Source organism: Pseudomonas bharatica (assembly GCF_048586865.1).
Lineage (GTDB): Bacteria > Pseudomonadota > Gammaproteobacteria > Pseudomonadales > Pseudomonadaceae > Aquipseudomonas > Aquipseudomonas bharatica.
Genome location: NZ_JBMAWR010000034.1, coordinates 1 through 46,710 on the forward strand (window position 1 = coordinate 1; position 46,710 = coordinate 46,710).

Below are 46,710 nucleotides of genomic sequence, written 5' to 3' on the forward strand. Positions count from 1 at the left end.
TCGGCGGTTTACGCGATACCTGTGGGAGCTGGGCTGCCACCGATGAGGCCATCGCTGGCAACACAGGGCTTCAGTCAGCCAGACGCCAGGTGGTCCCGCCCTTGCCATCCTCCAGCACCACACCCATGGCGGTGATCTGGTCGCGGATGCGGTCGGATTCGGCCCAGTTCTTGTCGGCCCGAGCCTGCAGGCGGGCCTGGATCAGCGCCTCGACTTCAGCCGCATCGACCTTGCCCTCGGCCCCCGCACGCAGGAACTCGTCGGCATCCAGCTGCAGCACGCCCAGCAAACCACCCAGCTCGCGCAGACGCCCTGCCAGGCCAGCCGCAGCCTGTGCGTCGCTGTCGCGCAGACGGTTGATCTCGCGCACCAGGTCGAACAGCACGGCGCAGGCTTCAGGGGTGCCGAAGTCGTCGTTCATCGCCGCGGCGAAACGCTCGACGAATTCCTCGCCACCCTGCGGCGCCACCAGCGGCAGGCCGCGCAGCGCGTGGTAGAAGCGTTCCAGGGCACCCTTGGCGTCGCGCAGGCTGTCCTCGGAGTAGTTGATCGCGCTGCGGTAGTGGCTGGACACCAGCAGGTAGCGGACCACCTCCGGATGATATTTGTCGAGCACATCGCGGATGGTGAAGAAGTTGTTCAGCGACTTCGACATCTTCTCGCCATTGATCCGGATCATCCCGCAGTGCATCCACGACGCAGCGTAAGGCTTGCCGGTGGCCGCTTCGCTCTGGGCGATCTCGTTCTCGTGGTGCGGGAACTCCAGGTCGCTGCCGCCACCATGGATGTCGAAGCTCTCGCCCAGGCAGCAGGTGGACATCACCGAGCACTCAATGTGCCAGCCCGGACGTCCCGGCCCCCATGGTGATTCCCAGCTCGGCTCGCCCGGCTTGACGCCTTTCCACAGGACGAAGTCCAGCGGGTCCTGCTTGGCCTCGTCCACCTCGATCCGCGCGCCGATGCGCAGGTCTTCGATCTTCTTGCGCGACAGCTTGCCGTAGCCGACGAACTTGCCGACCCGGTAGTACACGTCGCCGTTGCCCGGGGCGTAGGCATAACCCTTGTCGATCAGGGTCTGGATCATCGCGTGCATGCCCGGGATATGGTCGGTGGCACGGGGTTCCAGGTCCGGCTTGAGGATGTTCAGGCGGCGCTCGTCCTCGTGCATCGCATCGATCATGCGCGCGGTCAGGGCGTCGAACGACTCGCCGTTCTCGTTGGCGCGGTTGATGATCTTGTCATCGATGTCGGTGATGTTGCGCACGTAGGTCAGGTCGTAGCCGCTATAGCGCAGCCAGCGGGTGACCAGGTCGAAGGCGACCATGCTGCGGCCGTGGCCCAGGTGGCAGAAGTCGTACACGGTCATGCCGCAGACGTACATCCGCACCTTGTTGCCTTCCAGCGGTTTGAATACTTCCTTGGTCTTGCTCAGGGTGTTGTAGATGGTAAGCACGAAATTTCCTCAGCTGCCCCAGGAGTCACGCAGGGACACGGTGCGGTTGAATACCGGTTGGCCTGGACGGGAATCTTTCAGGTCGGCGCAGAAGTAGCCTTCGCGCTCGAACTGGAAGCGGTCCTCTGGCTGGGCGCTACCCAGCGATGGCTCGGCACGACAACCACGCAGCACCTGCAGCGAATCAGGGTTGATGTTGTCGAGGAAGCTGCCGCCCTCTTCGGCCTTCTCCGGGTTCGCAGCACGGAACAGGCGATCGTACAGACGCACTTCGCACTCGACGCTGCCTTCGGCCGGGACCCAATGGATGACGCCCTTGACCTTGCGGCCTTCCGGGTTCTTGCCCAGGGTGTCCGGGTCGTAGGAGCAGCGCAGTTCGACGATAGTGCCCTCGGCATCCTTGATCGCCTCGTCGGCGCGGATCACGTAGCTGCCGCGCAGGCGCACTTCACCGGCAGGTTCCAGGCGCTTGTAGCCCTTGGGCGGCTCTTCCATGAAGTCGTCGCGGTCGATGTACAGCTCGCGGGCGAACGGCAGGACGCGCACGCCCATGTCTTCCTTCGGATGGCGCGACAGTTCGAGCTGCTCGACCTGGCCTTCCGGGTAGTTGGTGATCACCACCTTCAGCGGACGCAACACGCACATGGCACGCGGTGCATTGCGGTCGAGGTCGTCACGGATGCTGAACTCGAGCATGGACATGTCGACCACGCCGTCGGAACGGTTGGTGCCGATCATTTCGCAGAAGTTGCGGATCGACGCCGGGGTGTAGCCCCGGCGGCGGAAACCGGACAGGGTCGACATGCGCGGGTCGTCCCAACCATTCACATGCTGCTCATCCACCAGTTGCTTGAGCTTGCGCTTGCTGGTGATGGTGTAGTTCAGGTTGAGGCGGCTGAATTCGTACTGGCGCGGCTTGCACGGCACCGGCAGGTGGTCCAGGAACCACTCGTACAGCGGGCGATGGCCTTCGAACTCCAGGGTGCAGATGGAGTGAGTGATGCCTTCGATGGCATCCGACTGGCCGTGGGTGAAGTCGTAGTTCGGGTAGATGCACCACTTGTCACCGGTCTGGTGGTGATGGGCGTGGCGGATGCGGTAGAGGATCGGGTCGCGCAGGTTCATGTTCGGCGAAGCCATGTCGATCTTCGCCCGCAGGACGCGCTCGCCGTCCTTGAACTCGCCGGCCTTCATGCGCGCGAACAGGTCGAGGTTCTCTTCGACGCTGCGCTCGCGGAACGGGCTGTTCCTGCCTGGCTCGGTCAGGTTGCCGCGGTATTCCTTGGCCTGCTCCGGGGTCAGGTCGCAGACGTAGGCGTTGCCCGACTTGATCAGGTCGACGGCCCAGGCGTGCAGCTGGTCGAAGTATTCCGAGGCGTAGCGCACCGGACCGGTCCACTCGAAGCCCAACCACTTGACGTCTTCCTGGATGGCGTCGATGTACTCCTGGTCTTCCTTGGCCGGGTTGGTGTCATCGAAACGCAGGTGGCAGGCACCGCCGAATTCCTTGGCCAGGCCGAAGTTCACGCAGATCGACTTGGCATGGCCGATATGCAGGTAACCGTTGGGCTCTGGCGGGAAACGGGTGACGATGCTGCTGTGCTTGCCCGAATCCAGGTCGGCCTGCACGATCGGGCGCAGGAAATTCACGGGAACGGCGGGCGCGCCTTTGGCGGCATTGGGAGCGGTGTCGGTGGGCTTGCTCATAGGATCCTTGGAAGTCCGGTCTGCGGCGCGGGTAGGCCGCGTGAAACAAAGCCCGTATCATAGCCGAAGCCGTCGCGCCGCCGACAGCACCACGCCGACAAACCGGCGCTAATATGCACGGCGTACGAAAAAAATCCCTGGCAGGAACGTATCGCCGCTGGCGAAGCGGGCGTCAGGGTCATATATGTGCGATGCACATCTCTTCTTACCACATGCCTTGAGAGAGCGAATTCCAGCATGGCCAAAGTCAAACTGAGCACCAACCATGGCGACATCGTCCTGAAACTGGACAGCGAAAAAGCCCCGAAAACCGTGGAAAACTTCGTCCAGTACGTGCAAGACGGCCACTACGACGGCACCATCTTCCACCGCGTGATCAAGGGCTTCATGATCCAGGGCGGCGGTTTCGACACCAGCATGACCCAGAAGAAAACCCGCGCCAGCATCCAGAACGAAGCCGACAACGGCCTGCCGAACAAGCAGTACTCGATCGCCATGGCCCGCACCATGGAGCCGCATTCGGCTTCGGCACAGTTCTTCATCAACGGCACCGACAACGATTTCCTCAACCACAGCGGCAAGAACGTGCAGGGCTGGGGCTACGCGGTATTCGGTGAAGTGATCGAAGGCCGTGAAGTCGTGGATGCCATCGAGAAGGTCGCCACCGGCTCCAAGGCTGGCCACCAGGACGTACCTAAGGAAGACGTGATCATCGAGAAAGCCGAGATCATTGAGTGATCCTGCTGGTCTCCGACCTGCATCTGCAAGAAGAACGCCCGGACATTACCCGGGCGTTTCTTGATCTGCTGGCGACCCGCGCCCGGGATGCACAGGCCCTGTACATCCTCGGCGATTTCTTCGAGGCCTGGATCGGCGACGACGGCATGACGCCGTTCCAGCAGTCGATCTGCCAGGCCCTGCGCGCGCTGAGCGACAGCGGCACGCGGGTGTTCCTGATGCACGGCAACCGCGATTTCCTGATCGGCCAGGCCTTCTGCAAGGCTGCCGGTTGCACCCTGCTCAAGGACCCCAGCGTGGTCGAGATGGGCGGCGAGCCGGTACTGTTGATGCATGGCGACAGCCTGTGCACCCGCGACGAAGCCTACATGAAGCTGCGCCGCTACCTGCGCAACCCGCTGAGCCTGTGGATCCTGCGCCACCTGCCGCTGTCCACCCGGCGCAAGCTGGCGCGCAAGCTGCGCAGCGAAAGCAAGGCGCAGACGCGCATGAAAGCCAACGACATCATCGATGTCACCGCCGAGGAAGTACCGCGCTTGATGCAACGCCACGGCGTGCGCACCCTGATCCATGGCCACACCCACCGGCCGGCCATCCACAAGCTCACCCTCGAAGACGGCAGCGCCGGGCGGCGCATCGTGCTGGGCGACTGGGACAGGCAAGGGTGGGCGCTGCAAGTGGATGAACAAGGCTTCCAGCTGAGCCCGTTCGACTTCGCCTGATCCTTTGGCAGACCTCCCACGCCAAGGATCGATCAGGCGATCTTTTTGGTCCTGGGGTCTCATCGCTGCATGGGTATCTACACATCTCGAATTCAAGACTACAGATCCTGCGTTGACCCACCATCCGAGCCTGAACGAGAGATGTGTAGATACCCATGCTCATCGCTGGCAAGCCAACTTCTACCCTGTATCACGCGCCCGGGAGACCCAAAGCATTAACCCGAAGCGACACCCCTCGCGCTGTAGCAAAAGCCCGCCAGAAATCCTATACACAGGAGTGAAGCTCCTGATGTCTGCCTTAGGGCCTTCCTGCACCTCATGACGTACCCACTCATGAAACAGGAGTCCAGCCATGATCCTCATCCCTTCCCTCAAGCGATTCGCCACCTGCGCCCTGCTGCTCGCCAGCCTTATGCAGCAGCTTGCAGTTGCCGCCACGACCAGCAACTACCTGGATATTCCTTCACTACTGGAAGGCCGTGCCAGCGCGGCCACCTCCCCCTTGCTCGTGGGTGTCGACATGCCCGGCTTCGGACCTCCGGTACGCGAGGGCATCTATCAGCTCAGCAGTGCCTCACTGTTTCGCAAGGACGGCGGCAGCGATGGTTTCCTGGTCATCAGCCGCCGCGACGACGGCGCCTTCACTGCACTGGTCAGTACCTCCAGTCGCCGCGGGCTGGTGATCGGCGACGCAGACGGCACGCAAGTCTTCAAGCCAGAGCCGGCCTACGACGAATCGTCGGACGCCGACATGCCGACCGGACCGGCACATAGCCTACCGGCACCGGCACCGACAGAAACGGCCAGCAATACTCGGCTGACTGTAGTCGTGGGCTTCTCTCCCGAGTCCGCAGCCTTCGTCAAGGACCCCACCGGCTTCGCTCTTGCCCAGCTGGAGGTCGCCAACCTGCAATTCCTCAATAGCGGGCTGGCAATCCGGGTCGGTCTGGTCGCAGTGGAAAGCATTCCCGTGGACCTGCCGGTAAGCGAGCAGACCCTGCTCGACCTGCGCTGGCAAATGAAGAACGGCGTGGCTGCCGACCTGATCAGCGCATTCTTCATGAAAAGACCCGGCGACACGGTGGCCGGCATCGCCTTTCGCAATGATCGCTATACCACCCAGTCAGTGGAAACCACCGACACCTTCGCCCATGAGATCGCCCATAACGCAGGCGGCAAGCACTGCAATCCCGGGGATCCCGAGTATTACTACGGTTTCAGGATCGGCGACAAAGGCACTTCGCTCTGCCGCGGGCCGATCCGTCGCCCTTACTACTCCACATCGGAAAAAAACGACGCGGATGGTGCGCCCCTGGGAGATGCGAAAAGCGCGGACATGGCCCGGGTCTGGCGCGAGTCCCTGCCGGTAATGGCCGCCTATGGCGACAAGCAACGGGCCACCCGGTCATTCCACTTGATCAACCTTGGCAACGAGCAGTGCCTGGCAGGCGCCAGCAGCGGGCTCGTGCAGTTCGAGAAGTGCGACATGGGCAATAGCGCGCAGAAGTGGACGGAATGGCCCAACGACCCGTACGGTTTCTTCCGCTGGGCCGGCGATGAACGCCGCTGCCTGTTCGTCGATGCCAATGACCAGCTCAAGGTGAGCCTGGTCGCGTGTGACAACCAGAAACATAGCCGCTGGACCATCCAGAGCGACGGACGCTTCTGGAGTACTTACCAGGACAGCCAGGGCCGCAGCCATTATCTGGCCAGCGTGGACCAGAAGCCCGCGCCGGCCATCGTGCCGCTGCCGAGCGCCAGCGACCCGCGCGCCCTTTGGGAAAAGTACGACCCGAAGCCGGGCCAGGCCGTGCAATTGAGAAACACCCTGGCCGGGTTGTGCGCGCAGGTGCGTAATGCTCAATATGCAGTGGGTACGGTGGTCGAGTTCGCCAGTTGCGCCAGCGGCAGCCGGCAGCAACGCTGGCTGTGGGATGACCAGCGCCTGCGGGTTCACGAACAGCAGGACCTGTGTCTGGGTTACGACGGTTATCGCGCCGAACTGCAGCTCTGCAATTGGGTCAACGACAGCGTGCTGTGGAGCAGGCAAGGCGCCACGATCAAGAACCAGCTCAGTCGCGGCTGCCTCGCCGCGCACCCCGACGATCTCGGACCCGGTGCAGAAGTGCGCATGGGCGCAGGCTGCCGTCCGGACCTGCACTCGGATCTATGGCTGGAAATCCCGGTGCAGTGAACGGCACGAAATGGCCCCTGCACATCAGTGCAGGGGCCGTTCCTCAATGCCCGCCCGACGCCGGCCCCGCCTTCGCCGCAAACGGCGGTTTCGCCAGCCACACCAGCAGGATCAACCCCGCGAATATCCAGCCCATCAGGGTGAAGTAATCCACCGTCGACATCATGTAGGCCTGGCTGCTGAGCATCTGCTCCAGTTGCCGATACGCCGTGCCCCCTGCCCCACCCAGTTGATGCAGGGCATCACGGGTCGCTGGATCGTAGGTGCTGATGCTTTCGCTGAGGTAGGCATGATGCTGGTCCGCGCGACGGATCCAGATCCAAGTGGTCAGCGACGCCGCGAAGCTGCCACCGAGGGTGCGCAGGAAGGTCGCCAGGCCCGAGCCGTCGGCGATCTGCTGCGGCGGCAGGTCCGAGAGCAGGATGCTCAGGGTCGGCATGAAGAACAGCGCCACGCCGATGCCCATGAACAACTGCACCAGCGCCACGTGCTGGAAGTCCACTTCATGGGTGAATTCGGCACGCATGAAGCAGCTCAGGCCGATCGCCAGGAACGCCAGCCCGGCCAGCAGGCGCAGGTCGAAGCGGTGCGCGTACTTGCCCACGAACGGCGACATCAATACCGGCAGCAGGCCGATCGGCGCCACCGCCAGCCCGGCCCAGGTCGCGGTATAGCCCATCTGCGTCTGCAGCCATTGCGGCAGGATCAGGTTGATGCCGAAGAAACCGGCATAGCCGCCCACCAGCACGATGGTGCCGATGCGGAAATTGCGATACGCGAACAGCCTGAGGTTGACCACCGGATGTTTGTCGGTCAGCTCCCAGATGATGAACACGGCGATGAATACTGCGGATATCAGGCTGCCGACGATGATGAAGTTCGACTCGAACCAGTCCAGGTCATTGCCTTTGTCGAGGACAATCTGTAGCGCGCCGACACCGATGATCAGGCTCAGCAGACCGATATAGTCCATCGGCTGGCGGCTGGTGTGCACTGGCCGCGTGCGCATCTGCTGGCGCACCACGGCGGCAGCGAACAGGCCGATGGGCACATTGATGAAGAAGATCCATGGCCAGCTGTAGCTGTCGGTGATCCAGCCGCCGAGAATCGGCCCGGCAATCGGCGCCACCACCGTGACCATGGCCAACAGCGCCAGGGCCATGCCGCGCTTCGCCGGTGGATAGACCGCGATCAACAAGGTCTGGGTCATCGGGTACAACGGCCCGGCGACCACCCCTTGCAGCACGCGAAAACCCACCAGTTCCGGCATCGACTGGGAGATCCCGCAGAGGAACGAGGCCAGCACGAACAACAGGGTCGCCCAGATGAACAGCTTGACCTCGCCGAAGCGCCGGCTCAGCCAGCCGGTCAGCGGCAGGGCGATGGCATTGCTCACCGCGAACGAGGTGATGACCCAGGTACCCTGCTCCGAACTCACCCCGAGGTTGCCGGAAATGGTCGGCAGCGCCACGTTGGCGATGGTGGTGTCGAGCACCTGCATGAAGGTCGCCAGGGACAGGCCGATGGTGGTCAGCAGCAGGCTCGGCGGGGTGAACGAAGCCTGGTTGCTCATCGCTGGGCCGTCTTGTCGCTGGCGCTGTTGTCATGGATCAGCCTGGCGATCAGGGTATCGGCTTCGGCCAACTGGCGATCATACACCTGGGTGGCGAAGCTGGCCTTCTGCGGCGGCTGCTGGGCCAGGACCGGGCCGCTCTGGTCGTGCAGGTCGACATCGACCAGGGTCGACAAACCGATGCGCAGCGGATGCCGGGCCAGTTGCTCGGGGTTGATGTGTACCCTCACCGGCACGCGCTGGACGATCTTGATCCAGTTGCCGGTGGCGTTCTGCGCCGGCAGCAGCGCGAAGGCGCTGCCGGTCCCGGCGCCGAGGCTGTCGATGGTGCCGTTGTATTTCACGTCGCTGCCGTACAGGTCGGCAGTGATTTCCACCGGCTGGCCGATACGCATGTTGCGCAGCTGGGTTTCCTTGAAGTTGGCGTCGATCCACAGCTGGTCAAGGGGAATCACCGCCATGGTCGCGGTGCCCGGCTCCAGGCGCTGGCCAAGTTGCACGGTACGCTTGGCCACATAACCGGTGACCGGTGCCACCAGGGTGGTGCGGGCATTGCTCAGGTAGGCCTGGCGCAGCTCGGCGGCGGCGGCCTGGACTTCCGGATGGGAGGACACCACGGTGTCGTCCACCAGCGCCGTGGTGGTGTTGAGCTGCTGCTGGGCATTGCTCAGGGCGCTCTGGGCCGAGGCCAGGTCGTCACGGGCGTGGGACAGTTCTTCCTGGGAAATCGCCCCGCCGGCGGCGAGGGTCTTGCGTCGGTTGTAGTTTTCCTGGGCCTTCTGCAATTCGGCCTTGCGCGCCGCGACCTGGGCCTTCTGCCCGTCGACATTGCTGTACAGCCCGCGCACCTGGCGCACGGCCCGGGCCAGCTTGGCCTCGGCGGCCTGCAGGCCGACCTCGGCGTCGCTCGGGTCGAAGCGGATCAGCTCCTGGCCGGCCTGCACCAGGTCGCCGTCGTCGGCGCCGATGCTGACCACGGTCCCGGAGATCAGCGGGGTGATTTCCACCACGTTGCCGTTGACATAGGCGTCGTCGGTACTTTCGCTCCAGCGCCCGTACAGCTCGTGCCAGGCCCAGGTGCCGGCGCCCAGGGCGACGACGATGAGCGCCAGAGCGATCAGCCAGGTCTTGCGCTTGCGCTGGTTGTTGACGTCCTGCTCGTTGACGGCAGTGTCCGTTGGGTTAGCCATGACGAATACCTTATGGGTGTCGGGGAGCCGGCGATGCGCTCGCCGCCTGTTGTTGCGGTTGATCCTGGAAGCCGCCGCCGAGGGCCTGCATCAACAGGATCGAGCGATCGATACGCTCGGCGTTGAGTTCGGCCAGTTGGCGCTGCGCCTGCAGCAATTGCTGCTCGATGCTCAGCACATCGAGGAAGTTGCCGATGCCCGAGCCATAGCGCTGCATCACCGTGTCGTAGGACTGCTGGGCGATATCGGCGGCACGCTGCTTGGCCGCGACCTGCTCGACGAGGGCGTGCAACTGGTCGATGCTGTCGCTGACTTCACCGAGGGCATTGACCAGGCTCTTGTTGTACTGGGCAACCGCCAGGTCGTAGTCGGCGTCGCGGGCATCGAGGTCGGCGCGCAGGCGGCCGCCGTCGAAGATCGGCAGGGATACGGTCGGGGCGATAGTGAAGAAGCGGCTCGGCGCACCGAAGATCGCGTCCCCCAGCAGGGCCTGGGTGCCGGCGGCGGCGCTCAGGTTGAGGTTGGGGTAGAAGCGGGTCTTGCCGGCGTCGATGGACTTGCTCGCCGCCTCCACGCGCCAGCGCGCCGCCACCAGGTCAGGACGACGCCCCAGCAGTTCGGCCGGCAGCACCGATGGCAGGGCTACCGCGCCGGGCTTGAGCACCGCCGGACGGGCAATCTCGCGCGCCCGGTCCGGCCCCTTGCCAAGCAGCACGGCCAGCGCCACCTGGGCGCTGCGCAATTGCTTGGCGGCATTGATCGCCTGTTCTTCCGAGCTGGCAGCAAGGCTTTCGGTCTGTTGCAACTGGTAGTCGCTGTCGATCCCGGCGCTCAGGCGGCGCTGGCCCAGGTCGAGCATCTGCCGGGTGCGCTTGAGGTCTTCCTGGGTCAGGTCGTTGACGATATAGGCCTGGCCAAGCTGGCTGTAGGCCCGAGCCACGTCAGCGGCCAGGGTCAGCCTGGCGGCCTGGCGGTCCACCTCGGCGGCGCGGGCCTGGCCGAGGGCAGCTTCCCAAGCGTCGCGCTGGCCGCCCCAGAGGTCGAAGTTGTAGTTGAAGTCGAGGCTGAGGCTGCGCAGGGTCGAATAGCGACCGCCCTGCCCCGCCGGATCCTGGTCACGGGCCAGGCGCGAGCGGCTGACGCTGGCGTTGGCGTCCAGGGTCGGCATGCGTTCGGCATCGGCGGCCAGGGCGGCGGCGCTGGCCTGGTGGGCACGGGCGCTGGCGATCTGCATGTCCGGGCTGTCGCGCAGGGCCTCAGTGATCAGGCCGTCCAACTGTGGATCGCCAAGGTCGCGCCACCAGTCGCTCTTCGGCCAGGCGGCCGGCGACAGGGTGACGCCTTCGAGGGTCTTGCCGGCTTTCAATTCGCTGGCAGACAGGCGCTGGCCAGTGGTCGTCAGGCCTTGGTAACTGGCGCAACCGGCCAGGCTCAGGGCAAGCGCCAGCAGGCTCAGGCTGGTGCGCAAGGCATTCGTGTTCATTTATGGCTCACCCGCATCAGGGTCAGCGTATCGCCTGCGCAGACCAGGACCTTGGTCAGGATCGAGGTGAGTGTCGCCAGTTCTTCCGGGTCGAGCACGCCGACCAGCTCGTTCATCGCCGCCGCACCGATATGCGGCAGGCGATCGGCCAGGGTACGCCCTTCATCGGTCAGGCCGACGCGGACCTGGCGACGGTCTTCGGGGCAACGGCTGCGCGCGATCAGGTGCTTCTGTTCGAGGCGGTCGAGCATGCGGGTCATGGCGCCGCTGTCCAGGCCGAGGTAACGGCACAGGTCGGCCGGGGTATCCACGGCGAACTGGGCGATGATGATCAACACCTTGAACTGCGCGGCGGTAACGTCGTGGTCCTGCAGGTGGGTATCGAGGATACGGTCCTTGACCAGCGCAGCGCGGCCGAGGAGCAGGCCGATGGTGCAGGTCTGGAAGTTTTCGGGGGTGAAATGCTGCATGTGGGGAGAACCCTGCTTAGGCAGTGATGTAAGCAAATATGTCTGCTCAGGCAATAATTGTCCAGGCATTTATTAGCTTGCTTTGTATTTTGTCGATGAAAGGTTGACTGGAAAAGTCAGGATCAGGCGGGAGAGTAGAGATCAGGAAAGCGACGCGGCCCCTGTGGGAGCGGGTTCACCCACGATGAGGGCAGTGAATTCACTATTGTCATCGCGGGTGAACCCGCTCCCACAGGGGCCGCGTGGATTCAGTTCAGGCCGGTACGCCGCTATGGAAACGGAATTCCTCGTCCGGCGAGAGAATCAGCTCCATTTCCACCTCGCGCACCTTGTCTACGGTGCGCTGGATATCCTCGGCATCGCCATAGTGCAGCGCCAACTTCAGATACCCCTGGTAGTGCCGCGCCTCGCTCTTGAGCAACCCGTGGTAGAACTTGCCCAATTCCTCGTCCAGGTGCGGCACCAGTGCGGCGAAGCGCTCGCAGCTGCGCGCTTCGATAAAGGCGCCGATCACCAGCGTGTCCACCAGCTTGGCCGGTTCGTGGGCCCGGGCCACACGGCGCAACCCCGAGGCGTAGCGGCCGGCAGAGACCGGGCGCAGGGGAACCCCACGGCGCTTCATCAAGCGCAGCACCTGCTCGTGATGGACCAGTTCCTCGCGGGCCAGGCGCGACATCATGTTGATCAGGTCGATATGCGCGTTGTACTTGGCGATCAGGCTGAGGGCGGTGCTGGCGGCCTTGAACTCGCAGTTCTTGTGGTCGATCAGCATGGTTTCCTGGTCGGCCAGCGCCGCTTGCACCCAGGCGTCAGGGGTGCGGCAACCGAGGAAGGCTTCGATTTCGGGGATGGGTTCCATGATTCACAGGCGGCAGGTAGACAGCAGGGCCGGCGATTATACCGGCACCGCCAGCGGACACCAGTGATCCGCGGTTGATATGCATCAAGCTGCGCTGCGGCGAACGCCGACTATAGTCAGGCATTGGTTGTCACTTCCCTGGGAGTTCCCGCTCATGCAAGCCGTCCGCAGCATCCTGGTAGTCCTCGACCCCGAGCACGCCCATAGCCGCGCCCTGACCCGGGCCAAACTCATCGCCACGGCCACCGGCGCCCGCCTGCACCTGCTGATGTGCGACCGCAAGCACGACCACAGCGCCCTGCTCAGCCTGCTGTGCAGCCAATTGCATGACGACGGCTATGACAACGTCACCTTCGAGCAGGCCTGGCACGACACCCTGCACGAATCGATCATCGATGTGCAGCAGGCCGAGGGCTGCGAACTGGTGATCAAGGAACATCGCCCGGACAACCCGCTGAAGAAGGCCCTGCTCACCCCCTCGGACTGGAAACTGCTGCGCCTGTGCCCGGCGGCGGTGCTGATGGTCAAGACCGAGCGGCCATGGACCGGCGGGGTGATCCTGGCGGCCGTGGATGTCGGCAATCATGACCAGGAGCATCGCGTCCTGCACGGCGACATCATCGACCACGGCTACGCCATCGCCGGGCTGGCAAAGGGCGAACTGCACGTGATCGCCGCCCATCCGTCGCCGATGCTGTCGGCGGCCGATCCGGTGTACCAGTTGAAGGAAACCATCGAGCAGCGCTATCGCGAGGAATGCGCGGCGTTCCAGGCCGAATTCGATATTGCCGACGAGCGCCTGCATGTGGCCGAAGGGCCGGCGGATGTGCTGATTCCCCATACCGCGCACAAGCTGGATGCCGTGGTGACGGTGATCGGCACCGTGGCACGCACCGGGATCACCGGGGCGCTGATCGGCAATACCGCGGAGGTGGTGCTGGATTCGCTGGAGAGCGATGTGCTGGTGCTGAAGACGGCCGAGGTAGCGGCGCATTTGAACGAGCTGGCGCAGGGCTGACGCATTTAAGCGCTACACGTACTCTGTGGGAGCGGGTTCACCCGCGATGACGATAGTGAATTCACTGCCGTCATCGCGGGTGAACCCGCTCCCACAGAGTACCCGTGGCGCAGCAGAACTTCATTACCATCAACCCAGGGCATCCTTGAGAAACCCCGGTGCGATATAACGCTGGTAATGGGCTTCGGACAGCAAAAAGAACTCGGTATCGATGGCATCGCGCAGTTCCGGCAGTTCCCAGTCGCGGAACTCCGGCAGCAGCACCAGGCCGTAGGCTTCCAGCTCGCGGATCACCCGCGCACCGCGGGCGATCAGCTGGTAGGCCCAGCAGTATTCCGACTGGTGGGCCACGTAGCGGATCTTGCGCTGCTCCAGTTGCTGGCGCAGGCGCTCGACGTCGAACACTTCCAGCTTGGCGGTCATCACCTGCACCAGCAGTTGCTCCAGGCGCAGCCAGACGGCGCGCTTTTCGTCGTCGTTGTAGCCGTTCCAGTGGATCACTTCATGGTGGAAACGCTTGCAGCCACGGCACACCGTATCCCCGTAAACCGTGGAGCAGAGGCCGACGCAAGGCGTCTTGATGGACTGATTGGACATGGGCGGATCGACAGCATGGCAGTGAAACAGGCGGCCATGTTAGCCCTTTGTCTAACGAGGGTCACTCGTTAAAGTCTTCGCCCTCGCCTTACCTTTATCCGCAAATTGCCGTAGAATCACACCGCCTTTTTAGGCACCAATGTCCGTTAGAAGCTGTTTTCAAAGCGTCACGAGCACAGTCATCCGGTAGAACGGCGTTGGTTCGGAAGATTCACCACTGAATGTTCCGGGCCAGCCCTCATCAGCCTTCCGTTCTACAGGCGTAAAACTTTGAAAGCAGCTTCTGTAAGGATTTCCTGCAACTCTGGCTACGCGGCTCAAAACGCCGTATTTGCGCATGAGTGCGGATTTTCTGGATGAGCGTCCCGGACACCCATTTGGGACCACTGATGAGGGTAATAACTGTGCTTGAAGCCTACCGCAAACATATCGAAGAGCGCGCAGCTCTGGGTATCGTTCCCCAGCCGCTTAACGCCGAACAAACCGCAGGCCTGGTCGAGCTGCTGAAAAACCCGCCGGCCGGCGAAGAAGCCTTCCTCGTAGACCTGATTACCCACCGCGTTCCGCCAGGAGTCGACGAAGCCGCCTACGTCAAGGCCGCTTTCCTCTCCGCCCTCGCCAAGAGCGAAGCCAAATCCCCCCTGATCGACCGCAAGCGTGCCACCGAGCTGCTGGGCACCATGCAGGGCGGCTACAACATCGCCACCCTGGTCGAGCTGCTGGACGACGCCGAACTGGGCGCCGTCGCCGCCGAACAGCTGAAAAACACCCTGCTGATGTTCGACGCCTTCCACGACGTGGCTGAAAAAGCCAAGTCGGGCAACGTCCACGCCAAGGCCGTCCTCGAGTCCTGGGCTGCCGGCGAGTGGTTCACCTCGCGTCCGGCCATCGCCGAGAAGTACACCCTGACCGTGTTCAAGGTGCCCGGCGAAACCAACACCGACGACCTGTCCCCTGCCCCGGACGCCTGGTCGCGCCCTGACATCCCGCTGCACGCCCTGGCCATGCTGAAGATGGCCCGCGACGGCATCGAGCCTTCGCAGCCAGGTTCGGTCGGCCCGCTGGCCCAGATCGAAGCGGTCAAGGCCAAGGGCTTCCCGGTCGCCTACGTCGGTGACGTGGTCGGTACCGGTTCTTCCCGTAAATCCGCAACCAACTCGGTGCTGTGGTTCTTCGGCGACGACATCCCGTACGTGCCGAACAAGCGCGCCGGTGGTTTCTGCTTCGGCACCAAGATCGCCCCGATCTTCTACAACACCATGGAAGACGCCGGCGCCCTGCCGATCGAATTCGACTGCACCAACCTGGCCATGGGCGACGTCATCGACGTCTATCCGTTCAAGGGCGAAGTCCGCCGCCACGGCAGCGACGAGCTGGTCACCACCTTCGAGCTGAAGACCGAGGTCCTGCTGGACGAAGTCCGCGCTGGCGGCCGTATCCCGCTGATCGTCGGCCGCGGCCTGACCGAGAAGGCCCGTGCCGAACTGGGCCTGGGCGCTTCCGACCTGTTCAAGAAGCCCGAGCAGCCTGCCGACACCGGCAAGGGCTACACCCTGGCACAGAAGATGGTCGGCCGGGCATGCGGCGTAGCCGGCGTGCGTCCGGGCACCTACTGCGAACCGAAGATGACCACCGTCGGCTCCCAGGACACCACTGGCCCGATGACCCGCGACGAACTGAAGGACCTGGCCTGCCTGGGCTTCTCCGCCGACCTGGTCATGCAGTCGTTCTGCCACACCGCGGCCTATCCGAAGCCGATCGACGTCACCACCCACCACACCCTGCCGGACTTCATCCGCACCCGCGGCGGCGTGTCCCTGCGTCCGGGCGACGGCATCATCCACAGCTGGCTGAACCGCATGCTGATGCCTGACACCGTCGGCACCGGTGGCGACTCGCACACCCGCTTCCCGATCGGCATCTCGTTCCCGGCCGGTTCCGGCCTGGTGGCCTTCGCCGCCGCCACCGGTGTCATGCCGCTGGACATGCCGGAGTCGATCCTGGTTCGCTTCAAGGGCAAGCTGCAACCTGGCATCACCCTGCGTGACCTGGTCCATGCCATCCCTTACTACGCGATCAAGCAAGGCCTGCTGACCGTCGAGAAGAAAGGCAAGAAGAACGCCTTCTCCGGTCGCATCCTGGAGATCGAAGGCCTGAACGACCTGACCGTCGAGCAAGCGTTCGAACTGTCCGACGCCTCGGCCGAGCGCTCCGCTGCAGGTTGCACCATCAAGCTGCCGGAAAAGGCCATCGCCGAGTACCTGCAGTCCAACATCACCCTGCTGCGCTGGATGATCGGCGAAGGCTACGGCGATGCCCGTACCCTGGAGCGCCGTGCCCAGGCGATGGAAGCCTGGCTGGCCAACCCGGAGCTGCTGTCCGCCGATGCCGACGCCGAATACGCCGAGATCATCGAAATCGACCTGGCCGACGTCAAGGAGCCTGTGCTCTGCGCGCCGAACGACCCGGACGACGCCCGTCTGCTCTCGACCGTACAGGGCGAGAAGATCGACGAAGTGTTCATCGGTTCGTGCATGACCAACATCGGTCACTTCCGCGCTGCCGGCAAGCTGCTGGAAAAGGTCAAGGGTGGCATTCCGACCCGTCTGTGGCTGGCTCCGCCAACCAAGATGGACGCCCACCAGCTGACCGAGGAAGGCTACTACGGCATCTACGGCAAGGCTGGCGCGCGCATGGAAATGCCGGGCTGCTCGCTGTGCATGGGTAACCAGGCTCGCGTACAGACCGGTTCGACCGTGGTTTCCACCTCGACCCGTAACTTCCCGAACCGCCTGGGCGACGCTACCAACGTGTACCTGGCTTCGGCCGAGCTGGCCGCGGTCGCTTCGATCCTCGGCAAGCTGCCGACCGTCGAGGAGTACATGGAGTACGCGAAGAACATCGACAGCATGGCTGCCGACGTTTACCGCTACCTGAGCTTCGACCAGATCGCCGAGTTCCGCGACGCGGCTGCGAACGCCAAGATCCCGGCTGTTCAGGTCTAAAGCAGGTCCCGTGTGAATGAAAAAGCCCCGTCAGTCTGACGGGGCTTTTTCGTTTCCGAGGGCCTCATCGCTGGCAAGCCAGCTCCCACAAGGTCCCTGCAAATCAAAGCGTTATGTTTTGTTCTATGAGAGCTGGCTTGCCAGCGATGAGGCCCTGAAGAGCACCGCAACAGCAAGTGCCTTAGAACGAATCTCCCGGCACCCTCACCCACCCTTCCATCAACACCCGCGCACTGCGGCTCATGATCGCCTTGGTCACGCTCCATTCGCCGTTCACCTGCTGCGCCTGGGCGCCGACCCGGAGGGTCCCGGACGGGTGTCCGAAACGTACCGCCTCGCGCTCGCCACCACCGGCCGCCAGGTTTACCAGGGTTCCCGGAATCGCCGCCGCCGTGCCGATGGCCACCGCTGCCGTACCCATCATCGCGTGGTGCAGCTTGCCCATGGACAGCGCCCGCACCAGCAGGTCGATCTCGCTGGCCAGCACCTGCTTGCCACTGGACGACAGGTAATCCGCCGCTGGCGCCACGAAGGCTACCTTCGGCGTGTGCTGGCGCCCTGCCGCTTCATCGATGTGCTTGATCAGCCCCATGCGCACTGCGCCATGGGCACGGATGGCCTCGAAACGGGCCAGCGCCGCAGCATCGCCGTTGATCGCGTCCTGCAGCTCGGTGCCGGTGTAGCCGATGGCCCTGGCGTTGACGAAGATGGTTGGAATGCCGGCATTGATCAGGGTCACTTCGAGGGTACCGACACCCGGCACCTCAAGCTGATCCACCAGGTTGCCGGTGGGGAACATGGAACCGCCCGCACCGTCCTCGTCAGCGGCCGGATCGAGGAACTCCAGCTGTACCTCGGCCGCCGGGAAGGTCACGCCATCCAGCTCGAAATCACCGGTTTCCTGGACTTCGCCGTTGGTGATCGGCACATGGGCGATGATGGTCTTGCCGATATTGGCCTGCCAGATGCGCACGGTGGCGATGCCGTTGTCGGGAATGCGGCTGGCGTCCACCAGACCGCTACTGATGGCGAAGGAACCCACCGCGGCCGAGAGGTTGCCGCAGTTGCCGCTCCAGTCGACGAAAGCCTTGTCGATGGAGACCTGGCCGAACAGGTAATCCACATCGTGCCCAGGCTTGATGCTGCGGGACAGGATCACCGTCTTGCTGGTGCTGGAGGTGGCCCCGCCCATGCCGTCGATCTGCTTGCCGTAGGGATCGGGGCTGCCGATCACCCGCAGCAACAGGGCATCGCGGGCGGCGCCGGGGAGTTGTGCGGCTTCGGGCAGGTCCTCGAGATTGAAAAACACACCCTTGCTGGTGCCGCCGCGGATGTAGGTGGCGGGGATCTTGATTTGTGGAATATGGGGCATGAACAGGTCCTTTCAGTTGAATAGGTGAAACCCCAATCGCTGGCAACGCCAGCTCCCACAGGATTAGCGGCGCACGCCGAACCTCGTGGGAGCTGGCGTTGCCAGCGATGAGGCCCGAGCAGCCAACATCACTGCCCAGGCCTCGCCGATATCAGGCAGTGCCTTCCAGGAAATCCTGGGCAAACCGCTGCAACACCCCGCCCGCCTCGTAGATCGATACCTCTTCCGCAGTGTCCAGGCGGCAGGTCACCGGCACTTCGAGGCGCTCGCCATTACGGCGGGTGATGAGCAGCGTCAGGGTCGCCCGCGGCGTGCGCTGGCCGACCACGTCGTAAAGCTCGCTGCCATCCAGCTCGAGGGTCTTGCGGTTCACACCCGGCTTGAACTCCAGCGGCAACACGCCCATGCCCACCAGGTTGGTGCGGTGAATACGCTCGAAGCCCTCGGCGACGATCGCTTCGACACCCGCCAGGCGCACGCCCTTGGCCGCCCAGTCCCGCGACGAGCCCTGGCCGTAGTCGGCACCGGCGACGATGATCAACGGCTGCTTGCGCTCCATGTAGGTTTCGATGGCTTCCCACATGCGGGTGACCTTGCCTTCCGGCTCGATCCGCGCCAGCGAACCCTGCTTGACCTTGCCGTTTTCCTGGACCATCTCGTTGAACAGTTTCGGGTTGGCGAAGGTCGCGCGCTGGGCGGTCAGATGGTCGCCACGGTGGGTGGCGTAGGAGTTGAAGTCCTCTTCCGGCAGACCCATTTTCGCCAGGTACTCACCCGCCGCGCTGTCGGCCATGATGGCATTGGACGGCGACAGGTGGTCGGTGGTGATGTTGTCCGGCAGCACCGCCAGCGCACGCATGCCCTTGAGGGTGCGCTCGCCTGCCAGCGCGCCTTCCCAGTAGGGAGGACGGCGGATATAGGTGCTCATCGGGCGCCATTCGTACAGCGGCGCGACTTTCGGCCCCTTGTCTTCCTCGATGGCGAACATCGGAATATAGACCTGGCGGAATTGCTCCGGCTTCACCGAAGCGCGGACCACGGCGTCGATTTCCTCGTCGCTCGGCCAGATGTCCTTGAGGCGGATCTCCTTGCCATCGACCACGCCCAGCACATCCTTCTCGATATCGAAGCGGATGGTCCCGGCGATGGCATAGGCCACCACCAGCGGCGGCGAAGCGAGGAACGCCTGCTTGGCGTAGGGGTGGATGCGCCCGTCGAAGTTGCGGTTGCCGGACAGCACGGCAGTGGCATACAGGTCGCGGTCGATGATTTCCTGCTGGATCCGTGGATCCAGAGCGCCGGACATACCGTTGCAGGTGGTACAGGCGAAAGCCACCACGCCAAAGCCCAGTTGCTCCAGCTCGTCGGTCAGGCCGGCCTCGTCGAGGTACAGGGCGACGGTTTTCGAGCCCGGTGCCAGCGACGACTTGACCCACGGCTTGCGCGCCAGGCCCAGCCTGTTGGCGTTGCGCGCCAGCAGGCCGGCGGCGATCACGTTGCGCGGGTTGCTGGTGTTGGTGCAACTGGTGATGGCGGCGATGATCACCGCACCGTCCGGCATCTGCCCCGGAACCTCTTCCCAGGCGCCGGCAATGCCCTTGGCCGCCAGGTCGCTGGTGGCCACCCGGGCATGCGGGTTGGACGGGCCGGCCATGTTGCGCACGACGCTGGACAGGTCGAAACGCAGCACGCGCTCGTACTCGGCATTGACCAGGCTGTCGGCCCACAGGCCTGCTTCTTTCGCGTAGGTTTCCACCAGCTTGACCTGCTGCTCGTCGCGACCGGTCAAGCGCAGGTAGTCGATGGTCTGCCCGTCGATGGCGAACATCGCGGCGGTGGCCCCGTACTCCGGGGCCATGTTGGAGATGGTGGCGCGGTCGCCGAGGGTCAGGGCGCGAGCGCCTTCACCGTGGAATTCCAGGTAGGCGCCGACCACTTTTTCCTTGCGCAGGAATTCGGTCAGGGCCAGCACCACGTCGGTGGCGGTGATGCCCGGCTGCGGCTTGCCGGACAGCTCGACGCCGACGATTTCCGGCAGGCGCATCCAGGAGGCGCGGCCAAGCATGACGTTCTCGGCTTCCAGGCCACCAACACCGATGGCGATCACGCCCAGGGCATCGACATGCGGGGTGTGGCTGTCGGTGCCGACGCAGGTGTCGGGATAGGCCACGCCGCGCTCGGCATGGATCACCGGGGACATCTTCTCCAGGTTGATCTGGTGCATGATGCCGTTGCCCGGCTGGATCACATCGACGTTCTTGAAGGCTTTCTTGGTCCAGTTGATGAAGTGGAAACGGTCTTCGTTGCGACGGTCCTCGATGGCGCGGTTCTTCTCGAACGCCTGCGGGTCGTAGCCACCGCATTCCACGGCCAGGGAATGGTCGACGATCAACTGGACCGGCACCACCGGGTTGACCTGGGCCGGGTCGCCGCCCTTGTCGGCGATGGCGTCGCGCAGGCCGGCGAGGTCGACCAGGGCGGTCTGGCCAAGGATGTCATGGCAGACCACACGGGCCGGGAACCAGGGGAAATCGAGGTCGCGCTTGCGCTCGATCAGTTGGCCGAGGGACGCATTGAGGGTCGCCGGATCGCAGCGCCGCACCAGGTTCTCGGCCAGGACGCGGGAGGTATACGGCAGGCGGTCGTAGGCGCCTGGCGCGATCGCATCGACCGCCGCGCGGGCATCGAAATAGTCCAGGCCGGTGCCTGGCAGGGACTTGCGGAATTCGGTGTTCATTTCAGGTCGGCTCGGTCACGGGTTCGGTTTCTCAAGAGCACCACCTCTGCCCTGTGGGAGCGGGTTCACCCGCGATTGCGTCGGTGAATCCACTACCGTCATCGCGGGTAAACCCGCTCCCACAGGGTTCGGTGGAGTCCTTTTATAGATTCAGCGCTGCTCGATCGGCACGTAGGCACGCTGCTCGACGCCGGTGTACTCGGCGCTCGGGCGGATGATGCGGTTGTTGGCGCGCTGTTCGAAGACGTGCGCAGCCCAGCCGGTCAGGCGCGAGCAGACGAAGATCGGGGTGAACAGCTTGGTCGGGATGCCCATGAAGTGGTACGCCGAGGCATGGTAGAAGTCGGCGTTGGGGAACAGCTTCTTCTGTTCCCACATGGTCTTGTCGATGGCTTCCGATACCGGGTACAGGACCTTGTCACCGACCTCGTCGGCCAGCTTCTTCGACCAGCCCTTGATCACCTCGTTGCGCGGATCGGACTCTTTGTAGATGGCATGGCCGAAGCCCATGATCTTGTCCTTGCGCTCGAGCATCCTGAGCAACTCGGCCACCGCCTCCTGCGGGCTCTGGAAGCGCTCGATCAACTCCATCGCCGCTTCGTTGGCACCGCCATGCAGCGGGCCGCGCAGCGAGCCGATGGCGGCAGTGACGCAGGAATACAGGTCGGACAGGGTCGAGGCGCAGACCCGGGCGGTGAAGGTCGAAGCGTTGAACTCGTGCTCGGCGTAGAGGATCAGCGAGACGTTCATCACCTTGACATGCAGATCGCTCGGCTTCTTGCCGTGCAGCAGATACAGGAAGTGACCGCCAATGGTGTCTTCGTCGCTGGTGCAGTCGATGCGCACGCCGTGGTGGCTGAAGCGGTACCAGTAGCACATCACCGCCGGGAACAGGGCGAGCAGGCGGTCGGTCCTGTCGCGCTGCTGGTCGAAGTTAAGCTCCGGCTCCAGTGTGCCAAGCACCGAGCAACCGGTACGCATGACGTCCATCGGATGGGCGTTGGCCGGGATGCGCTCGAGCACTTCCTTCAGGGCTTGCGGCAGGTCGCGCAGGGTTTTCAGGCGGGCCTGGTATTCGGCCAGTTGCGCCTTGTTCGGCAGCTCTCCGTAGAGCAGCAGGTAGGCGACTTCCTCGAACAGGGCGTTGGCCGCCAGGTCGCGAACGTCATAGCCGCGGTAGGTCAGCCCGGCGCCGGCCTGGCCTACCGTCGACAGGGCGGTCTGCCCGGCCACCTGGCCACGCAGGCCGGCTCCGCTGAGTACTTTTGCTTCGGCCATGGGATCTCTCCTTTCTTGAACTTGTTATGGAAGCTGTTGGCTGGTCGGAGGCCTTTGGGCTCAGGCCTTTTTCTGCGCGAACAGCGCATCGAGGCTTTGCTCGAACGCGTGGTAGTTGATGGCGTCGTACAGCTCCATGCGGGTCTGCATGGTGTCGATCACGTTTTTCTGGGTGCCGTCGCGACGCAGGGCTGCGTAGACGTTCTCCGCGGCCTTGTTCATGGCGCGGAACGCCGACAGCGGGTACAGCGCCAGGGACACGTCGGCCGACGCCAGTTCCTCGGTGGTGTACAGCGGCGTGGCGCCGAACTCGGTGATGTTGGCCAGGATCGGCGCGCACACGCGCTCGGCAAAGGTCTTGTACATCGACAACTCGGTTATGGCTTCCGGGAAGATCATGTCGGCGCCGGCTTCGATGCACGCGGCGGCACGATCCAGGGCCGCTTCCAGGCCTTCCACGGCCAGGGCGTCGGTGCGCGCCATGATCACGAAGCTGTCATCGGTACGGGCATCGACGGCAGCCTTGATGCGGTCGACCATTTCCTGCTGGGAAACGATTTCCTTGTTCGGGCGATGGCCGCAGCGCTTGGCGCCGACCTGGTCTTCGATATGGATGGCAGCAGCGCCGAACTTGATCATGGATTTCACGGTGCGAGCGACGTTGAAGGCCGAGGCACCGAAGCCGGTGTCGACATCCACCAGCAGCGGCAGGTCGCAGACGTCGGTGATGCGGCGCACATCGGTGAGCACGTCGTCCAGGCCGGTGATGCCCAGGTCAGGCAGGCCGAGGGAACCGGCGGCGACACCACCGCCGGACAGGTAGATGGCCTTGAACCCGGCACGCTTGGCCAGCAGGGCGTGGTTGGCGTTGATGGTACCGACGACCTGCAGCGGGTGCTCGGCGGCTACCGCATCGCGAAAGCGCTGGCCGGGACTGCTTTTCAGACTCATGACTCACCTCGTGGGTTGGTGGCGTCCAGGTAGTGACGCTCGATATTGCGCTTGGATGCACCGATATGGCGGCGCATCAGGAGTTCCGCCAGTTCGCCGTCACGGTCGGCGATGGCATCGAGAATCCTGTGGTGCTCGGCGAAGGCCTGGCGCGGCCGGTTGGGCGTGGCCGAAAACTGGATGCGGTACATGCGCACCAGTTGATAGAGGTCGTCGCAGAGCATCTTGACCAGGGTCTTGTTTCCGCTGCCCTGGAGAACCCGGTAGTGGAAGTCGTAGTCGCCTTCCTGCTGGTAGTAGCCGAGGCCGGCCTGGAAGGCGGCATCGCGCTCGTGGGTATCGAGCACCCGCCGCAACTCGTCGATCTCGGCTACGCTCATACGCTCGGCGGCCAGGCGACAGGCCATGCCTTCGAGGGACTCGCGGATTTCGTAGAGTTCGATCAGTTCGGCATGGGACAACGACACCACCCGCGCGCCGACATGCGGCACCCGCACCAGCAGGCGCTGGCCCTCCAGGCGGTGGATCGCCTCGCGCAGCGGGCCGCGGCTGATGCCGTAGGTGCGTGCCAGTTCGGGCTCGGAGATCTTGCTGCCCGGGGCGATCTCGCCCTTGACGATGGCAGCCTGGATACGCCGGAAGACATTTTCCGACAGGGTTTCCGACTCTTCCGCACCGACACCGGATGCGTGGGCTGTGTCCAGCATTATTGTCGACACCTCTTGTAATCAATGCGCCAAAACTAGCCAAATACATCAATGCAGTCAAAGACAAATTCAATATTGTCGACAATCGTCTAAGAACGAACTTCACTTCGGTGAACGTTGTCTCATTGGCGCTGCTGGCGTGCCACCATCCGCGTGATAGAATGCCGCCGCCCTGTTTTTTGTGGCATGGATACTGTGTCTGTCATCTTTTTGTGCCAGACGAACGAGGAGCTAGCGCAGAATTTGCCAGTGGCCTTGACCCGAATACCCCACAGCATTGCGCCAGGATCTATGAGACTTTCGCCACTTCCACTGTTGCTCGGCCTTTGTTGCTTGCCGCTCACGGCCCAGGCGACCGGCAAGACCGTGTACGGCCTCAACGAATATGCCCGGCTTGGCGACCTTGACCTGGAAGTCGCCGCCAAGCTCGACACCGGCGCCAAGACCGCCTCCCTCAGTGCCCGCGACATCAAGCGCTTCAAGCGCAACGGTGAATCCTGGGTGCGCTTCTACCTGGCCATCGATGCGGCCCACAGCCACCCGATCGAACGTCCGCTGGCGCGGGTCAGCAAGATCAAGCGCCGCGCCGGCGACTATGATCCCGAGGAAGGCAAGGCCTACACCGCCCGCCCGGTGATCGCCCTCAACATTTGCATGGGCAGTGCCCTGCGCGAAATCGAAGTCAACCTGACCGACCGCAGTGCTTTCCAGTACCCGCTGCTGATCGGCTCCGAAGCCCTCAAGCACTTCGACGCGCTGGTTGACCCAAGCCTTAAATACGCGGCCGGCAAACCTGCCTGCGCCACCGACGCTCACATCGCAGAGTAATTCCGATGCGCTCTCTTACCCTTCATCTGAAAGTCCTGATCACCGTCCTGGTGCTGCTGGGCGTGCTGATCACGGCCTATCAGATCTTCTTCCTCGGCATCCCGGTGACCGAGGACGAGACCGACGACCTGTGGAACATCGACGCCAAGGTCGAGTTCGTCGCCAACCCGAAAGATCCGGTCAAGGTACAGATGTACGTGCCGCCCCTGAGCCGCGACTACGTCAGCCTCAACGAGAGCTTCATCTCCAACAACTACGGGGTCAGCGTCAACCGTGTCGACGGCAACCGCAAGGTGACCTGGTCGGCCCGTCGCGCCAGCGGCAACCAGACCCTCTATTACCGCCTGGTGCTGACCAAGCGCTACAGCAGCGAGAAGCCCAAGATCAAGGGCCCGACCTTCCGCGACAGCCTGCCGGTCGAAGGGCCGGAGAAGATCGCCGCCGAAGCCCTGATGGCGCCGATCCGCCAGCATTCCGCCGACGTCGAGACCTTCGTCAGCGAAACCATCAAGCGTGTCAACAATCTCAACGACGACAACGTCAAGCTGCTGCTGGCCGGCGATACCTCGGTGCAGAAGAAGGCCAAGGTCATCGACCTGCTGCTGTCCATCGCCCATGTGCCGCTCGAGCGCGTGCAGACCATCCGCCTGGTGGCCGACCAGCCGCAGACCCCGGAACTCTGGCTGCGCAGTTTCAACGGCAACGACTGGCTGTACTTCAACCCGGAGACCGGCGAGCAGGGCCTGCCCAGCGACCGCCTGCTGTGGTGGACCGGTGACGACAACCTGGTCACCGTCGATGGCGGCAAGAAGGTCAACGTCAGCTTCAGCCTGAACAACAGCGAGATGAACGCCATCCGCCTGGCCAAGCTGACCGACGAGAACACCGACGCCGACTTCCTCGAGTACTCCCTCTATGGCCTGCCGCTGCAGACCCAGCAGACCTTCATGATCATGGTGATGATCCCGATCGGCGTGCTGGTGATCCTGATCCTGCGCAACCTGATCGGCCTGCAGACCCTCGGCACCTTTACCCCGGTGCTGATCGCCCTGGCCTTCCGCGAAACCCAACTGGGCTTCGGCATCATCCTGTTCACGGTGATCACCGCGCTCGGCCTGTCGCTGCGCTCGTACCTGGAACACCTGAAGCTGCAGATGTTGCCGCGGCTGTCGGTCGTATTGACCTTCGTCGTGGTGCTGATCGCCGCCATCAGCCTGTTCAGCCACAAGCTGGGCCTGGAGCGCGGGCTGTCGGTAGCGCTGTTCCCGATGGTGATCCTGACCATGACCATCGAACGCCTGTCGATCACCTGGGAGGAGCGCGGCGGTGGCCATGCGATGAAGGTCGCCATCGGCACCCTGTTCGCCGCGTCCCTGGCGCACCTGCTGATGAGCGTGCCGGAGCTGGTGTACTTCGTCTTCACCTTCCCCGCGGTGCTGCTGATCCTGGTGGGCTTCATGCTGGCAATGGGTCGCTACCGCGGCTATCGCCTGACGGAGCTGGTTCGCTTCAAGGCATTCGTAAAGGCTGACGCTTGATGTTCGGACTCTGGAAAACCTGGAAGGCCCTGGAAGCCCGGGGCATCATGGGGATCAACCGGCGCAACGCGGACTATGTCCTGAAGTACAACAAGCGCCATCTGTACCCTATCGTCGATGACAAGATCATCACCAAGGAACGGGCGATCCAGGCCGGCATCCATGTGCCGGAGATGTACGGGATCATCTCGACCGAAAAAGAGATCGAGAAACTCGACGAGATCATCGGCGGGCGCAGCGACTTCGTCATCAAGCCGGCCCAGGGCGCAGGCGGCGACGGCATCATGGTCATCGCCGACCGCTTCGAGGACCGCTTTCGCACGGTGTCGGGCAAGATCATCAGCCACGAGGAAATCGAGCACCAGATCTCCAGCATCCTCACCGGCCTCTACTCCCTTGGCGGGCACCGTGACCGCGCGCTGATCGAGTACCGGGTGACCCCTGACCAGATTTTCAAGAGCATCAGCTACGAAGGCGTGCCGGACATCCGCATCATCGTACTGATGGGCTACCCGGTGATGGCCATGCTGCGCTTGCCGACCCGCCAGTCCGGTGGCAAGGCCAACCTGCACCAGGGCGCCATCGGCGTCGGCGTGGACCTGGCGACCGGCGTGACCCTGCGCGGCACCTGGCTGAACAACATCATCAGCAAGCACCCGGACACCACCAACGCGGTGGACGGCGTGCAACTGCCGAACTGGGACGGTTTCATGAAGCTCGCCGCCGGCTGCTACGAGCTGTGCGGCCTGGGCTACATCGGCGTGGACATGGTCCTGGACCAGGACAAGGGCCCGTTGATCCTCGAACTCAACGCCCGCCCCGGCCTGAACATCCAGATCGCCAACGACTGCGGCCTGACCCAGCGCACCCACGCCATCGAGGCGCACCTCGAGGAACTGGCGAAGGACGGCAGGCAGGAAACCGCCGAGGAGCGCGTGCGCTTCGCCCAGCAGCTGTTCGGGCACGTTCCGTCCCAGCAGTGAATGACGTCCGCCCCGGACACGGGGCGGTCGCTCAAACCCCTATGAGCTACGCGTTCGGGGGTCTACAATGCCTGCCCCGCCTCGCCAACCGTTCAGACGCATGCCGACCTGCACCCTGTTTCCCCTGCCCTATCAAGCCGATCCGGCGGTTTTGTTCGCGCGCGTGCGCCATGCGCCCGGCGCGGTGCTGCTGGACAGCGCCCGCCCCGGTGCCGAGCGCGGCCGCTTCGATCTGCTCAGTGCCTGGCCGCTGCGCAGCCTGGTGGCGGAGGATGGCGAAAGCGGCACGGCGTATCTGCAGCGGCTGCGTGACAGCCTTGCCGGATTGGGCGAAGCGCAACTGCCCGATGGCGTGGAACTGCCCTTTGCCGGCGGCCTGATCGGCTACCTGAGCTATGACTTCGGTCGGCGTCTTGAACAATTGCCTGAGCTGGCCCGGGATGACCTTGGCCTGCCCGACGCAACCCTCGGCCTCTATGCCTGGGCAGTGATCAGCGATCACCAACTGATGACCAGCCAGTTGCTCTTCCACCCCGCCCTGCCTGGCGACGAACGCCAGCGCCTGATCGCTCTGTTCAGCCAGCCGGCCGAAGCGGACCCTGGCGCCGGTTTCTGCCTCGACGCCCCGATGCGCGGCGACCTCGAACCCGAGGACTATCGCCAGGCATTCGAACGGGTGCAGCAGTACATCCAGGCCGGCGACTGCTACCAGATCAACCTGACCCAACGCTTCCGCGCGCCGTGCCAGGGTGATCCGTGGAGCGCTTACCAGGCGCTGCGGGCGGCCTGCCCGACACCATTCTCCGGTTTCCAGGTGCTGGACGACGGCAGCGCCCTGCTCAGCCTGTCGCCGGAGCGCTTTATCCGGGTCAGCCAGGGCCAGGTGGAAACCCGCCCGATCAAGGGCACCCGGCCGCGCAGCACCGATCCCGTGCAGGACCGCGCCAACGGCGAAGAACTGCTGGCCAGCACCAAGGATCGGGCCGAGAACCTGATGATCGTCGACCTATTGCGCAACGACCTGGGGCGCACCTGCGAGATCGGCTCGGTGCGGGTACCGGAACTGTTCAGCCTGGAGAGTTATCCCAACGTCCACCATATGGTCAGCAGCGTGACCGGGCGCCTGGCACCAGGCAAGGACGCCCTGGACCTGATTGCCGGGAGTTTCCCTGGCGGGTCGATCACCGGAGCGCCGAAGATACGGGCAATGGAGATTATCGACGAGCTGGAGCCGAGCCGGCGGGCGCTGTACTGCGGGTCGCTGCTGTACCTGGACGTGCGCGGGGAAATGGACAGCTCCATCGCCATCCGCAGCCTGCTGGTCAAGGATGGCCAAGTGTGCTGCTGGGGCGGCGGCGCCGTGGTGGCGGACTCGGAGTGGCAGGCCGAGTACCAGGAGTCGATTACCAAGGTGCGGGTGCTTCTGGAAACCTTGCAGGGGTTATGAGGACCTCATCGCCGGCAACGCCGGCTCCCACAGGTTCAGTGGTGTACACCGTCCCTGTGGGAGCTGGCGTTGCCAGCGATAGGGCCCTCACAGGCCCTGCATTACTTACAGGCTCAGGGTACGGTTCGAAGCCTTGATGAATTCCTTCTTCAACGCCTCGAACTCATGCACCGCCGGGAACTGCGGGAACTCGCGGATCACATTCTCCGGCGCATGGAACAGGATGCCCGCATCCGCCTCACCGAGCATGGTGGTGTCGTTGTACGAATCGCCTGCGGCGATCACCCGGTAGTACAGGCTCTTGAACGCCAGCACCGACTGGCGCTTGGGATCCTTCTGACGCAACTGATAACCCACCACCCGGTCGTTCTCATCGGTGATCAGGCGATGGCAGAGCAAGGTGGGGAAGCCCAGTTGGCGCATCAATGGCTGGGAGAACTCGTAGAAGGTGTCGGACAGGATCACCACCTGGAAGCGCTCGCGCAGCCAGTCGACGAAGTCGATGGCGCCATCCAGCGGCTTGAGCGTGGCGATGACTTCCTGGATATCGGCCAGCTTCAGGCCGTGTTCGTCGAGGATGCGCAGGCGCTGTTTCATCAGTACGTCGTAGTCCGGAATGTCGCGGGTGGTGGCCCGCAGCGATTCGATTCCGGTTTTTTCCGCGAAGGCGATCCAGATTTCCGGAACCAGCACACCTTCCAGGTCGAGACAGGCAATTTCCACAGCTCACTCCTCGAACAACGCCAAAAATGGAAGGCGCACTCTACGACCCGCAATCCAGCCCGTCTACCCGGCATTTTTTGGTAACATCTGCCCCACTACGAGCGCCAAGCGCCATTCAATGACCGGAAGCCGCCTGATGAGCCAACCCTTCGACGTCGCCGCCCTGGCCGCGACCTACGCCAACAAATCCCCGCAGGACATCCTCAAGCTCGCCTTCGAGCATTTCGGCGACGACCTGTGGATTTCCTTCAGCGGCGCCGAAGACGTGGTGCTGGTGGACATGGCCTGGAAGCTGAACAAGCAGGTCAAGGTATTCAGCCTCGACACCGGCCGCCTGCATCCGGAAACCTACCGCTTCATCGACCAGGTGCGCGAACACTACAAGCTGCCGATCGAGATCCTGTCGCCGGATCGCGACAAGCTCGACCCCTTCGTCAAGCAGAAGGGCCTGTTCAGCTTCTACAAGGACGGCCACGGCGAATGCTGCGGGATCCGCAAGATCGAACCGCTGCGGCGCAAGCTGAGCACCGTCAGCGCGTGGGCCACCGGCCAGCGCCGCGACCAGAGCCCGGGCACGCGCAGCCAGGTGGCAGCGCTGGAAATCGACAGCGCGTTTTCCACCCCGGAGCGCACCCTGTACAAATTCAACCCGCTGGCACAGATGAGCAGCGAGGAAGTCTGGGGCTACATCCGCATGCTCGAGCTGCCCTACAACAGCCTGCACGAACGCGGCTTCATCAGCATCGGCTGCGAGCCATGCACCCGCCCGGTACTGCCGAACCAGCACGAGCGCGAAGGCCGTTGGTGGTGGGAAGAAGCAACCCAGAAGGAATGCGGGCTGCATGCCGGCAACCTGATCGCCAAAAGCTGATCGCCAAATGTGATCGACAGAAACGAAAAAACCGGCCAAGGCCGGTTTTTTCATGGGTGCCCGAAACTCAGTGCACAGGCAACTCGACACCTTCGAACAGCTCTTCCAGCTCCTGCTTGTTATGGCACTGGATCGCCTTGGCCATCACTTCGCGGGTCAGGTGCGGGGCGAACTTCTCGATGAAGTCGCACATGAAGCCACGCAGGAAGGTGCCACGACGGAAACCGATCTTGGTGATGCTGGACTCGAACAGCTCGCTGGCATCGAGCACCACCAGGTCGCTGTCCAGCTTCGGATCCACCGCCATCTTGGCGACGATGCCGACGCCCAGGCCAAGGCGCACGTAGGTCTTGATCACGTCGGCGTCAGCGGCGGTAAACACCACTTTCGGGGTCAGGCCGCGGTGGCTGAAGGCTTCGTCCAGCTTGGAACGTCCAGTGAAACCGAACACGTAGGTGACGATCGGGTACTCGGCCAGCACTTCAAGGGTCAGCTTCGGCAGCTTGGTCAGCGGGTGGCCCTGGGGTACGACCACGCAGCGATTCCAGCGGTAGCACGGCATCATCACCAGATCGCCGAACAGTTCCAGGGCCTCGGTGGCGATGGCGAAGTCGACGGTGCCATCGGCGGCCATCTCGGCGATCTGCATCGGCGAGCCCTGGTGCATGTGCAAGGCCACTTCCGGGTACTGCTTGATGAACGAGCTGATCACCGGCGGCAGCGCATAACGTGCCTGGGTATGGGTGGTGGCGATGGACAGCGTGCCCTTCTTCTCGTTGGAGAATTCCTGGGCAATCTGCTTGATGCTTTCGACCTTGCGCAGGATTTCCCCGGCGGTGTTGATGATCCGCTCACCGGCCGGGGTGACGCGGGTCAGGTGCTTGCCGCTGCGGGCAAACACTTCCACGCCCAGCTCGTCTTCCAACAGGCGAATCTGCTTGCTGATCCCCGGCTGGGACGTATACAGGCTCTGCGCTGTCGCGGAAACGTTGAGGTCGTGGTGCGCCACTTCCCAGATGTAGCGCAATTGTTGAAGCTTCATAGGTATCCCTCAGAGGCTGGGCGTCACCGGCAACAGCGACGAGTTATAACTATATTAGCGGTCAGGAGAATAAATCTAGAACAATTTCACCAGCTTTCTTACTGCCGACTCGGAAAAATCCCTCAAGCCTTGCGACGACCGAGGTGTTGTGCGAGCGGCACCATGTACACCGGCACCGGTGACAGTTGCAGAATGCGCACCGCCGTACGACCGATCGGGATCTCTGCACCGGCCCCCTGGCTATGGCTGCCAACGATCAGCAGGTCGACATTCAGGCGTTCGGCCTGCTGGAGGATCACCTGCGCCGGATCCCCCTGGCGCACCCGTACGGCACGAATCAGCGCGAGGTCCTGCTGATCCCCCAATTCATCGCGAAAACTCTCGAGTACGCGCTGTTCGATATTGGCCATCACGGTGTTGACGCCCTGGCTGTGCAACTGGTCCAGGGTCTGCTCGTCCAGGTAACTCTGCAGCAGCGATTCGGCGAACTGCCCCATGGGCTCCACGGCATGGATCACGTAGAGCTCCGCCTTGAAATTGCGCGCCAGGGCCAACGCGTGCTGCATGACATAAGGCGCATAAACACCGAGGTCCGTGGCGTACAACATCGAACGGATCATTTGACCTCCTCGACTGCCGGAACGGCAGGGCAAGGTTCAGCTTAGCAGCGCCGAACCGATGCGCAGGCCCCGTCCGGCGGGGTTCAGGCCGGGTCCGATTGGTTACTGATGCCATGGGGCACATGCCCCGTGGCGACCACCCTGCCCGCCCGTTCGCAGTGGCCGGCCTGGTCGTCGAAGAACACGTCGGCGGCGAAGGCTTCGAGGAACGCCGATTTGTCCAGGCCGCCGAGGAACAGCGATTCATCCAGGCGGATATCCCACTCGCGCAGGGTACGGATCACCCGCTCGTGGGCCGGTGCGGAACGCGCGGTGACCAGCGCGGTGCGGATCGGGCAGGCAGTGCTGGGAAACTCGCTCTGCAACAGATTGAGCGCCGCCAGGAAAGGCTTGAACGGCCCACCCCGCAGGGCCTGGCGCGCAGCCTGGCGCTCGTTGGCCTGGAAGGCTTCGAGGCCGCCCATCTGGTAGACCCGCTCGGACTCGTCGGAAAAGAGCACGGCATCACCATCGAAGGCGATGCGCAGCTCTTCGGTGGCCTCCCGGTGAACGCCGCCGGAAAGGATGGTGGCGGCGGCGAAACCGGCATTCAAGGCGCTGCGCACATCCTCGGCATCGGTGGAGAGGAACAGGTGGCAGCCGAACGCAGCCAGATAAGGATAAGGGCTGCGTCCACCGACGAATGCCGCGCGGGAAATGCCCAGGCCGTAGTGCTCGATGGAATTGAACGCGCGCAGGCCGGTATCGGCGCTATTGCGCGAGACCAGCACTACCTCGACCCGGGGCTGTCCGAGGAGGGTATTGAGGCCCAGCAGCTTCTGCACCAGCAGGAAGGCGTCGCCGGGTTGCAGGGGCTCGTCCTCGTGCTCGATCTGGTATTGGCGATAGGCCTCCACCCCCTCGGCAAGGAACAGCCGATGGCTCTCGCTCAGGTCGAACAAGGCCCGTGATGAAATTGCCACTACCAGTTTGTCGTTCAGGCCTTTGTTCATTACATCTCCGCCTCAGGTTGTAAGGGCAACGCGGTCCCTGTGGGAGCGGGTTCACCCGCGATTACGGCAGTGAATCCACCATAGCAATCGCGGGTGAACCCGCTCCCACAGGGTCCGAGTGCTTCTCGATATTAGGGATTTCTACCGGTATTGAGGCCACCCCAGCCACTTTAGTCGCAAAAACCCCGTTTCAAAGCCCCGAACCGCGCCGTTATCAGGCACTTGCCCATTGTCGAGGCAAGGGATTACGCGCTAAGGTTCCGCTCCCCGCTGAGCTCAATCATGCTGCTCCGCCGCACGGGGCTGGCGGCCGGCATCCGTGACCTGACGAGTAACACGATGGCTGATTTACCGATCGACGACCTTAACGTTGCCTCCAACGAGACCCTGATCACTCCCGATCAGCTCAAGAAGGAGATCCCACTCAGCGCCAGCGCGCTTCAGACCGTCACTGCCGGCCGTGAAGTGGTACGCAATATCCTCGACGGCAAGGACCACCGCCTGTTCGTCGTGGTCGGCCCCTGCTCCATCCATGATGTCAAGGCGGCGCATGAATACGCCGAGCGCCTCAAGGCCCTCGCCGCGGAAGTGTCCGACACCCTTTACCTGGTAATGCGCGTCTACTTCGAGAAGCCACGCACCACCGTCGGCTGGAAAGGCCTGATCAACGATCCGTACCTGGATGACTCGTTCAAGATCCAGGACGGCCTGCACATCGGTCGCAAGCTGCTGCTCGACCTCGCCGAGATGGGCCTGCCGACAGCCACCGAAGCCCTCGACCCGATCTCTCCGCAATACCTGCAGGACCTGATCAGCTGGTCGGCCATCGGCGCGCGCACCACCGAATCCCAGACCCACCGCGAAATGGCCTCGGGCCTGTCCTCCGCGGTCGGGTTCAAGAACGGTACCGACGGCGGCCTGACCGTGGCGATCAACGCCCTGCAATCGGTTTCCAGCCCGCATCGCTTCCTCGGCATCAACCAGGAAGGCGGCGTGTCCATCGTCACCACCAAGGGCAACCCCTATGGCCATGTCGTCCTGCGCGGCGGCAACGGCAAGCCCAACTACGACTCGGTCAGCGTCGCCCTGTGCGAACAGGCGCTGAACAAAGCCGGGATCAAGCCGAACATCATGGTCGATTGCAGCCACGCCAACTCCAACAAGGATCCGGCCCTGCAGCCGCTGGTCATGGAAAACGTCGCCAACCAGATCCTCGAGGGCAACCAGTCGATCATCGGCCTGATGGTGGAAAGCCACCTGAACTGGGGCTGCCAGGCGATTCCGAAGGATCTGGAGCAGTTGCAGTATGGCGTGTCGATCACCGATGCCTGCATCGACTGGGACGCCACCGCCACCACCCTGCGCAACATGCGCACCAAGCTCAAGGACGTGCTGCCGAAACGCCGCGCCTGAAGGGCATGAACGAAAACGCCGGGCAATGCCCGGCGTTTTCGTATGCGGAATAGGGAGGCCGTCAGGCCTTCGACGAATATTTCTGGTGCCGCTCCATGTAGCGCTCGACATAGGAGCAGGACGGGATCACGGTATAACCGCGCTCTTCGGCATAGGCCAGCGCCCGCTCGGTGAGTGCTGCCGCAATGCCACGGCCGCGCAGGGCGTTGGGCACGAACGTGCGGTAGATGTCCAGGGTCTGCTTGCCCAGGTCCATGTAGGTCAGGTAGGCACGATGACCGTCCACATTGGTCTCGAATTGATGACCGGCCTGGTCATGGTGGATGGTCAACGCCTCGCTCATCACTACTCCTCGCGGGTCTTGCAATAGAACCCGACCTTAACCGATGTTTGTCCGGCGAAGGAACCTCTACGCCACCCCATGCCCCTTGGACAGCACAAGGGCCTGCTCGTTGTGCAGGCCCGGGCACCCTACAAATAGTAGGCGCCCGCTGCCCGGATGCTCAAGGTACAGGTCGGAAAATTTTCCACGCGGCACAGCCCGCGCAAAGCGCGGCGACAGCGTCCTGAACTGCAAACCGGATGATCCGTTTGTTATGACGCAAGATGACACTAAAAGTCACTGTTAGTTCAAAAAAACTACTTTTACAAGAACGTCTTACACTCGCCAACAAGGAAACTGCACGATTTTCGCGCAGCCTCGGCTTCAAGCCCTTTGGCAAGACAATTTTTTTCCAATTCTTGCGCTCTGTCAGTTTACTTACTACAAGTAATGGGTACTATGTACGCCGGCCAGTTTCTCTTCGTTGAGAGATGGCTATTTAATAGAAAGTCCTTGAAGGGGAACACGATGAACAACGTTCTGAAATTCTCTGCTCTGGCTCTGGCCGCAGTTCTGGCTACCGGTTGCAGCAGCGTATCCAAAGAAACCGAAGCTCGTCTGACTGCTACCGAAGACGCAGCAGCTCGTGCACAAGCTCGTGCTGACGAAGCGTATCGCAAAGCCGACGACGCTCTGGCTGCCGCTCAGAAAGCTCAGCAAACCGCTGACGAAGCTAACGAGCGCGCTCTGCGTATGCTGGAAAAAGCCAGCCGCAAGTAATAATCCCTCGGGATTGTTATTTGAAGCCGGCCCACTTGTGGGCCGGCTTTTTTATTGCCCGCAGAAAGGGCCGGGACAAACAAAAAGGGACCGCGATGCGGCCCCTCGTTTACATCCTTTTCACAACTACTGCTGCTGGTATGGATTGCTCGAGATGATTGGCATGGTGCCATCCGGCGCGGTCGGTACCGCGATCTCGACCGGCATGCCATCTTCGGCAGCCACGACGTCACGCACCATGTCCCAGTTCATCTGCACGTTCTTCGCCAGGTCTTCACGCTTGAGCAACGCGTTGATCACTGCCGTGTGCTTGTCCACCACCGACGGATCACCCTTGTCGTCCAGCGGAGTGTGCGCTTCGAGATAGACCTTGCCACCACTCATGCCGAACTTGTACGGCTCGTTGATGATCCGCACCGGCGTGCCAACGGGCGCCATCTTCGCCAGCTCCAGCACGTTGTTGTTGAACATGCGGAAGCAGCCGTGGCTGGTGCGCATGCCGATACCGAACTTCTTGTTCGAACCGTGGATTAGGTAACCCGGTACCCCCAGGGTGAACTTGAACGGCCCCAGCGGGTTGTCCGGCCCAGCCGGAACCACGTTCGGCAGCGGATCACCGTCGGCGGCGTGCTCGGCCTTGATCGAGGCCGGCGGGGTCCAGGTCGGATTCGGCGTCTTGGCGGTGACCTTGGTCTGGGCGATCGGCGACCCCCAGCCTTCACGGCCGATACCCAGCGGGTAGGTATGCACCACGTTCTCGCCTTTCGGATAGTAGTACATGCGGTACTCGGCGAGGTTGATGACGATGCCTTCGCGCGGACCCGGCGGCAGGATGAAACGGGTCGGCAGGATGATCTCGGTACCGGCACCCGGCAGCCACGGGTCGACACCCGGGTTGGCCGCGACCATTTCCAGGTAGCCGAGGTCACCGGCGGTACCGATATCGGCAAAGGTGTCTTCGTACTTGGCCTTGATCACCTGGACCTGACCGATGATGTCTTCGCCTGGCGGTGGCAGGGGAAACTCCAGCGCGGAAACGGGACCGGCCGCCAGCAAGGCAGCCAGGGACAGGCAACGGGTGACGGCGGGAAAGCGCGGCAACATCCGGGAAATCCTTCGAACAATTCGGGAGTCAAGGACGCGATTGTACACCGCTGCAGGATTTTTCGGCATATGGGGGCGCCGGGTGGGTAGCGTCCTTCAGAGCTCCGGCCAGACCGGCCGCGTGCCTTTACGCTGGGCTTCCAGGATCGCCTTGCACAGCGGGCAGAGGCGGCGGTCACGGTAGACCGTGCTGGGCACACCGGACCAGCGCGGCTGCGCCGGCAGCAAGGTGCCGCACAAGGTACGGTCCGCCGAACCGCCCAGCTCCAGTTGACGGGCCACCAGGTGCACGCGGATCTCCTGGCAGGCGAACAGGTCAAGCTGTTCGTCGGGCTCGATCAATTGATAGGCATACAGGGACCAGGCGGGACGCGGCATCGGGGGCTCCAAATCGGGGGCGCAACATTAGCCGAAAGCCGGTCACTATAAAAGCGTCACAGCAGCGGTTTGATCGCTGGCCAGGCATTTTCCAGCAGACGCCCCTGCCCCCCTTGCGCCGGATGGATGCCGTCGGCCTGCATCAGCTCGGGATGCCCGCCCACCCCTTCGAGGAAAAACGGCACCAATGGAACGTTTTTCTGTACGGCGAGATCGGAATAGACCTGAGCGAAGGCTTTGGTATAGCGCGCGCCATAGTTCGGTGGCAGTTGCATGCCGAGCAGGAGCACCTTGGCCCCGGCTGCCCGGGACGTGTCGATCATCGAGGCAAGATTTTGTTGCAATTGCGCAGGAAGCTGCCCACGCAGCCCATCATTACCGCCCAGTTCCAGCACCACCAGGCTCGGCTTGTGCGCCGAAAGCAGCGCGGGCAGCCGCGCCTGGCCGCCCGCACTGGTATCACCGCTGATAGAGGCATTGACCACCTTGTCGTCAAAACCCTCGTCCTTGAGCCGCTTTTCCAGCAGCGCGACCCACCCCTGACGGGTATCCAGGCCAAAAGCGGCGCTGATACTATCGCCAACGATCAATACCGTACCCGCCGCTGCGTTCTGCGCCATGCACAGCAAGGCCAGACCAGCACTCAATAACCACACTCGCATCGGATTCTCCATGGGCCCCAGCATTCTCATTGCGCGGAACCTTAGCAAAGTGGTTCCCAGCGCGGAAGGCAACCTCACCATCCTCCAGGAACTGTCCCTGGAACTGACGCAAGGCGATAGTTTGGCCATCGTCGGCGCCTCGGGTTCCGGCAAATCCACCCTGCTCGGCCTGCTCGCCGGTCTCGACCAGCCCAGTGCCGGCTCGGTAACCCTGGCCGGCCACGACCTCGGGCCACTGGACGAAGACCAGCGCGCCCGGGTGCGCGCCGAACATGTGGGCTTCGTTTTCCAGTCGTTCCAGTTGCTCGACAGCCTCAACGCCCTGGAAAACGTCATGCTGCCACTGGAACTGGACGGCCGCCGCGACGCCCGCGAACACGCACGGACCCTGCTGGAGCGGGTCGGCCTGGGCAAGCGCCTGGGCCATTCGCCACGCCAGCTGTCCGGTGGCGAGCAACAGCGGGTGGCCATCGCCCGCGCCTTCGCCGCCGAACCGGACGTGCTGTTCGCCGACGAACCCACCGGCAACCTGGACAGCCATACCGGCGAGCGCATCAGCGACCTGCTGTTCGAGTTGAACAAGGAACGCGGCACTACCCTGGTCCTGGTCACCCATGACGAACGCCTGGCCCGCCGTTGCCATCGGCAGATCCGCCTGGAGGCGGGCCATTTGGTCAGCCCGATGGAGCCCTAGATGGCACACCTGTCCCTGTTTCGCCTGTTCGCCCTGGCCGTGCGCCAGTTGCTTCGCGATGCCCGTGCCGGCGAGCTGCGGGTGCTGTTCTTCGGCCTGCTGATCGCCGTGGCGGCAAGCACCGCCATCGGCTACTTCGGTGCGCGCCTGAACGGCGCCATGCTCCTGCGCGCCACCGAGTTCCTCGGCGCCGACCTGGTCCTGCAGGGCAGTTCCCCGGCCAGTGCCGGGCAGATCGAGCGCGGTACCCGCCTTGGCCTGGCCCACGCGACCGTGGTCGAATTCTCCAGCGTGATCGCCACCGATAACGGCATCCAGCTCTCCAGTGTCAAAGCGGCCAACGAGGCCTATCCGCTGCGCGGCGAACTGCGCAGCGCGCCAGAGCCCTTTGGCACGGAAACCGCAGGTGGCGGCCCGGCGCCGGGCGAAGCCTGGGTCGAACCGCGCCTGCTGGCCGCGCTCGACCTGAAGATCGGCGACAGCATCGACGTCGGCATGAAGACCCTGCGCCTGAGCCGGGTGCTGACCTACGAGCCGGACCGCGCCGGCAATTTCTACAGCCTCACCCCGCGGGTAATGATCAACCTCGCCGACCTCGACTCCACCGGCGTGGTCCAGCCCGGCAGCCGGGTGACCTACCGCGAGCTGTGGCGCGGCGACGCCCTGGTGCTGGCCGACTATCGCCAGTTCCTCGACGGCAACCTCGCGCCCAACCAGCGCATCCGTGATGCCCGCGACGGCAACCAGCAGATCGGCGGCGCCCTGGGCAAGGCCGAGCGCTACCTCAACATGGCCAGCCTGGTAGCGGTGCTGCTGGCCGGCGTGGCAGTGGCATTGTCGGCAAGCCGCTTTGCCGTGCGCCGCTTCGACGCCAGCGCCCTGCTGCGCTGCCTGGGCCTGTCACGGCGCCAGGCGCTGACCCTGTTCTGCCTGCAACTGGCGATTCTCGGCAGCCTTGCCGCACTGGCCGGCGCCCTGCTGGGCTGGCTGGCGCAATTGGGCCTGTTCGCCCTGCTCGACGGCCTGCTGCCGGCGGACATTCCCGAGGGTGGCGTGGTCCCGGCGCTGGCCGGCATCGCCACCGGCCTGGTAGCCCTGGCCGGTTTCGCCCTGCCACCGCTGGCTGCGCTGGGTCGGGTACCGCCCCTGCGGGTGCTGCGCCGCGACCTGCTGCCGGTGCCGCCCAGCAGTTGGCTGGTGTACGGCGCGGCAATCCTGGCCCTCGGCCTGATCATGTGGCGCCTGAGCCTCGACCTGCTGCTGACCTTCGCCCTGCTCGGCGGCGGCCTGATCGCCGCGCTGCTGCTGGGCGGCCTGCTGCTGCTCGGCCTGCGCAGCCTGCGGCGTATGCTGGCCGGCGCACCACTGGCATGGCGCCTGGGCCTTGGCCAACTGTTGCGCCATCCGCTGGCCGCCGCCGGGCAGTCCCTGGCCTTTGGCCTGATCCTCCTGGCGATGGGCCTGATCACCCTGTTGCGCGTCGAGTTGCTGGATACCTGGCACAACCAGCTGCCGGCCGATGCGCCCAACTATTTCGCGCTGAACATCCTCGAAGACGACAAGGCTGCCTTCAGCAAGGAACTGGCCGGCTTCTCCAGCCATGCCGCGCCGCTGTATCCAGTAGTGCCGGGGCGCCTGACCCAGATCAACGGCGAAGCGGTGCAGCAGATCGTCAGCAAGGACTCCGCCGGCGACCGCGCCGTGCAACGCGACCTCAGCCTGACCTGGGCCGCCGAACTGCCGGACGACAACACCCTCAGCGCCGGCCAGTGGTGGCAAGGCCAGCCGCAAGCGGACGTCGTTCCCGGGGTCTCGGTGGAAGCCAAACTGGCGGAAAGCCTCAAGCTCAAGCTGGGCGACCGCCTGACCTTCGTCATCGGCGGGGAAACACGCGAGGCCGTGGTCAGCAGCCTGCGCGAGGTGAACTGGGATACCTTCCGGCCCAACTTCTACATGATCTTCCAGCCCGGCACCCTGCAGGGCTTGCCGGCCACCTGGCTGACCAGCTTCTACCTGGCGCCGGGCAACGACCAGCAGATCGTCGCACTGTCGCGGGCCTTCCCGGCAGCGACCATCCTTCCGGTGGACGCCCTCCTCGAACAGCTGCGCAGCATCCTTGCCCAGGTCACCCTGGCGGTGCAGTACGTGCTGCTGTTCGTCCTGGCGGCAGGGCTAGCGGTACTGTTCGCCGGCTTGCAGGCGACCCTCGACGAACGTATCCGCCAGGGCGCCCTGCTCCGCGCCCTGGGGGCCGGGCGGGCGTTGCTGGTCAAGGCGCGGCGCATCGAGTTCGGCCTGCTCGGCGCCGCCAGCGGCCTGCTCGCCGCCATCGGTTGCGAGATGATTACCTGGGTGCTTTACCGCTACGCCTTCGACCTGCAATGGAACCCGCATCCGTCGCTGCTGCTGCTGCCGCTGGTGGGTGCGCTGCTGGTGGGCGGGGCCGGCGTGGTCGGTACCCGCCGCGCTCTCAACGCCAGCCCGCTGACGGTGCTGCGCGAAGGCTGAACACGGCGAGCCGGCGATCTGTACCGCCGCCGGCTCGCCGGGTACTCTTCGCCCCTGACGTAACGCCCGCCCAGGAGACGGCATTGGCTACCAACATCATCACCCGCGAAGGTCACGAAGCGCTCAAGGCCGAGCTGGATCACCTGTGGCGCGTATACCGCCCGGAAATCACCCAGAAAGTCGCCTGGGCCGCCTCCCTGGGCGACCGCAGCGAAAACGCCGACTACCAGTACAACAAGAAGCTCCTGCGCGAGATCGACCGCCGCGTGCGTTACCTGCGCAAGCGCCTGGAAGACGTGAAGGTGGTGGACTACGGCCCCGAACAGGAAGGCCGGGTATTCTTCGGCGCCTGGGTGGAGATCGAGAACGAGGATGGCGAGGTGATGAAGTTCCGCATCGTCGGCTATGACGAGATCTACGGGCGCAACGACTACATCTCGGTGGACTCGCCCATGGCCCGGGCGCTGCTGAAGAAAGAGAAGGATGACGAGGTGGTGGTGCAGACGCCGGGGGGTGAGGCGGTGTGGTATGTGAACAGCATCAGTTATCCGCGGTGACCTTTCGGGCCTCATCGCCGGCAACGCCGGCTCCCACAGGTCGGCGGTGTCCACACAACCTGTGGGAGCCGGCGTTGCCGGCGATACCACCACAAATTTCAGCCCCGAGTGATCAACCCCTGCCGCGCAATCCGGGTCAACTGCCCGATCACCTCTGCCGCCCGCTCCTTGCTCGGCGCCTGGACCACGGCCAGGTCGAAGCGGTCATCGGCGAATTCCGCCAGCGACGTTTCCAGGTCGACGAACTGAATCAGCAAGGCCGTCGCGCGGCCCTTGCGGCGCGGCCAGCCATCGAGGAAGCGAACCAGGGTCGGTTGGTGCGGGCCACTCAGCAGCACCCGTGGGGTACGCGCCGACTGGCTGGAAGAAAGAGGGGTCAGGCAGACACTGGAACGTGGGCAACTCATGGAGTCATATTCTCCGCCTCGCAGATCCCGCTGGGCTGCGGTGGGAGGCATCACCGAACCAGCGTTTTAGCGGTATTCGGATCACCTTGGGGGCTCTCCCGCGCCCCGCAAGTAGCTGTTTAAATCGGCGCAGGTGGGCATCCTAGAGAAGCCGCCAGCGGACTGTCAACTCAAGCAATGACAAAGGGCCTGCATGGCAGGCCCTTTTCGTTGACTTCAGGTTTTTGCAATCGCCGCGTCCAGCGAGGCCCGGCCAGCCCCCTCGAACAGCACCGCAATCGCGCCGCCCAGCAGGGCCAGGGCGAATTCGTAGCCGTTGTTGGACATGAACAGCCCGTTGTTGATGTGCACCGACAGGATCGCCACCACCAGCAGACCGATCAGTGCCACCGCCGCCGGCCGTGCCAGCAAACCGATGACCAGCGCCAGGCCGCCGAAGAATTCCGCGCCACCGGAGAGCACCGCCATCGGCATCGCCGGCGTCAGGCCCAGGCTTTCCATGAACTGCGCGGTACCCGCCAGGCCGCCCCCGCCGAACAGGCCGAAGAGTTTCTGCGAGCCGTGGGCCATGAAGATGATGCCGACGATGATGCGAAGGATGGTCATGCCCCAGCCAGCGCGGGTGGTCATTACGGAGAGGATGGCGTTCATTGCGGTGTTCCTTAGCAAGGTGCGTTGTGTTTGGATGGCGCCATAATAATCATATTATTTAATATGAAAATCGCAATTAATCCATCATAAAGATCGAACAAATAGATTATTTGCGACCTTTCACCTTGTCGTTCCGGGAGGACTCCAGCGCCTCCCGCTCCCGGTCGAAGGCCAGGAAGTACTTGTTGACGCTATTAACATAGCTGACCGGCCCCATTCCCACCTGCTCCAGTGCAACCCGCTCGACCTGGAAGAACCATTGGTTCTGGTTCAGGCCGCGCCGCCGGGCCTCGGCGCGCATCGCCTGGACCCGCTCCGGCCCGAGGTTATAGGCGGCCAGGACGAAGGCCATGCGCTCGCGCTCGTTAAGCTGGTTGCTGGAGAAGAACTTGCGCCGGATCAGCGACATGTAGCGCGCACTGGCCTGGACATTGCCCTCCACGCTGCTGATATCGCTGACCCCCACGCGCTGCGCTGCGCTCGGGGTGATCTGCATCAGGCCGTGGGCACCGCCGGCACCACGAGCGCCGGGATTGAGCGAGGACTCCTTGAAGGCCACGGCGGCAAGGTTGAGCCAGTCGAGGTTCTGCGCCTCGGCGTGCTTTTGCAGCACCGGGCGCAATTTGTCGAGGCGCTGGCGATTGGCCTTGGCCAGCGGGTAATGCACCTTGTACAGGCGCCGGTAGATGCGCTCGAAGTTCACATCCTGGTCGGCCGGCGCGCGGTAGTCCTGGAGAAAACGGTCGACGCTGGCATGCAGCATCACCGCCTCGCGGCGCATGAACCAGTGGGTCGACTCCGGCGCGGCCAGGCTGATCCTGCTGTTGATCTGCAGCTTGGGCATGACCTTGCGCCAGCGCTCGGCGATAGGCTGCTCGACCACCGTCAGCGGCAGGATGCCACCCTGCACCATCTCCAGTACGTCCTCCGTCGCCAGGCTCGGGTCGATCCACTCGATCCTGATCGGCGCGTGCTTGCGCAACGCCAGGCGCTGGTTGATCTCATGCAGGGTATCGCCGGCGGCACTGCCGGCCGGCAACGTCAGGGTATGTCCGGATAGCTGTTCGATCCGGCTGTAGCTGCGCTCGCCCCTGCGCCCTACCAGCACCAGTGGCACCTGGGCCAGCACCGGATCGCTGGCACTCACGCCCCGCGTGGAAACCGGATCGAGCAGTTCGCCCGGCGCTACCAGGTCGCCCTCGCCACGCTGCAAGGCAGGGACCAGTTGCTCCTTGGCCTTGGGGATCAGCTTCAGGCGGATCTCCTGGCCATCACGGGCGCGGGCGTTGAGGTAGTGCTCGAAAGCACGCAGGCGGTAGTACTCGATGCCGTACGGCTGGCCCTTGACCTCGCCGGAGCTGTTGCGGCTCTGGTTGACCAGCACCCGCAGTTCGCGGCTGGCGCGGATCTGCGCCAGGTCGCGATCCTTGTTGCCAGTGCCAACTACCTGGGGCGGACCGGCCACCCGCGCGCTTGCCGGCCCTGCAACGAGCAGCCCGGCGAACAGCAGGATCATCAGCAAAGCTCGGGACATCCGGACTCCAGGAACAGGCCGTGATGGCATGCGTGGCGGCACACTATGCAGCGGGCTCATTACAATTGACCGCAAATGACCACGACAACCTGTTGAAGTTCTTGTGTTTGTTGTTATTTTCGAGCCTTTCAGCGCGTATCAGCCGCGAAATTCGAGGTAGCACCATGCAACTCATCGACATCGGCGTCAATCTCACCAATGCCAGTTTTGCCGGGATTCACCAGGATGTACTGGAGCGCGCCGAGGCCGCCGGGGTGCGGCAGATGCTGCTGACCGGTACCAGCCTGGCCGGCAGCAGCGAGGCGCTGGAGCTGTGCCAGCGCCTCGACGCCAGCGGCCAGCGCCTGTTCTCCACCGCCGGCGTGCACCCGCACGACGCCAGCCAGTGGAACGCCGAAAGCCCGCGCCGGTTGCGCCAGTTGCTGGAGCAGCCACGGGTGCAGGCGGTGGGTGAATGCGGGCTGGATTTCAATCGCGATTTCTCGCCCCGCCCGCAACAGGAAAAGGCCCTGGAAGATCAGCTGGCCCTGGCCGTGGAGTTGCAGATGCCGGTGTTCCTCCACGAGCGCGACGCCAGCGAGCGCCTGCTGCAGATCCTCAAGGACTACCGGGATAACCTCGTCGCTGCCGGGGTGCATTGTTTCACCGGCGAGCGCGAGGCGCTGTTCGCCTATCTGGACCTGGACCTGCACATCGGCATCACCGGCTGGATCTGCGACGAGCGCCGCGGCACCCACCTGCACGCCCTGGTCGGCAACATCCCCGAAGGCCGGCTGATGCTGGAAAGCGACGCGCCCTACCTACTGCCGCGCAGCCTGCGACCAAAACCGAAGAACGGTCGCAACGAGCCGGCATACCTGCCGGAGGTACTGCGCGAAGTGGCCCGGCATCGCGGCGAGTCCGAGGCCCATCTGGCAGCACATACAACCCTGTGTGCCCGACGCTTCTTCAACCTCCCGGAGCTGGCTTGACACATATCAAGATCTATTGCTGATTAGTCGCCCAGAATGCTGGCACCTTGCCAAAAAACTTTCCGCTCAAACGCTTAACTCAGAGAAGACCTACCATGGGTGCCTGGCTTAGCAACATCTCCCTGAAATACAAGTTCTGGGCTGTCAACGCGGTCGCCTTCGTCACCACCCTGTTCCTGGTGTTGTACGCGGTATTCCTCGAACAGCAGGCCCGGGTCGATGAAGCCCACGACCGTGCGATAGCCGAAGCCAGGTTGCTCGCCGCCTGGCCCGCCGGGCAGGCCCTGCCCCAGGCGCCGCATATCCTGGCCTTTGCCCCCGGCCAGACGCCCAGCTACCAGGGGCAGCCTGTCGCGGCCCTGGCCAACGCCAGCGGCTGGGTCAGCCTCGAACCCTACGCCGTGTTCGGCGAAGCGCCGCTGGCTGGGGCCCAGGTGATCAGCCGCGACGGCCAGCGGGTCGCCGTAATGGCACCGGCACCGAGCTTCATGCAAGTCTACAGCGACCGCTTCGGCAACTACGCGGTCTGCGTGTTGATCCTGATGCTGGCGATGCTCTGCGCCTCGCAGCTGCTGATCCGCTTCCTGCTGGCCCAGCTCAACACCCTCAAGGATGTGATCCTGCACGTCGAGAAAACCGGCGACCTGTCGGCGCGGGTGCCGCTGTCCTGCGGTGACGAAGTCGGCCAGATGGCCAGTGCCTTCAACGCCATGCAGACGACCTACCACCGCGTGGTCAATACGGTCGCGGTGACCGCCGCGCAATTGGACTCCGGCGCCGCGCGCCTGGCAGCGAGCATGAGCGACGTGCGCCACGGCATGCTCGGCCAGCAGAGCGAGACCGACCAGGCCGCCACGGCGATCAACGAGATGTCCGCCACCGTCTACCACATCGCCCAGCATGCCGGCGCCACCCGCGACCTGTCGCAGACCGCCGACACCCTCGCCGGCAGCGGCAAGGACGTGGTCAGCCGGGTCCAGACTTCCATTGCCGGGCTGTCCAGCGGCGTGCAGCAGACCGCCGAGATGATTCGTCAACTGGCCGAAGACAGCCAGAAGATCAATGGCGTGGTCAACGTGATCCACAGCATCGCCGAGCAAACCAACCTGCTCGCCCTTAACGCTGCCATCGAAGCGGCGCGGGCCGGCGACCTGGGGCGTGGTTTCGCCGTGGTCGCCGATGAAGTGCGCAACCTGGCCAAGCGCGTGCAGTCGTCCACCGACGAGATCACCGAGATGGTATCGGCCCTGCAGGCCGGCACCCGCGACGCGGTGGAGTTCATGACCGAGAGTTCGTTCAAGGCCGACGACTGCGTCAAGCAGGCCCAGGAAGCCGGCGAGGCCCTGGCGGAAATCACCGCCGCGGTGGCGCAGATGCGCGAAAGCAATACGCAGATTGCCGTGGCGGCGGAGCAGCAAAGCCAGGTGGCGGAAGAGATGAACCGCGCGGTGGTGAGCATTCGCGATGTGACCGAGGATACGGTGCAGCAGACGGTGTCGTCGGCGACCACCAGCAGTGAGCTGGCGACCCTGGCCGGGGAGCTGAACAAGGTGATCGGGCAACTGAAACTGTAAGATCGCGGCCCTTGTGGGGGGGGGGGGGGCCCCCGGGGGGGGGGGGGTTTCACAAAA

At 63.8% G+C, this 46,710-nt stretch carries 41 protein-coding genes; 17 read left to right on the forward strand and 24 right to left on the reverse strand.

The features are described 5' to 3' along the window. Positions 1-70: 70 nt before the first annotated feature. Positions 71-1,453: a cysteine--tRNA ligase gene (gene cysS, locus ACKLLE_RS25465; protein ID WP_009394548.1), complete on the reverse strand. Its 1,383-nt coding sequence runs from the start codon at positions 1,451-1,453 to the stop codon at positions 71-73. 9 nt (positions 1,454-1,462) lie between these two features. After that, on the reverse strand, positions 1,463-3,160 hold the full coding sequence (locus tag ACKLLE_RS25470; protein WP_420059399.1) for a glutamine--tRNA ligase/YqeY domain fusion protein: 1,698 nt from the start codon (positions 3,158-3,160) through the stop codon (positions 1,463-1,465). A gap of 237 nt (positions 3,161-3,397) precedes the next feature. Here ACKLLE_RS25470 and ACKLLE_RS25475 point away from each other — a divergent pair, with 237 nt between their 5' ends. The 3 genes from ACKLLE_RS25475 (at position 3,398) to ACKLLE_RS25485 (ending at position 6,814) form a co-directional block, all read left to right on the forward strand. After that, on the forward strand, positions 3,398-3,898 hold the full coding sequence (locus tag ACKLLE_RS25475; RefSeq protein WP_420059400.1) for a peptidylprolyl isomerase: 501 nt from the start codon (positions 3,398-3,400) through the stop codon (positions 3,896-3,898). After that, complete coding sequence (locus ACKLLE_RS25480) at positions 3,895-4,620, forward strand: UDP-2,3-diacylglucosamine diphosphatase (protein WP_064304321.1); 726 nt, start codon at positions 3,895-3,897, stop codon at positions 4,618-4,620. Before ACKLLE_RS25475 ends, ACKLLE_RS25480 begins: the two co-directional genes overlap by 4 nt. A gap of 352 nt (positions 4,621-4,972) precedes the next feature. After that, positions 4,973-6,814 (forward strand): ricin-type beta-trefoil lectin domain protein, encoded by a 1,842-nt coding sequence (locus ACKLLE_RS25485; RefSeq protein WP_420059401.1) that lies wholly within the window; start codon positions 4,973-4,975, stop codon positions 6,812-6,814. A 43-nt stretch (positions 6,815-6,857) separates the two neighbouring features. Here the strand turns inward: ACKLLE_RS25485 and ACKLLE_RS25490 are convergent, their stop codons facing one another. The 5 genes from ACKLLE_RS25490 to ACKLLE_RS25510 all read right to left on the reverse strand — a co-directional run bounded on the left by ACKLLE_RS25490 (position 6,858) and on the right by ACKLLE_RS25510 (position 12,389). Further along, complete coding sequence (locus ACKLLE_RS25490; RefSeq protein WP_420059402.1) at positions 6,858-8,387, reverse strand: DHA2 family efflux MFS transporter permease subunit; 1,530 nt, start codon at positions 8,385-8,387, stop codon at positions 6,858-6,860. After that, on the reverse strand, positions 8,384-9,577 hold the full coding sequence (locus tag ACKLLE_RS25495; RefSeq protein WP_009394541.1) for an HlyD/EmrA/EmrK family protein: 1,194 nt from the start codon (positions 9,575-9,577) through the stop codon (positions 8,384-8,386). The genes ACKLLE_RS25490 and ACKLLE_RS25495 overlap by 4 nt, the downstream gene beginning before the upstream one ends. 10 nt (positions 9,578-9,587) lie before the next feature. Then, the gene (locus ACKLLE_RS25500) at positions 9,588-11,060 is read right to left on the reverse strand and encodes an efflux transporter outer membrane subunit (protein ID WP_420059403.1); all 1,473 of its coding nucleotides are present in this window, start codon (positions 11,058-11,060) and stop codon (positions 9,588-9,590) included. Then, positions 11,057-11,530 (reverse strand): MarR family winged helix-turn-helix transcriptional regulator, encoded by a 474-nt coding sequence (locus ACKLLE_RS25505; protein WP_420059404.1) that lies wholly within the window; start codon positions 11,528-11,530, stop codon positions 11,057-11,059. The genes ACKLLE_RS25500 and ACKLLE_RS25505 overlap by 4 nt, the downstream gene beginning before the upstream one ends. Before the next feature lie 253 nt (positions 11,531-11,783). Beyond that, the gene (locus tag ACKLLE_RS25510) at positions 11,784-12,389 is read right to left on the reverse strand and encodes a MiaE family protein (protein ID WP_420059405.1); all 606 of its coding nucleotides are present in this window, start codon (positions 12,387-12,389) and stop codon (positions 11,784-11,786) included. A gap of 154 nt (positions 12,390-12,543) precedes the next feature. On the opposite strand from ACKLLE_RS25510, the gene ACKLLE_RS25515 reads away from it, so the two are divergent. Then, complete coding sequence (locus ACKLLE_RS25515; RefSeq protein WP_064304324.1) at positions 12,544-13,407, forward strand: universal stress protein; 864 nt, start codon at positions 12,544-12,546, stop codon at positions 13,405-13,407. A 129-nt stretch (positions 13,408-13,536) separates the two neighbouring features. Here the strand turns inward: ACKLLE_RS25515 and ACKLLE_RS25520 are convergent, their stop codons facing one another. After that, a complete protein-coding gene (locus tag ACKLLE_RS25520) occupies positions 13,537-14,004 on the reverse strand; it encodes a DUF1289 domain-containing protein (RefSeq protein WP_009394521.1) in 468 nt (155 codons plus the stop codon). Positions 14,005-14,408: 404 nt separating this feature from the next. Between ACKLLE_RS25520 and acnB the strand changes: the two genes are divergently transcribed. Then, a complete protein-coding gene (gene acnB, locus ACKLLE_RS25525; RefSeq protein ID WP_009394520.1) occupies positions 14,409-17,009 on the forward strand; it encodes a bifunctional aconitate hydratase 2/2-methylisocitrate dehydratase in 2,601 nt (866 codons plus the stop codon). 181 nt (positions 17,010-17,190) lie between these two features. On the opposite strand, the gene prpF is transcribed toward acnB, so the two are convergent. The 5 genes from prpF to ACKLLE_RS25550 form a co-directional block, all read right to left on the reverse strand. Continuing rightward, entirely contained in the window at positions 17,191-18,381 is a 1,191-nt protein-coding gene (gene prpF, locus ACKLLE_RS25530; RefSeq protein WP_420059406.1) for a 2-methylaconitate cis-trans isomerase PrpF, read from the reverse strand. A 151-nt stretch (positions 18,382-18,532) separates the two neighbouring features. Then, positions 18,533-21,118 (reverse strand): Fe/S-dependent 2-methylisocitrate dehydratase AcnD, encoded by a 2,586-nt coding sequence (gene acnD, locus ACKLLE_RS25535; RefSeq protein WP_064303987.1) that lies wholly within the window; start codon positions 21,116-21,118, stop codon positions 18,533-18,535. Between the two features lie 150 nt (positions 21,119-21,268). Continuing rightward, a complete protein-coding gene (prpC, locus tag ACKLLE_RS25540; RefSeq protein WP_009394516.1) occupies positions 21,269-22,396 on the reverse strand; it encodes a bifunctional 2-methylcitrate synthase/citrate synthase in 1,128 nt (375 codons plus the stop codon). Between the two features lie 60 nt (positions 22,397-22,456). Next, positions 22,457-23,347, reverse strand: a complete 891-nt coding sequence (gene prpB / locus ACKLLE_RS25545; RefSeq protein WP_420059407.1) for a methylisocitrate lyase — start codon at positions 23,345-23,347, stop codon at positions 22,457-22,459. Then, on the reverse strand, positions 23,344-24,054 hold the full coding sequence (locus ACKLLE_RS25550) for a GntR family transcriptional regulator (RefSeq protein ID WP_420059408.1): 711 nt from the start codon (positions 24,052-24,054) through the stop codon (positions 23,344-23,346). Before ACKLLE_RS25550 ends, prpB begins: the two co-directional genes overlap by 4 nt. A gap of 291 nt (positions 24,055-24,345) precedes the next feature. Between ACKLLE_RS25550 and rloA the strand changes: the two genes are divergently transcribed. From rloA to pabB, 4 genes are all read left to right on the forward strand, one after another. Then, a complete protein-coding gene (gene rloA / locus ACKLLE_RS25555; protein ID WP_009394507.1) occupies positions 24,346-24,882 on the forward strand; it encodes a retropepsin-like aspartic peptidase RloA in 537 nt (178 codons plus the stop codon). 5 nt (positions 24,883-24,887) lie between these two features. Continuing rightward, the gene (gene rloB, locus ACKLLE_RS25560) at positions 24,888-26,420 is read left to right on the forward strand and encodes an osmotic stress tolerance membrane protein RloB (protein WP_064303984.1); all 1,533 of its coding nucleotides are present in this window, start codon (positions 24,888-24,890) and stop codon (positions 26,418-26,420) included. Continuing rightward, the gene (locus tag ACKLLE_RS25565; RefSeq protein ID WP_009394503.1) at positions 26,420-27,403 is read left to right on the forward strand and encodes an alpha-L-glutamate ligase-like protein; all 984 of its coding nucleotides are present in this window, start codon (positions 26,420-26,422) and stop codon (positions 27,401-27,403) included. The genes rloB and ACKLLE_RS25565 overlap by 1 nt, the downstream gene beginning before the upstream one ends. A gap of 100 nt (positions 27,404-27,503) precedes the next feature. Next, on the forward strand, positions 27,504-28,850 hold the full coding sequence (gene pabB / locus ACKLLE_RS25570; RefSeq protein ID WP_064303982.1) for an aminodeoxychorismate synthase component I: 1,347 nt from the start codon (positions 27,504-27,506) through the stop codon (positions 28,848-28,850). 105 nt (positions 28,851-28,955) lie between these two features. On the opposite strand, the gene thrH is transcribed toward pabB, so the two are convergent. After that, positions 28,956-29,573, reverse strand: coding sequence for a bifunctional phosphoserine phosphatase/homoserine phosphotransferase ThrH (gene thrH, locus ACKLLE_RS25575; protein WP_064303981.1), 618 nt, complete (start codon positions 29,571-29,573; stop codon positions 28,956-28,958). A gap of 136 nt (positions 29,574-29,709) precedes the next feature. Here thrH and ACKLLE_RS25580 point away from each other — a divergent pair, with 136 nt between their 5' ends. After that, positions 29,710-30,444 (forward strand): phosphoadenylyl-sulfate reductase, encoded by a 735-nt coding sequence (locus tag ACKLLE_RS25580; RefSeq protein WP_420059409.1) that lies wholly within the window; start codon positions 29,710-29,712, stop codon positions 30,442-30,444. 67 nt (positions 30,445-30,511) lie between these two features. On the opposite strand, the gene cysB is transcribed toward ACKLLE_RS25580, so the two are convergent. From cysB to ACKLLE_RS25595, 3 genes are all read right to left on the reverse strand, one after another. Continuing rightward, entirely contained in the window at positions 30,512-31,486 is a 975-nt protein-coding gene (gene cysB / locus ACKLLE_RS25585; protein ID WP_009394496.1) for an HTH-type transcriptional regulator CysB, read from the reverse strand. 122 nt (positions 31,487-31,608) lie between these two features. Next, entirely contained in the window at positions 31,609-32,106 is a 498-nt protein-coding gene (locus ACKLLE_RS25590) for a universal stress protein (protein ID WP_009394494.1), read from the reverse strand. 83 nt (positions 32,107-32,189) lie between these two features. Continuing rightward, positions 32,190-33,098 (reverse strand): 5'-nucleotidase, encoded by a 909-nt coding sequence (locus ACKLLE_RS25595; protein ID WP_009394491.1) that lies wholly within the window; start codon positions 33,096-33,098, stop codon positions 32,190-32,192. Positions 33,099-33,437: 339 nt separating this feature from the next. Between ACKLLE_RS25595 and ACKLLE_RS25600 the strand changes: the two genes are divergently transcribed. Beyond that, entirely contained in the window at positions 33,438-34,511 is a 1,074-nt protein-coding gene (locus ACKLLE_RS25600; protein ID WP_009394489.1) for a 3-deoxy-7-phosphoheptulonate synthase, read from the forward strand. A gap of 61 nt (positions 34,512-34,572) precedes the next feature. Here the strand turns inward: ACKLLE_RS25600 and ACKLLE_RS25605 are convergent, their stop codons facing one another. Then, a complete protein-coding gene (locus tag ACKLLE_RS25605; RefSeq protein ID WP_009394487.1) occupies positions 34,573-34,854 on the reverse strand; it encodes a GNAT family N-acetyltransferase in 282 nt (93 codons plus the stop codon). Between the two features lie 507 nt (positions 34,855-35,361). On the opposite strand from ACKLLE_RS25605, the gene oprI reads away from it, so the two are divergent. Next, the gene (oprI, locus tag ACKLLE_RS25610) at positions 35,362-35,613 is read left to right on the forward strand and encodes an outer membrane lipoprotei OprI (protein ID WP_037058464.1); all 252 of its coding nucleotides are present in this window, start codon (positions 35,362-35,364) and stop codon (positions 35,611-35,613) included. A 126-nt stretch (positions 35,614-35,739) separates the two neighbouring features. Here oprI and ACKLLE_RS25615 read toward each other — a convergent pair whose 3' ends face one another. The 3 genes from ACKLLE_RS25615 to ACKLLE_RS25625 form a co-directional block, all read right to left on the reverse strand. Beyond that, entirely contained in the window at positions 35,740-36,717 is a 978-nt protein-coding gene (locus tag ACKLLE_RS25615; protein WP_064303980.1) for a L,D-transpeptidase family protein, read from the reverse strand. A 96-nt stretch (positions 36,718-36,813) separates the two neighbouring features. Further along, positions 36,814-37,095 carry a hypothetical protein gene (locus ACKLLE_RS25620; protein ID WP_064303979.1) on the reverse strand — a complete coding sequence of 94 codons (282 nt, stop codon included), beginning with the start codon at positions 37,093-37,095 and terminating at the stop codon, positions 36,814-36,816. A 56-nt stretch (positions 37,096-37,151) separates the two neighbouring features. Continuing rightward, positions 37,152-37,757: an arylesterase gene (locus ACKLLE_RS25625; RefSeq protein ID WP_064303978.1), complete on the reverse strand. Its 606-nt coding sequence runs from the start codon at positions 37,755-37,757 to the stop codon at positions 37,152-37,154. Between the two features lie 10 nt (positions 37,758-37,767). On the opposite strand from ACKLLE_RS25625, the gene ACKLLE_RS25630 reads away from it, so the two are divergent. The 3 genes from ACKLLE_RS25630 (at position 37,768) to greB (ending at position 41,516) form a co-directional block, all read left to right on the forward strand. After that, positions 37,768-38,451: an ABC transporter ATP-binding protein gene (locus ACKLLE_RS25630; protein ID WP_420059410.1), complete on the forward strand. Its 684-nt coding sequence runs from the start codon at positions 37,768-37,770 to the stop codon at positions 38,449-38,451. Beyond that, on the forward strand, positions 38,452-40,959 hold the full coding sequence (locus ACKLLE_RS25635) for an ABC transporter permease (protein WP_420059411.1): 2,508 nt from the start codon (positions 38,452-38,454) through the stop codon (positions 40,957-40,959). It begins immediately after the preceding gene. Between the two features lie 83 nt (positions 40,960-41,042). Beyond that, complete coding sequence (gene greB / locus ACKLLE_RS25640) at positions 41,043-41,516, forward strand: transcription elongation factor GreB (RefSeq protein WP_009394475.1); 474 nt, start codon at positions 41,043-41,045, stop codon at positions 41,514-41,516. Between the two features lie 98 nt (positions 41,517-41,614). On the opposite strand, the gene ACKLLE_RS25645 is transcribed toward greB, so the two are convergent. The 3 genes from ACKLLE_RS25645 to ACKLLE_RS25655 form a co-directional block, all read right to left on the reverse strand. Then, positions 41,615-41,923 (reverse strand): hypothetical protein, encoded by a 309-nt coding sequence (locus tag ACKLLE_RS25645; RefSeq protein WP_279898453.1) that lies wholly within the window; start codon positions 41,921-41,923, stop codon positions 41,615-41,617. A gap of 216 nt (positions 41,924-42,139) precedes the next feature. Beyond that, positions 42,140-42,574, reverse strand: a complete 435-nt coding sequence (locus tag ACKLLE_RS25650; protein WP_420059412.1) for a DoxX family protein — start codon at positions 42,572-42,574, stop codon at positions 42,140-42,142. Positions 42,575-42,680: 106 nt separating this feature from the next. Further along, on the reverse strand, positions 42,681-44,108 hold the full coding sequence (locus tag ACKLLE_RS25655) for an MltF family protein (protein ID WP_420059413.1): 1,428 nt from the start codon (positions 44,106-44,108) through the stop codon (positions 42,681-42,683). 164 nt (positions 44,109-44,272) lie between these two features. Here ACKLLE_RS25655 and ACKLLE_RS25660 point away from each other — a divergent pair, with 164 nt between their 5' ends. After that, positions 44,273-45,079, forward strand: a complete 807-nt coding sequence (locus ACKLLE_RS25660) for a TatD family hydrolase (protein WP_420059414.1) — start codon at positions 44,273-44,275, stop codon at positions 45,077-45,079. A 95-nt stretch (positions 45,080-45,174) separates the two neighbouring features. Next, the gene (locus ACKLLE_RS25665) at positions 45,175-46,653 is read left to right on the forward strand and encodes a methyl-accepting chemotaxis protein (RefSeq protein ID WP_420059415.1); all 1,479 of its coding nucleotides are present in this window, start codon (positions 45,175-45,177) and stop codon (positions 46,651-46,653) included. Positions 46,654-46,710 lie beyond the last annotated feature (57 nt).

Coding starts and splice junctions, on each gene's coding strand:
- ACKLLE_RS25660 (WP_420059414.1), top strand. CDS start 44,273: ATGCAACTCATCGACATCGGCGTCAATCTCACCAATGCCAGTTTTGCC.
- acnD (WP_064303987.1), bottom strand. CDS start 21,118: ATGAACACCGAATTCCGCAAGTCCCTGCCAGGCACCGGCCTGGACTAT.
- ACKLLE_RS25485 (WP_420059401.1), top strand. CDS start 4,973: ATGATCCTCATCCCTTCCCTCAAGCGATTCGCCACCTGCGCCCTGCTG.
- prpC (WP_009394516.1), bottom strand. CDS start 22,396: ATGGCCGAAGCAAAAGTACTCAGCGGAGCCGGCCTGCGTGGCCAGGTG.
- ACKLLE_RS25580 (WP_420059409.1), top strand. CDS start 29,710: ATGAGCCAACCCTTCGACGTCGCCGCCCTGGCCGCGACCTACGCCAAC.
- ACKLLE_RS25650 (WP_420059412.1), bottom strand. CDS start 42,574: ATGAACGCCATCCTCTCCGTAATGACCACCCGCGCTGGCTGGGGCATG.
- ACKLLE_RS25605 (WP_009394487.1), bottom strand. CDS start 34,854: ATGAGCGAGGCGTTGACCATCCACCATGACCAGGCCGGTCATCAATTC.
- ACKLLE_RS25475 (WP_420059400.1), top strand. CDS start 3,398: ATGGCCAAAGTCAAACTGAGCACCAACCATGGCGACATCGTCCTGAAA.
- oprI (WP_037058464.1), top strand. CDS start 35,362: ATGAACAACGTTCTGAAATTCTCTGCTCTGGCTCTGGCCGCAGTTCTG.
- ACKLLE_RS25470 (WP_420059399.1), bottom strand. CDS start 3,160: ATGAGCAAGCCCACCGACACCGCTCCCAATGCCGCCAAAGGCGCGCCC.
- ACKLLE_RS25655 (WP_420059413.1), bottom strand. CDS start 44,108: ATGTCCCGAGCTTTGCTGATGATCCTGCTGTTCGCCGGGCTGCTCGTT.
- rloB (WP_064303984.1), top strand. CDS start 24,888: ATGCGCTCTCTTACCCTTCATCTGAAAGTCCTGATCACCGTCCTGGTG.
- ACKLLE_RS25505 (WP_420059404.1), bottom strand. CDS start 11,530: ATGCAGCATTTCACCCCCGAAAACTTCCAGACCTGCACCATCGGCCTG.
- ACKLLE_RS25630 (WP_420059410.1), top strand. CDS start 37,768: ATGGGCCCCAGCATTCTCATTGCGCGGAACCTTAGCAAAGTGGTTCCC.
- ACKLLE_RS25550 (WP_420059408.1), bottom strand. CDS start 24,054: ATGCTGGACACAGCCCACGCATCCGGTGTCGGTGCGGAAGAGTCGGAA.
- ACKLLE_RS25620 (WP_064303979.1), bottom strand. CDS start 37,095: ATGCCGCGTCCCGCCTGGTCCCTGTATGCCTATCAATTGATCGAGCCC.
- ACKLLE_RS25510 (WP_420059405.1), bottom strand. CDS start 12,389: ATGGAACCCATCCCCGAAATCGAAGCCTTCCTCGGTTGCCGCACCCCT.
- pabB (WP_064303982.1), top strand. CDS start 27,504: ATGCCGACCTGCACCCTGTTTCCCCTGCCCTATCAAGCCGATCCGGCG.
- ACKLLE_RS25595 (WP_009394491.1), bottom strand. CDS start 33,098: ATGAACAAAGGCCTGAACGACAAACTGGTAGTGGCAATTTCATCACGG.
- ACKLLE_RS25635 (WP_420059411.1), top strand. CDS start 38,452: ATGGCACACCTGTCCCTGTTTCGCCTGTTCGCCCTGGCCGTGCGCCAG.
- ACKLLE_RS25565 (WP_009394503.1), top strand. CDS start 26,420: ATGTTCGGACTCTGGAAAACCTGGAAGGCCCTGGAAGCCCGGGGCATC.
- ACKLLE_RS25645 (WP_279898453.1), bottom strand. CDS start 41,923: ATGAGTTGCCCACGTTCCAGTGTCTGCCTGACCCCTCTTTCTTCCAGC.
- prpB (WP_420059407.1), bottom strand. CDS start 23,347: ATGAGTCTGAAAAGCAGTCCCGGCCAGCGCTTTCGCGATGCGGTAGCC.
- ACKLLE_RS25665 (WP_420059415.1), top strand. CDS start 45,175: ATGGGTGCCTGGCTTAGCAACATCTCCCTGAAATACAAGTTCTGGGCT.
- ACKLLE_RS25615 (WP_064303980.1), bottom strand. CDS start 36,717: ATGTTGCCGCGCTTTCCCGCCGTCACCCGTTGCCTGTCCCTGGCTGCC.
- ACKLLE_RS25495 (WP_009394541.1), bottom strand. CDS start 9,577: ATGGCTAACCCAACGGACACTGCCGTCAACGAGCAGGACGTCAACAAC.
- ACKLLE_RS25625 (WP_064303978.1), bottom strand. CDS start 37,757: ATGCGAGTGTGGTTATTGAGTGCTGGTCTGGCCTTGCTGTGCATGGCG.
- rloA (WP_009394507.1), top strand. CDS start 24,346: ATGAGACTTTCGCCACTTCCACTGTTGCTCGGCCTTTGTTGCTTGCCG.
- ACKLLE_RS25520 (WP_009394521.1), bottom strand. CDS start 14,004: ATGTCCAATCAGTCCATCAAGACGCCTTGCGTCGGCCTCTGCTCCACG.
- cysB (WP_009394496.1), bottom strand. CDS start 31,486: ATGAAGCTTCAACAATTGCGCTACATCTGGGAAGTGGCGCACCACGAC.
- ACKLLE_RS25500 (WP_420059403.1), bottom strand. CDS start 11,060: ATGAACACGAATGCCTTGCGCACCAGCCTGAGCCTGCTGGCGCTTGCC.
- ACKLLE_RS25590 (WP_009394494.1), bottom strand. CDS start 32,106: ATGATCCGTTCGATGTTGTACGCCACGGACCTCGGTGTTTATGCGCCT.
- ACKLLE_RS25515 (WP_064304324.1), top strand. CDS start 12,544: ATGCAAGCCGTCCGCAGCATCCTGGTAGTCCTCGACCCCGAGCACGCC.
- ACKLLE_RS25600 (WP_009394489.1), top strand. CDS start 33,438: ATGGCTGATTTACCGATCGACGACCTTAACGTTGCCTCCAACGAGACC.
- prpF (WP_420059406.1), bottom strand. CDS start 18,381: ATGCCCCATATTCCACAAATCAAGATCCCCGCCACCTACATCCGCGGC.
- ACKLLE_RS25490 (WP_420059402.1), bottom strand. CDS start 8,387: ATGAGCAACCAGGCTTCGTTCACCCCGCCGAGCCTGCTGCTGACCACC.